This window comes from Dactylosporangium sp. NPDC051087 (genome assembly GCF_055586325.1).
Genome location: NZ_JBVJIJ010000002.1, coordinates 1 through 54,626, shown reverse-complemented (window position 1 = coordinate 54,626; position 54,626 = coordinate 1). Strand labels below are relative to the sequence as shown.

Genomic DNA, 54,626 nt, shown 5'->3' with positions numbered 1-54,626 from the left:
GCGCCGATACATCGTGTCGAGGATCTCGTACGCCGTGTCGAGCCCGATCAGGTCCATCAGCGCGAGCGGCCCCATCGGCAGCCCGCAGCCGAGCTTCATGGCGGCGTCGATGTCCTCGCGGGTCGCGTATTTCGCCTCGACCATGGACACGGCCTGGTTGAGATACCCGAACAGCAGCGCGTTGGCGATGAAGCCGGCCCGGTCCGTGATCGTCACGTCCACCTTGCCGAGGCGCTCGCACAGCGCCTCGATGTCCGCCACCACGTCCTGCGAGGTGACGACCGTCCGGACCACCTCGACCAGCTTCATGATCGGGGCGGGGTTGAAGAAGTGCATGCCGATGACCTGGTTCGGCCGGCCGGTCGCCACCGAGATCTCGGTGACCGACAGGCTGGACGTGTTGGTCGCGAGGATCGCCTCGGGCTTGCAGACCCGGTCGAGCTCGGCGAAGATCCGCTGCTTGAGGTCCAGGTGCTCGGGCACCGCCTCGATCACCAGGTCCACCTCGTGCAGCGCGTCCAGCCCGACGGCGAACGTCACCCGGCCCAGCAGCGCGTCCCGGTCGTCCGCGGAGAGCTTGCCCTTCGCGACGGCCCTGTCCAGCGACCCGCGCATCGTCGTCTCGCCCCGGTGCAGCGCGACGTCGCTGATCTCGACCGCGGTCACCGCCAGCCCGCTGCGCGCGAAGACCTCGACGATGCCGGCGCCCATGGTGCCCAGCCCGACCACACCCACGGAACCAAACTCGCGCGCCATCGCACGACCTCCCTAACGACCGCTCAGGTTACTGGCGAGTCTCCCACGCCGACCCCTCCTCACGCCCTGTGGGATATCTGGCTCTCCTCGCCGCGGCGGCGGGCGGAGGCTCAGGTCCAGCGGATGGTGGCCTGCTCGCGCCAGAGGGACAGGACGGACGCGTCGCCGTGGACGTGGAGGTCGGTGGTGGTGCGTCGATTCCACAGGGCCAGATACAGGTCGCTGGCGGGGCCCCGCAGGGTGCAGTCGGCGGTGGCGGGGGCGCCGCGGGAGATCTCGGAGCCGGTGGGGCCCATGCGGACGGTCCAGGAGTGGGGTGCGTCGGCGGCCTCGACGGCGAGGACGGCGGGCTGGTCGGTGCGCAGCCGGCGGCCGCGGCTGGCATAGAAGGCCATGAGCAGCTCGTCGATGCCGTCGACGCCGAGGTCGCGGTCGACGCCGTCGGGCTGGCCCACGGCGGCGCGGAGGTCGGCGCGGTGGATGATCGTCTCGTGGGCCTGGCGGCGGGCCCAGAAGGCCAGGGGTGAGTCGGCGGGGAGGAAGTGCCAGCAGGTCAGGTCGGTGGGGGCGGCGCGGAGCTGGTCGACGAGGGCGAGGTGGCCGGCCTGGAACCACGCGACGAGGTCGGGGTCGGCGGGCATGGGGCCGACGGCGTGCTCCTCCTCGTCGTCGGTGAGGACGGCGGGACGCGCGTCGCGGACATAGGCCGTCGCCCAGCGGTGGACATAGCCCACGTGCTGGACCAGGTCGCGGACCGTCCAGTCGGGGCAGGTCGGCACGGGGGCGTCGAGGCCCGCCTTCTCCGCCGCGTCGACGAAGTCGAGCCCGGCACGCTCCAGCGCATCGATGTGCTGCCCGATTTCCATGCCGACATGTTAAGGCGTGTTCGGTCAGTGGATGCCGGGCTGCGGCGGGCCCAGGCGCCGCCTGGAACCACGCCGGGACCTCGCCTCGCTCCGACCCCACTGACCAAACACGCCTTAAGCCGACCCACCGACAAAAACTGTCAGGCGGCGAGCAGCCCGCCGACCCAGATCCCGGCGATGATGAAGGCGGTGGCGAGCTCGATCAGCATCGAGACGCCGGCGGCCTTGAGGGCGTGCTTGGTCGACTGCCAGGCGAGGCCGTTGTCCTTCTGGCGGATGCGCTCGACGATGAAGACGCCGAGGACGAAGCCGATCACGAGGCCGACGACCGGGATCAGGAAGAAGCCGATGATGCCCAGGACGCCGCCGAGGAACAGGGTCAGGTTGGGCACGCCGGCGCGCTTGAGGTTGCGGCCGGGGACGAGGTACTTCCCGGCGAAGCCGAGGCCGAGCACGACGGTGGCCGCGGCCGCGACGGTCCAGCCGATGGCGCCGTGACCGCCGAAGACGGCCCACACCATGACCCCGGCCCAGCACAGCAGCAGGCCGGGGAGCATGGGGATCACGACGCCGAGGATGCCGATCAGCACCGCGGCGCCGGAGATGAAGGCCACGAGCCCGGAGCTGTCCGTCACATTCACGATGATCAGGCTAGGCGGCGGCGACCACCGGCGCCAGCGCTACACGGAGGCCACGACCGAGGCGAGCGCCGCGGCGAAGTCGGCCGCCCGTTCCACGTGCGGGGAGTGGCCGCAGCCTTCGTAGACGATTTCGGTGTACGGCCCGTACGCGCTCAGCACGGCCCTGGTCTGCCCGATCATCGGCTGCGGCGGGCAGGCCTCCTCGCCGGGCCAGCCGGGGACGAGGCCGAGCTTGCCGAGCTGCGCGAGGTCGAAGAACGAGGCGTCGGACACGATCGCGTCCTGGTCGCCGCGGATCCAGGTGATCGGGGGCTTGACCGGCAGGTCGACGATGCCTGCGAGGTTGAGCCAGCGCGGTGACAGGGTGTTGAGCACGCCGAGTTCGCCGGGTCCGACGCCGGGCCAGTTGTCGCTGGTGGAGCCGGTGCCCGGGTAGTTCGAGGTGCCGACGGCGGTGCTGAGCATGGTGTCCAGGAGCAGTTCCTCGTCGTCGCCGAGGGACGACGGGTCGGCGACGTAGAAGGCGCGCATCACGTTGCGCGGGGAGGCCTGCTCGTCGGTGCCGCGGTCGGCGGCCGCCAGGAGCCGCACGAAGTCCGGATTGGCCGATCCTCCGCCGGTACCGGCGAAGTCCGGCGTGGTCGCGGTGCCGGCGAGGTCGCGGGTACCGCCGAAGCCATACGGGGAGACGGGCGCCTCCAGTACCAGCGCGGCGATCGACGCGGGGTGGTCCAGCAGCAGCTGCAGCGCGACCCCGCCGCCCAGCGAGTGGCCGACGACGACCGGCGGCCGGTCGAACCCGAGCAGCAGCGGCACGAGGTCGTCGGCGAAGTCGCGGACGCCGCGGGTGGCGTCGACGGGGAGGGTGGGGCTGGCGCCGTACCCCCGCAGGTCCGGCGCGACGATCCGCCAGTCCTGCGGCAGGTGACGCAGCAGGGGCTCCCAGAACCCGGACGACGAGCAGTTGCCGTGGATGAGCAGGACCGGGGGGCCGTCGAGCGGGCCACGGGTGGTGACGTGCATCACCGCATCGTGGCACCCCCGATTTGCCCGTCACATGGTGTCGGCCCACATGTTCCGGTCGTATTTCGTGAGGGCCCAGATGACTGCGATGTCGGCCGCGATGATGAGCATCGACCACAGCGGGTAGTACGGCAGGAACAGGAAGTTGGCGACCGCGCTGATCGCGGCGAGGACGATGCCGAGGACCCGGGCCCATACCTGGCCCGCGAGCACTCCGACGCCGCCGGCGGCGACCACCACGCCGAGCGCCAGGTGGATCCAGCCCCAGGTCTGGACGCCGAAGCCGAAGAGGTAGTTGTCGGTGAGCACGTAGAAGGTGCGTTCGAAGATCGCCGTCAGGCCGACGACGATCTGGAAGATGCCGATGACGACCATCATGCTGCCGCCGAAGACGGCGAAGCCGGTGACCCAGCTGGATTGGCGTCCCGTTGGCGTTGTCGCACTCATGCGGCCCACCGTGGGCCGCCCGGAGGTGAACCCCACTCACCCGCCGGGGATGCAAGAACTCAGTGCTTGACGCTTCAAGTACCAGCGCCGCATCATCTACTTGAAGATTCAAACACCTAGGGAGACGACGACCATGAACATCGTGCTGTGGGTCCTGCAGGGCCTGCTCGGCGCCGCCTTCATCGCCGCCGGGCTGATGAAGGCGACCCAGCCGAAGGAGAAGCTGCCCGCGAACATGACGTGGACCCAGCGGTACGGCGCCGGGACCATCAAGTTCATCGGCGTCATGGAGCTGCTCGGCGGCCTCGGCCTGATCCTGCCGTGGGCGACCGGCATCGCGCCCGTGCTGACCCCGGTCGCCGCCGTCGGCCTGCTCGTCATCATGCTGCTCGCGGTCGTCGACCACGTGCGCGCCAAGGAGTACGGCGTGATCCCGGTCAACCTGGTGCTCGGCGCGATCGCGCTGGTCATCGCGATCGGCCGGTTCTGACAAAAGGGCACCGCGGAAGGCACCATGGACTGCATGAACGACGAGACACGATGGCTGGACGACACCGAGCGGCGCGCTTGGATGTCGCTGCTGGCCGTCGTGCTCGTCGGGTTCCCGGAGCTGGAGCGCACGTTCCGCCCGCACGGCCTGGTGCACGTGGAGTACGGGCTGCTCGCGGCGCTGAGCGGCGAGAACGAGGGGCTGCGCCTGTCGGAGCTCGCGGCGCAGATGAACATGTCGCAGAGCCGGCTCAGCCACCGCATGCGCAAGCTCGTCGACCTCGGCTACGTCGAGGTCACCGGCGACGCGTGCGACGGGCGGGTCAGCATCGCCAGGGTCACCGTGGCGGGCCGCCGCTTCGCCGAGGAGGTCGCCCCCGCCCATCTCGCCGACGTGCGGCGGCTCATCTTCGACCACCTCGACGAGGCCCAGACGCGGGCGCTCGCCGACGCGCTCGGCGCGGTCGCCGACAACCTCGGCTCCAGTTGCCCCGGTGCTCCCAAGGGCCCGCCGGCACCGAAGGCACGCGACTGAGGGGCTTCGCGCCGGTCGTACACCTGCCGCCGAAATCACACCGGGTGACCGTGCGGTGCAAGCGGAAAGCCGTCACAGCATCGGGACCGGAGAGCCTGTCGGCGCGCGGCCGGACAGGAATAGAGTGACCGCATGCGTGCCGTCGTGATCACTGGAGTGTCCCGCGGCCTGGGCGCCGCCCTCTTCGATGTGTGCAACGCGCGCGGTGACCGGATCCTGGCGGTCGGCCGGCATTTCAGTCCCGAGCAGCACCAGGGTCGCGACGACCGGCCCGGTGACATCACGCTCTTCTCGACCGACGTCGCCGACGCGCACTGGCTGCCCGACCACGACACGCTGCGCGGCTTCCTGCGCGACGCGGACGAGGCGGTGCTGCTGCACAACGCCGCCGTCGTCGAGCCGATCGGCGCCGTCGGCAAGCTCAGCACCGAGGCGATCACGCACGCGATCGCCGTCAACCTGACCGCGCCGGTGGTGCTGACCAACAGCTTCCTGCGCGCGGCACCCCGCGACGCGCGGCTGCGGCTGCTCTTCATCTCCTCCGGCGCCGCGCACCGGATCATCGACGGCTGGTCGCTGTACTGCACCACGAAGGCCGGCGGCGAGACGTTCTTCGAGGCGGTCGCCTCGCAGGTCGCCGACGACGAGCGGATCACCGTCGCCAGCGTCGACCCCGGGCAGATGGACACCGGCATGCAGGGCAACATCCGCCGCGCCGCCGCCTCGGGCAGCTACTTCCCGGGCCAGCAGCGGTGGATCGACGCGCACGCCGAGGGACGGCTCGCCGACCCGATGACCGTCGCCGAGCGGATCCTCAAGGAGCACGCCCCCTAGCCGAGGACCTCGCGCAGGCGGGGGGCGAAGGCGGCGGGGTCGCCGTGGCCGCCGTGCCCGCCGGGGAACCGCACGACCTCGACCCCGAGCCGGTCCGCGAGCTCCACGCCGACGCGATGCGGCGGCTCACCGGCGCTGGCCGCGCCGACCGCCGGCACGACCCGGGTCGGTCCGGCGCGCAGCGAGTCGAGGTCGGGCACCCAGACGCCGAAGGCCGGGACCTCGTAGCCGATGAAGAACGGCAGGTTGCCCTGCATCCGCGCCATGAACTCCTCCGCCTGCGGCGCGGCCTCCTCCTGCGCCATCCCCAGGCCCGCGCCGAAGACACCCATCGCCGCGCCCCAGCCGTCGCGGTGGAACGTCGCCTCCACCTCGCGCATCAGGTCGCGCCAGCGGGTGGCGTCGGCGAGCAGCTCGAACGCGGGAGGCTCGTGCGCCACCGCCGTGCGGACCAGCTCGGGGTGCCGGGCGGCGAGCTCCAGGGCGATCTCGGCGCCCGAGCTGTTGCCGAACACGTCGGCCGGCTCGTCCTCGGTGACGCCGGCGGCGGCGAGCAGCCGGTACGCGTCGTCGGCGTGCTCCTCGACCGACTGCACCGCGGGCGGCCCGTCCAGCGGGCTGCGGGAGTTGCCCCGCCGGTCGTAGGTGACGACGGTACGGTCCTCCGCGAGCGCCTCGGCGAGGCCGGCGAAGCCCTCCGCGTCGTACACGCCGCCGCAGATCAGCAGCAGGACCGGGCCGTTGCCGCGGACCTCGTAGCGCAGGGTGGCCCCGGGCACCTTGAGCGTTTCGACCTTCATGACTCCTCCTTGTGGCAGCTGCCCGATGGTCGTCGCGGCGCCGGCGCTCTCGACATGGATTCGGGGCTACTCGTGAGTAATTTCCAGGTTTACACTCGCGCCATGACCGCCACGCGAACTCCCGGCGTCCCCGCCATCGACGAGGGCTCGCTGATCTCGACCAGCCCCGCCAGCGGCGAGGAGGTCGGCCGCTTCCCCGTGGCCTCCCCCGATCATGTCACCGACACGGTCCGCCGGGCCCGGGACGCGGCCGGTTGGTGGGCAGGACTCGGTTTCGCCGGCCGCCGCAAGCGGCTGCTCGCCTTCCGCAGCGTGCTGACCAACCGCCTGGAGGAGCTCGCCGAGCTGATGCACCGCGAGGGCGGCAAGCCCACCGCGGACGCGCTCGTCGAGGCGATCGGCGCGATCGACCACGTCGCCTGGGCCGCGCACCACGCCCGGAAGGTCCTCGGCCGGCGCCGGGTCGGCTCGTCGATCCTGCTCACCGAGCACAGCTCCTACCTGGAATACCTCCCGTTCGGCGTGATCGGCGTCATCGGACCCTGGAACTACCCGGTGCTCACACCGATGGGTTCCATCGCGTACGCCCTCGCGGCCGGCAACGCCGTGGTGTTCAAGCCGAGCGAGTACACCCCCGCGGTCGGCCAGTGGCTGGTCGACCGTTTCGCCGAGGTGGTGCCCGAGCACCCGGTCCTGCAGATCGTGCACGGCATGGGCGACGTCGGCGGGGCGCTGTGCCGCTCCGGGGTCGACAAGATCGCCTTCACCGGCTCGACCGCGACCGGCAAGAAGGTCATGGCCGCCGCCGCCGAGTCCCTCACCCCGGTCCTGCTCGAGTGCGGCGGCAAGGACGCCATGATCGTCGCCGCCGACGCGGACCTCGACGCCGCCGCCGACGCCTGCGTCTGGGGCGGCCTGACCAACGCCGGTCAGACCTGCGTCGGCATCGAGCGGGTGTACGTGGCGGACCGCGTCTACGACGAGTTCCTCGGCCGCGTGGTGGCCCGCGCGGCGAAGCTCACCGTCGGCGAGGAGGGCACCGCCGACATCGGCCCCATCACCATGCCCTCGCAGATCGACATCATCCGCCGGCACATCGAGGACGCGCTGACCCGCGGCGGCCGCGCGGTGCTGGGCGGCGCCGAGGCGGTCCGGCCGCCCTTCGTCAGCCCCACGATCCTCGTCGACGTGCCGGAGGACGCCGCCGCCGTGCAGGAGGAGACGTTCGGGCCGACGCTCACCGTCGCCCGGGTCAAGGACGCCGACGAGGCCGTCACCCTGGCCAACGGCACCGGCTACGGCCTGGGCGGCGCCATCTTCTCCAAGTCCCGCGGCCTGGAACTGGCCCGCCGCGTCCGCTCAGGCATGACCTCGGTCAACTCGGCCCTGACCTTCGCCGGCATGCCGTCGCTGCCGTTCGGCGGTGTGGGCGGGTCGGGCTTCGGGCGCATCCACGGCGAGGACGGCCTGCGCGAGTTCACCAAGGCCAAGGCCATCGTGAAGCGCCGCGCCCCGACCCTGCTGCCCACCATGACCTTCGACCGCACCCCGAAGTCCATGGCCCAGGTCCTGAAGATCATCAAACTCGTCCACGGCCGCTCCAAGTAACCCGCCCCACAACCCCAGCCACGCGGTCCACCCCAGGCGGCCCGCGCGGCTGGGGCTCATGCCCGACAAATCCGAAATGTCACCCACAGCCGAGACCACCACGGCCATCCGACGGCGGGTCGGCCTAACCCATGATCCGGAAGAGTTGCTGTCGCCAGAGCAGCAAAATGCCTTCCGGATCATGAGAAGCAACCAGCCATTCGGCGACCGAACGGGATTGCCCGTGATCCGGTAGAGATTTCGTCGCTCTGGCGACCATAAGTCTTCCGGATCATGGAAAGCGCGGCGGCGAGCCACCGGGGATGGCACGCGGATGCGTAGGAAGCTGCCGCGCGCCTTGCGCGCTGGCAGTGCGTCGCGGAGCGGCGCATTGGAGGGTCCGGGGGTGAGAATCCCCCCGGCGGGACCCGCGCGGAGCGTGGGGCAGCGAGCCAATCGCCGAAGGCGACACAGCGGGTAACTGTTAGAACAACGTGAGTTCGTCCTTGGTCATGCCGCGGAGGGTGTCGTAGTCGAGGACCACGCAGCGGATGCCCCTGTCCTCGGCGAGGACTCTTGCCTGGGGCTTGATCTCCTGGGCGGCGAAGATGCCGCGGACCGGGGCGAGCAGCGGGTCGCGGCCGAGGAGCTCCAGGTAGCGGGTGAGCTGCTCGACGCCGTCGATCTCGCCGCGGCGCTTGATCTCGACGGCGACGGAGGCGCCCTGGGCGTCCTTGCAGAGCAGGTCGACCGGGCCGATGGCGGTCATGTACTCGCGGCGCACGAGCGTGAAGCCCTCGCCCAGGGTGTGCGGGTGGGTCGCGAGCAGGACCTGCAGGTGGGCCTCGACACCGTCCTTGACCAGGCCTGGGTCGATGCCGAGCTGGTGGGCGCCGTCGTGCAGGATCTCCTCGACGGTGATCTGCAGCTCCTCACCGCCCTTGTTGACCACGCGCCAGAGACCCGGGGACTCCTCGAGGCGGCAGGGCGGGGTCATCCACATCAGCGGCTTGTATCCGCCGGTGTCGGAGTGCACGAGCACCGACCCGTCGGACTTGACCATGATGAGGCGGATGGCGGGCGGCAGGTGGGCCGTGAGCCGGCCGATGTAGTCGACCGAGCACTTGGCGATGACGAGACGCACGCGCGACAGCCTAGCCCGGCGGTGACCACAGCGCCGAAGTGGCGTGTCGATGTCATGCTTGGGGCGTGTTGGAGTCATTGACGGGCCTCGGCCTGGCCACGTCGGCCGGGCTCAACGCCTACATCCCGTTGCTCGCCATCGGCGTGCTGGCGAGGTACACCGATCTCATCACGCTGCCGGGCAACTGGTCGTGGATGGAGAACGGGTGGACGCTCGCGATCGTCGCGGTGCTGCTGGCGATCGAGTTCGTCGCCGACAAGGTGCCGGTGGTCGACCATGTCAACGACGTGATCCAGACGTTCGTGCGGCCGACGGCGGGCGGGCTCGCGTTCGGTGCGGCGTCGAGCTCCGAGACGGTGACGGTGACCGATCCGGGCTCGTTCTTCAGCAGCAACCAATGGGTGCCGATCGTGGTGGGCGGGGCGATATCGCTCGGCGTGCACGGGATGAAGGCCGCGTCCAGACCGGTGATCAACGCCAGCACGGCGGGCTTCGGCGCGCCGGTGGCGAGCGTCATCGAGGACGTCGCGAGCGTCGCGATGTCGCTGGTCGCGATCATCCTGCCGGTGCTGGTGCTGGGCTTCGTCGTGCTGCTGTTCGTGGCGTTCTGGTGGATGATGCGGCGCCGGAAGCGGCGCAAGGAGGAGAAGGCCGCGGCCAGGTGGGCGCAGTCGCAGGGCTACCGGCCCACCTGACCGCGGCGGTTCACCACTGCACGCCGGACAGCAGGGCGGTGACGATCGGGAGCACGGACTCCGGCGGTGTCGGCAGCTCCGGTTGCGGCAGCGGGTCGGCGGGTCCTCCGGTCTGGTTCGTGACCAGGATCGACACGGCCCGGCCGCCCCGCTGCGCGCACCGCAGGTCCCAACCGGGACGGTCAGGCCCAGCGCCGGGCGGACCGCGTCGTCGACCCGGCCGCAGGACGGCATGACCTCGACCAGCCGCTCGCACGCGAGCCTCATGGTGGGTTCGGCCTGCGTGCAGCTCTTCTGCGGGCCGGCCGACAGGTCCGTGCAGCGTTCGAGGCCCTGACACCCCGACGTGGCGTCCATGCCGCGCGGCCAGACCGTGACCACCAGGGTGCCCGCGCGCCCGCCGACGACGATGCCGGCCCGGGTCTGGGTGACGGTGCCCCCGTCGGCGGGCAGTTCGATGTGCGGCGGTGGTCCCGCCCAGCGCGCCCCTTCCGGTCGCAGCCAGTTGCGCATCGCGTCGTCGATGAAGTGGTCCGGGTCCGGCCGCACGTACTCCCCGCCGGACGGCCCGACGCTGACTTCCGGAGCCCTGAAAGAGGAGGCGGGCGGCACGCCCACCCGGTTGGCGCGGTCCTCGCGTGGCAGCAGGAGCAGCGGCGAGAAGGCGGCGAACTCCGCCAGCGCGGCGAGGCCGTTCACGCCGGCGCGCAGCAGCCGCCGCTGGCCCGTCTTGCGGCGGACGATCGCGTCCACGTCGGCGCGGGACGGCGGCGGCGTGCCGATCAAGTCGTCGAACAGTTGCTGCGTCATCGGGGCCCCTCGATGCGGAGAGATCGTTCGGCCGCCGGGTCATCGCTGGTCCCCCGACGCGGCGAGCTGGCGCAGCGCCTCCAGGGCGCGCGCGGACCGGCTCTTGACGGTGCCGGTGGAGATGCCGAGCAGCTCGGCGGTCTCCTCGACGGAATGGTTGAGATAGAAGCGCAGCACGAGCACCGCGCGCCTTGGCCCAGTGCCAGTACAGCTTGCCGACCATGATCGAGACCAGGTCGTCGGCGGCGTGCCAGTCGCGGCAGAGCAGAAACGCGGTGCGGCGCCAGCGGTCCATCCGCGCGGCCACGAAGTCGCGGAACCCGTCGTCATGAGCCATCGGCCTCCCCCACTCTCCGCGCTACGACGGAGCGGACCGGGGAACGGTTGCACGCCGCTCAGACGGGCAGCTTGTGAGCCTCCCGTACGACGGTGACCAGCTCGTCGACGACGTCGGTGATCGCGAAGTCCTTCGGGGTGAAGACGCGGGCCACCCCGGACGCCCGCAGCACGGCGGCGTCCTCGGGCGGGATGATCCCGCCGACCACCACCGGCAGGTCGTCGAGCCCTTCGGCGCGCAGGCCCGCCAGTACCGACGCGACCGCCGCCAGGTGCGAACCCGACAGGACCGACAGGCCCACGAGGTCGACGTCCTCCTCGACGGCCGCCGCGACGATCTGCGCCGCGGTGAGGCGGATGCCCTGGTACACGACCTCGAAGCCGGCGTCGCGCGCGCGGACGGCGATCTGCTCGGCACCGTTGGAGTGCCCGTCGAGGCCGGGCTTGCCGACCAGCATCCGCAGCCGGCCGGCGCCGATCTCCTCGGCGGTGCGCCGGACCCGTTCGCGGACCGCGACCAGCGCGGTGCCGGGCGCGGCGGCGCTGACGGCGGCGGTCAGGCCGGTGGGTGCCCGGTACTCGCCGAAGACCTCGCGCAGCACGGCCGCCCACTCGCCGGTGGTCACGCCGGCGCGGACGCAGCCGAGGGTGGCCTCCATGAGGTTCCCGGTGCCGGCCGCGACCTGGCGCAGCTCGGCCAGCGACGTTTCGACGTCCGCGTCGGTACGACCGGCGCGCCACTCGGCCAGCGACGCGACAGCGGCGGCCTCGACGGCGGGGTCGATCTGCTCGATCGCGGCGGCGCCGGCGGCGACCAGCGGCGACGGCTCGGTCTCGGGGAAGCGGTTGACGCCGACCACGACGTCCTCGCCGCGCTCCATCCGGCCGCGCCGCTCGGCGAGCGAGGCGACCAGGGCGCTCTTGAGGTAGCCGGACTCGACGGCGGCGACGACACCGCCCATGTCCAGGACCCGGTCGAGCTCGGCGGTCGCGCCGGCCACGAGGTCGCCGACGAGGGCGGTCATGACGTGCGAGCCCTCGAACAGGTCGGGGTATTCGAGCAGGTCGGACTCGAAGGCGAGGACCTGCTGCATGCGCAGCGACCACTGCTGGTCCCACGGCCGGGGCAGGCCGAGCGCCTCGTTCCACGCCGGCAGCTGCACGGCGCGGGCCCGGGCGTCCCGGGACAGCGTGACGCCGAGCATCTCCAGCACGATGCGCTGGACGTTGTTCTCCGGCTGCGACTCGGTGAGGCCGAGACTGTTGACCTGCACGCCGTAGCGGAAGCGTTTCGCCGACCGGTCGGTGATGCCGTACCGGTCGGTCAGCAGCCTGTCCCAGAGCAGGCCGAACGCCCGCATCTTCGCGGTCTCCTCCACGAAGCGGACGGAGGCGTTGACGAAGAACGAGATCCTGGCCGCGACGGCGGCGAAGTCGTCCACCTGCCCCGAGTCGCGCACCGAGTCCAGGACGGCGATCGCGGTGGACAGCGCGAACGCCAGCTCCTGCACGGGCGTCGCGCCGGCCTCCTGCAGGTGGTACGAGCAGATGTTGACCGGGTTCCACTTCGGGCAGTTCGCCACGGTCCACGCGATCGTGTCGGTGGTCAGGCGCAGCGACGGCCCGGGCGGGAAGATGTGGGTGCCCCGCGACAGGTATTCCTTCACGATGTCGTTCTGCGTGGTGCCGGACAGCGCGGCCAGCGGCGCACCCTGCTCGCGCGCCACCGTCACGTACAGGCCGAGCAGCCACATCGCGGTGGCGTTGATGGTCATCGAGGTGTTCGCGAGACCGAGGTCGATGCCGTCGAACAGCGTGCGCATGTCGCCGAGGTGCGAGACCGGCACGCCGACCCGGCCGACCTCACCGCGGGCGAGCTCGGCGTCGGGGTCGTAGCCGGTCTGCGTGGGCAGGTCGAACGCGACCGAGAGGCCGGTCTGGCCCTTGCCGAGGTTGCGCCGGAACAACGCGTTGGAGGCGGCCGCCGATGAGTGGCCGGCATAGGTGCGCATGACCCATGGGCGGTCGCGTTCGGGGAGCTTCGCCATAGCTGCACCTTACTGAACGGTAATTTGGAGAGGGCGGTGAAAATCCTCACCGGAGGACCCGTGCCTATAGTGAACGCCGTGACGGATGCGATCACCGTGCGCGGACTCCACAAGCGGTACCGGGGACATGTCGCCGTCGATGGCGTCGACCTCGATGTGCGCAGCGGTGAGGTGTTCGCCCTCCTCGGCCCGAACGGTGCGGGCAAGACGACCACGGTGGAGATCCTCGAAGGGTTCCGCAAGCGCACGTCCGGCGAGGCGGCCGTCCTCGGCGTCGACTCGCAGCACGGCGACGCGGCGTGGCGGCAGCGGGTCGGCATCGTCCTGCAGAGCACCGGCGAGTTCGACGACCTGACGGTGCGCGAGGTCGTGCATCATTTCGCGCTGTACTACCGCAACGCCGACGACCCGGACGCCGTCATCGAGCGGGTCGGGCTCGCGGACAAGCGCGGCGCCCGGACCCGGATCCTGTCCGGCGGGCAGAAGCGCCGCCTCGACGTGGCGCTCGGCATCATCGGCCGGCCCGAGCTGCTGTTCCTCGACGAGCCGACGACCGGCTTCGACCCGGAGGCGCGCCGCGAGTTCTGGGGCCTGATCCGGGCGCTCGCCGCGGCCGGCACCACGATCCTGCTCACCACCCACTACCTGGACGAGGCCGAGACCCTCGCCGACCGGGTGGGCGTGCTCGTCGGCGGCAAGCTCATCGCCGTGGACACCCCCGCGCGGCTCGGCAACCGCGGCACCTCGGCGGCGACCGTCGCCTGGGACGAGCCCGACGGGCCGCGCCAGGAGCAGACCGACACCCCGACCGAGGTCGTGGCCCGGCTCGCCGCGCGGTTCGGCGGCGAGGTGCCCGGCCTGACCGTCACCAGACCCAGCCTCGAGGACGTGTACCTGCGGATGATCGGCGCCGGCGAATGACCACGTTGCGGCTCGGCCTCGCCCGCGGCGGGCTGGAGATCAGGCAGTTCCTGCGCAGCCGGGAGTCGGTGATCTTCACGCTGTTCTTCCCGCTGCTGCTGCTCGTCATCTTCGGGTCGGTCTTCGACGCCGAGATCGCGCCCGGCGTGTCGTTCACCCAGTACTTCGCGGCGGGCATGATCGCCGCCGGGCTGCTGACCACGGGCTTCCAGTCCCTGGCGATCCAGATCCCGATGGAGCGCGAGAAGGGCATCCTGAAGCGGCTGCGGGGCACGCCGATGCCGCGGACCGCGTACTTCATCGGCAAGGTCGTCATGGTCCTGGCGATCGGCGCGGCGGAGACCCTGGTGCTGCTGGTGACCGCGGCGGCCTTCTACGACCTGCCGCTGCCCTCGACCGCGCAGAAATGGGCGACGTTCGCCTGGGTGGCGGGGCTCGGGATCAGCGCCTGCACGCTGTGCGGGATCGCGTTCTCCTCGCTCGCCCGCACCGGGCGCGGCGCGCCGGCGGTCGTGACCCCCGTGGCGCTGGTGCTGCAGTTCATCTCCGGCGTCTTCTTCCAGTACACGAGCATCCCCGACTGGATGCGCAGCATCGCGTCGCTGTTCCCGCTGAAATGGATGACGCAGGGCATGCGCTCGGTGTTCCTGCCGGACTCGTTCGCGGCGCGGGAGGTCGGCGGGTCCTGGGCGCTCGGGCACGTCGCGATCGCCCTCGGCGCCTGGGTCGTCATCGGGCTGGTGCTGTGCATCTTCACCTTCCGCTGGACCGACCGGGGGTAGTTCCTCTCAGGGTCGCCCGGCGGCCGCCGATCAGGTCATGGTGATGGGTCGGCTGGCCAGAACGGTCGGGCATGCCGGCACGGCCGGCATCCTGGCGATCCTGGCCGTCCTCGCCCTCGGGCTGGCCGCGTCCTGGCACGCCGCCGACTCGCTGCGCCGCAACCAGCTGGCCCGCGCCAACGCCGTCATGGACCGCGACACGTCGCTCGCCGAGGCGGCCGTGCGCACCGAGATCCACCGGTACCTCGACACGCTGCGCACCATCGCCGCGGCCATCGGGGCGCACGAGTCGCTGACCTTCGACGACTTCGCCACGACCACCGCACCGTTGCGCGACGCCCGCCTGCCCGGTGCCACCTCGATGGTGTTCGTCGTGCCGGCGCAGGACGCGCAGCTCGGCGACGTCGAACGGTACTGGCGCGACCGCGGCGTCACCGGCCTCGACCTGACCGCGAAGGGCAGCGGGCGGGAGCACCTCTTCGTGATCTTCTCCCGGCCGCTGGACGGCGCGCCCGGCACGACGGCCGGCACCGACCTGTCCCAGTCCGCCGAGCCGACCGCCGCGCTCAACGAGGCCCGCCGCTCCGGCACCACGGCCGTCTCCGACACCTACGTGCTGCTGCGGGACCGGTCCCAGCCCGTCGCGCAGCAGCAGCTCTCGTTCGCGCTCGCGGCTCCCGTGTACGGCAACCCGACGCCCGCCGGCACGAAGACGTTCAAGGGCTGGGTCGTCTTCGGCCTGCGCGGCCAGAGCTTCGTCGGCGGGGTCCTGGAGCACGCCACCCAGGGCAAGGTCGACGCCGACCTGTGGGCCGGCAACGGCGGCGGGCAGGACACCCGCGTCGCGTCGCTGCACCGGATCGCCGACCCGGACCTGCGCCGGGAGGTGACGATCCCGATCGCGAACCGGCAGTGGCGGCTCACCACCGCCGCCGACGCCGACCGGCTCGCCGGGCTGACCGGACCCGCCAGCACCGCCCCGCTCGCGATCGGCGCCGGCGGCACGACGCTGACCCTGCTGGTCGTGTTCATGCTGTGGGCCCTCGCCGGCGGGCGGGCCCGCGCCGAGGCCCGGGTCGTCGCCGCCACCGCCGAGCTGCGCGACGCCGAGCGCACCGCCCGGCGGCAGGTGGCGCTGCTCAACGGCATCCTCGACCGGATCAGCGACGGCGTCGGCGTGATCGACGAGCAGGGCACGTTCCTGGTGCACAACCCGGCGGCCAAGGCGATGCTCGGTGTCGATCACGACGCCGGCGGCGTGGACCGCTGGCAGGCGCACTACGGCATCTTCCGGCCCGACGGCGTGACCGAGTTCCCCGCCGGGGAGCTGCCTCTGGTGCGCGCGCTGGCCGGCGAGTCGACCGACCGCGTCGAGATGGTCATCCGCAACCCCGCCCGGCCCGAGGACACGCTGCTGTCGGTCAGCGGGCGGCCGCTCGACGTCGACGGACGCCGCGGCGCCATCGCCGTGTTCCACGACATCACCCAGGAACGGGAACGCGAAGGTGACCTGCGGGCCTTCGCCGGGATCGTCGCGCACGACCTGAAGAACCCGCTGACCGTCATCGCCGCGCACGCCGAGATGGCGCGGGACATCCTGGAGCCGATCCTCGCGGACTCGGGTCCTGCCCGGGAGGCCGGCGCCAGCGTCGAACGGGTCAGCGCCGGGGTCGTGCGGATGCGGCGGCTCATCGACGACCTGCTGGCCTACACCACCGCCCGCGACGCCGCCCTCAGGACCGCCCCGCTGGACCTGGCCGCGCTGGTCGCGGAGGTCGTCGGCGACCGGGTGAACCACCTCGCCGCCCAGCCGGACATCTACGTCGGCCCGCTGCCGTGGGTCGAGGCGGACCCGGCGCTGCTGCGGCACGTGCTGGACAACCTGGTCGGCAACGCGCTCAAGTACGTGCAACCGGGCCGGATGCCGAAGGTCGACGTCAGCGCGTCACCGGCCGGCGCGGGCTGGGTCCGGGTCGAGGTCGCCGACCGGGGCATCGGCGTGCCCGACGCCGACAAGCCCTACGTCTTCGAGTCGTTCCACCGCGCGCACGCCGGCCAGGCGTACGGCGGCACCGGCCTCGGCCTGGCCATCTGCCGCCGGGTCATCGACCGGCACGGCGGCTCGATCGCCGTCGAGGACAACCCCGGCGGCGGGAGCCGCTTCAGCTTCACGCTGCCGGGGACGTCCGTCGCGGCGGGCGTTCACGAGTACTCGTAGAAGCCCTTCCCCGTCTTGCGGCCCAGGTCGCCGGCGACGACCATCCTGGCCAGCAGCTCCGGCGGGAAGAACTTCGCGTCGGCGGTGTCCGTGTGGATGTTCTTCGCGGCGTGGTACAGCACGTCGACGCCGGTCAGGTCCGTGGTGGCGAGCGGCCCCATCGCGTGGCCGAAACCGAGCTTGCAGGCCAGGTCCAGGTCCTCGGCGCTGACCACGCCGCTCTCCACCAGCTGCACGGCCTCGACGACCAGCGCGGCGATGAGCCGGGTGGTGACGAACCCGGCGACGTCGCGGTTGACCACGATGCAGGTCTTGCCGATCTCCTCGGCGAAGCTCCGGGCGGTGGCCAGCGTCGCGTCGCTGGTCTTGTACCCGCGGACCAGCTCGCACAGCTTCATGACCGGCACCGGGCTGAAGAAGTGCGTGCCGACGACCTGCTCGGGGCGCTGCGTCGCGGTCGCGATCTGCGTCACCGGGATCGCGGACGTGTTCGTCGCCAGCACGGCGTCGGCCCGGCAGATCTTGTCCAGCGTGCCGAACAGCTCCTGCTTGACGTCCAGCCGCTCGAACACCGCCTCCACCACGATGTCCGCGTCCGCCGCCGCGTCCAGGTCCGTGGTCGTGGTGATCCTCGCGAGGGCCTGCTGCACGTCGTCCTCGGCGATCACGCCCTTGCTCGCGAACTTGGTCAGCGACTTCTCGATGCCGTCGACACCGCGCCGGGTCGCCTCGCCGGTCAGGTCCCGCAGCGTCACCTCCCACCCGGCCTGCGCGGCGACCTGGGCAATGCCAGACCCCATCAGCCCCGCTCCGATGACCGCCAGTCGACCCGCCATGTGACTCCCTTTCGCATCGTCTCGACCCGCTGACCTTATCCGGCTCCGAAGGGTGATCATCTAGTGGCAGACTGTCAGCGTGGCCCTCATGTACCTCGCAGGATGGGCGGCGTCCGCCGGAGCACTCGCCACCCTGATCCTGATCATCCGGCTGCTCCGCATCGGCGAACGACGGGTCGGCCCCCCGGGCGTCCACTTCGCCTCCCCCGGGACCGCCCCGGACTACGGCCTGCTGCGCTCGGTGTCCCTGATCGGTGACCTGGCGTTCGCCCGTGACGTCCGGGACCGCCTCCGCCGCAACGGTGTCCGGGCCACCCTCGCCACCGGCCACGACGGCATGGTCCGCGTCCTCGTCTTCGCCGACGAGTACGACCGCGCCCGGCTGTTGCTGGCACAGTAACTAGCTGCCCCACGCTCCGCGCGGGTCCCGCCGGGGGGATTCTCACCCCCGGAGCCCCCAATGCGCCGCTCCGCGACGCACTGCCAGCGCGCAGAGCGCGCGGCAGCTTCCGACGCATCCGCGTGCCATCCGGTGGCTCGCCGCCGTGCTTTCCATGATCCGGAAGACTTATGGTCGCCAGGGCGACGAAATCTTTACCGGATCATGAGTCACACCGACCGACCGCCGGCTGGACTGACTGGTCTCAATGATCCGGGGTCGCGGGTGGGTGGTCGGTTAGAAGTCGAACTGGTCGGGGGGTGCGACCGCGCGTTCGACCTCGACGCCGAGGCCGCGGAGATCAGACTCGAAGCTCGGGTAGCCGCGGTCGATGTGGTGCACGTGGCGGATCTCGGTGACGCCGTCGGCGCAGAGGCCGGCGATCGCGAGGCCGGCGCCCGCACGGATGTCGGTGGCGGTGACCGGGGCGCCCGAGAGGCGTTCGACGCCGCGGACCACGGCGTGGTGGCCGTCGGTGCGGATGTCGGCGCCGAGGCGGGACATCTCGTTGATGAACATGAAACGGCCGTCGAAGATGTTCTCCGTGACGAGGGACGAGCCCTCACTGACGGAGGCGAGGCCGACCGCCATCGGCAGCAGGTCGGTGGCGAAGCCCGGGAACGGCAGGGTGACCACGTCGACCGCGCGCGGGCGGTCTGCCATGCGGACGCGGAACGAGTCGGCGGACGTGTCGACCTGGCCGCCGGCGGTGGCGACCTTGTCCAGCGCGATCTCCAGGAAGCTCGGGTCGATGCCGTGCACGGTGACGTCGCCGCGGGTCATGGCGGCGGCGAAGGCCCAGGTGCCGGCGACGATGCGGTCGCCGACGGTGCGGTGCTCGACGGGATTCAGCGAAGCGACGCCCTCGACGACGAGGCGGGAGGAGCCGGCGCCGGAGATGTCGGCGCCCATGTCGATGAGCATGCGGCAGATGTCGACGATCTCCGGCTCGCGGGCCGCGTTGTCGATCTCGGTGCGGCCGTTGGCCAGGACCGCCGCCATGAGCAGGTTCTCGGTGGCGCCGACGCTCGGGAAGTCGAGCCAGATGGTGGCGCCGTGCAGCTTCGGGGCGGTGGCGATGACGAAGCCGTGCTCGCCGGAGATGTCGGCGCCCATGCGGCGCAGGCCCTCAACGTGCATGTCGAGGCCGCGGGAGCCGATGGCGTCACCGCCGGGGTGCGCGACGCGCACGTGCCCGCAGCGGGCCAGCAGCGGACCCAGGACGCAGATCGAGGCGCGCAGGCGGCGCACGAGGTCGTAGTCGGCCTCGGTGCCGAGCTGCTCGGGCACGTCGATGGTGACGCGGTCCTCGTCCTGCTCGACGTCGCAGCCCAGCCGGCGCAGCACCTCCGCCATGATGGCGATGTCGGTGATGCGGGGCACGTTGGTGAGCGTCGAGCGCCCGGTCGCCAGCAGGGCGGCGGCCATGAGCTTCAAGGCCGAGTTCTTCGCGCCGACGACCGACACGTCTCCGGCGAGCCTGGCGCCGCCCATCACACGGATCACGTCCACGTCGGTCATCGTAGGGGCATTCCGTACGGTGAAGGCCATGGCCATTCATCTCACCCGCATCTACACGAAGACCGGCGACACCGGCACGACCGGATTGGGCGACTTCTCCCGGGTGCCGAAGACCCATCCGCGCATCGGCGCGTACGCAGACGTCGACGAGGCCAACTCGGCGATCGGGGTGGCCGTGGCGATGGGCGGGCTGGCCGATGAGCTGCGCACGGTGCTGACCGTCGTGCAGAACGACCTGTTCGACGTGGGCGCCGACCTGTGCAACCCGGTCACGGACGACCCGGAGTACCCACCGCTGCGGGTCACCGAGGAGTACCTGACGCGCCTCGAGGGCTGGTGCGACGACTTCAACGAGCGGCTGCCGAAGCTCGACTCGTTCATCCTTCCGGGTGGCACCCCGGGCGCGGCGCTGCTCAACGTGGCCAGGACGGTGACCCGCCGGGCGGAGCGCAGCGCGTGGGCGCTCATGGAGGTCGACGCCGAGCACACGAACGAGCTGGCTGTGAAATACCTCAACCGGCTGTCGGATCTGCTGTTCATCCTCGGCAGGATCGCCAACCCCGACGGCGACGTGAAGTGGGTGCCGGGCGCGAACCGCGTCTAGTTGGTGCGGTAGCGATACGGCCGCGTCTCCGGGGTCGACTCACCCGGGGGCGCCGCCTCGACCCAGGACAGGAACCCGGTCAGCGCCCGCTCCGCCATCGCGATCTCGACGGGCGACTGGCGGCTGACGCACCGCACGATCACCCAGTCGGGCGGGAGCACGAGCAGCTCGGCCGGATCGGGGCTGCGGCGGCGGTCGACGGAGAGCCCACGCCGGGAAAGCACCCGGCGTGGGCCCGGCCAGAAACTGAAGATGCGATACCACCGCAGATCGTCGCCGGCGAACCGGGCGAGGCCCGCGGACCAGCCCCTGCCGGGCACCATGGTGCTCAGCCGGACCCCGAGCTCGATCGTGCCGCCCTGACGGGCGATGACCACGCGGCGCAGGAAGAGCAGTGCCAGCGCGGCGAGCAGGATGAGGACCCCGATGCCGATTCCCTCGACGATCCTCACCGACGCCGCCCGCCGGTCAGTGCGCGGCTTGCGCGGACGCGGGGGTGCAGGTCTCCGCGAGCACCGTCACCCCGGTCGCCGTGACGGAGAGGAACCCGCCCGAGACGTCGAAGGCGATCTCCTGCCCACCGGAGTGCTTGATGCGCACCTGACCGGGCTCGGCGAGCTGGCCGAGGAGCGGCGCGTGGCCGGGAAGCACACCGAGCTCGCCCTCCGTCGTGCGCGCCATGACCATGTCGGCGTCACCGGACCAGACTTTTTCCTCGACGGCTACGAGCTCGACGTGCAGCTGCCTCGCCACGCTAGTTACTCCTCGTGTGCGCGATTGGTTTTGCCGAGTGTAGTCAATGATCCGACGCGGCGAGCAGTGGGCCTCACCACGTTGGCACGACTCCTGAAATGCCGATGAAGTGCGGTCGGCGAATCGGCAGAAGGACGGTGTACAACACTTCAGAGCGTGACGCACGTCACGCCATCGTGATGCGGAGTTTGCTGAAAAACAGCGGAAAGGGCGCCCCGCGACAGCGGGGCGCCCTTTCCGATCAGATCACTTCGTCACTTCATGAGCTCGTGCGCGTTGCGCTCGAGGTCCTCGAGCCCACCGCACATGAAGAAGGCCTGCTCGGGGAAGTGGTCGTACTCACCCTCGGAGATCTTCTTGAACGACTCGATCGTCTCCTTGAGCGGGACGGTCGAACCGGGGACGTTGGTGAACTGCTCCGCCGCGTAGGTGTTCTGCGACAGGAACCGCTCGATGCGCCGGGCGCGGCCGACCGTGACCTTGTCCTCTTCGGACAGCTCGTCCATACCGAGGATGGCGATGATGTCCTGCAGGTCCTTGTACTTCTGCAGGATCCGCTGCACCTCACGGGCGACCGTGTAGTGCTCGAGGCCGACGTACTCCGGCGCGAGAATGCGCGAGGAGGACGCCAGCGGGTCGACGGCCGGGTAGATGCCCTTGTCCGAGATCGACCGCTCGAGGTTGGTCGTCGCGTCCAGGTGGGCGAACGTGGTGGCCGGCGCCGGGTCGGTGTAGTCGTCGGCGGGCACGTAGATCGCCTGGAGCGAGGTGATGGCCTTGCCCCGGACGGAGGTGATGCGCTCCTGCAGCTGACCCATCTCGTCGGCCAGGGTCGGCTGGTAGCCGACGGCGCTCGGCATACGGCCGAGCAGCGTCGAGACCTCCGAGCCGGCCTGCGTGAACCGGAAGATGTTGTCGATGAAGAGCAGCACCTCCTGGTTCTGCACGTCACGGAAGTACTCCGCCATGGTCAGCGCGGCCAGGGCGACCCGCAGACGGGTGCCGGGCGGCTCGTCCATCTGGCCGAAGACCAGGGCGGTCTTGTCCAGGACGTTGCCCTCGGCCATCTCCAGGATGAGGTCGTTGCCCTCACGGGTGCGCTCGCCGACGCCGGCGAACACCGAGGTGCCACCGAAGTTCCGGGCGACCCGGATGATCATCTCCTGGATCAGAACGGTCTTGCCGACGCCGGCACCACCGAACAGGCCGATCTTGCCACCGCGCACGTACGGCGCGAGCAGGTCGAGCACCTTGATGCCGGTCTCCAGCATCTCGGTCTTCGGCTCGAGCTCGGCGTACGCGGGAGCCTTGCGGTGGATCTCCCAGCGCTCGTTGATCTCGAGCTTCGACTCGTCGGCGTTGAGCACCTCGCCGAGGGCGTTGAACACGTGGCCCTTGGTGATGTCACCGACGGGCACCGAGATGCCGGAGCCGGTGTCGCTCACCTCGGCGCCGCGGACGAGACCGTCCGTCGGCTGCATGGAGATGGCGCGCACCAGGTTGTCACCGAGGTGCTGCGCGACCTCCAGCGTCAGCTTCTTGGTGCCCTCGGAGAGGGTCACCTCGACGTTGAGCGCGTTGTAGATGTCGGGCATGGCGTCGCGCGGGAACTCGGCGTCGACGACCGGGCCGATGACCCGGACGACGCGGCCGACCGCGGTCTTCGCTGGTGCAGTCATCACACATCACTTCCCGCCGCCGCCAGCGCGTTGGCGCCGCCGACGATCTCACTGATCTCCTGGGTGATCGCCGCCTGCCGCGCGGAGTTCATCTCGCGCGTGTACCGCTTCAGCAGGTCGTCGGCGTTGTCTGAGGCGCTCTTCATGGCGCGCCGGCGGGCCGCCGACTCACTCGCCGCCGAGTCCAGCAACGCCGCGAAGATCCGCGTGTTGATGTACTTCGGCAGGAGCGCCTCGAGCAGCTCCTCGGCCTCCGGCTCGAACTCGTACGCCGGCAGCGGCCCTGCGACCTGCTGCTCCTCGACCTCCATCGGAGCGACGATGCGCGCGATGGGGGTCTGCGTCATGAGCGAGCGGAACTCGGTGTGGACCATGTACAGCTCGTCGACACCGTAGATGCCGTCGGGGCCGGGGCCGTCCGCCGTGTCGTCCGCGCCGTTGACGAACGCCTGGATCAGGGTCTCGCCGATCTCCCGCGCGTTCTCGAAGCGCGGCTGCTCGGAGAAGCCCGTCCAGCTGCCCGCGATCTCGCGACCGCGGAACCGGTAGTACGCCACGCCCTTGCGCCCGGAGACGTAGAGCGCGACCTGCTTGCCGTCGGCGCGCAGACGCGCGATGAGCTGCTCGGTCTGGCGGATCGCGTTGGCGTTGTAGCCGCCGCAGAGTCCGCGGTCGCTGGTGACCAGCAGGACCCCGGCCCGGCGGACCGGGTTGCGGGGCACCAGCAGCGGGTGGTCGACGTTGGTGTTGGTCGCCAGTGCCGTCAGCACGCCCGTGATCGCCTCGGCGTAGGGGCGCGATGCGGCGACCCGCTCCTGCGCCTTACCGATGCGGCTCGTGGCGACGAGCTCCTGCGCCTTGGTGATCTTCTTGGTCGACTTGACCGTGCGGATCCTCCGGCGCAGTGCCTGTACCTGACCGGCCATGGCTCAGCCCGACTTCCGGACCTGGCGGGTGACGGTCTCGCGAGCCTGCTCACCCTGCAGCGCCTTGGCCGGGGCCTCGTTGACCGGCGCGTCCGCGCCCTTGGCCGTGAAGCTCTGCTTGAAGTGCTTGATCGCCTCGGTCAGACCGTCGATCGCGTCCTGCGGCAGCTTCTTCGACTCGGCGATGCCGGCGATGAGCTCCTTGCGGTTGCTGCGCAGGTACTGCAGGAACTCGCTCTCGAAGCGGCGGATCTCGCTGACCGGCACGTCGTCGAGCTGGCCGGTGGTGCCGGCCCACACCGAGACGATCTGGTCCTCGACCGCGAACGGGGAGAACTGCGGCTGCTTGAGCAGCTCGACCAGGCGGGCGCCCTTGTCCAGCTGGGCCCGCGACGCCTTGTCCAGGTCGGACGCGAACGCCGAGAAGGCCTCCAGCTCGCGATACTGCGCGAGGTCCAGCCGCAGGCGGCCGGCGACGTCCTTCATGCCCTTGACCTGGGCGGAGCCGCCGACGCGGGACACCGAGGTGCCGACGTTGATGGCGGGACGCACACCCTGGTTGAACAGGTCGGACTCGAGGAAGACCTGACCGTCGGTGATCGAGATGACGTTGGTCGGGATGTAGGCCGAGATGTCGTTGGCCTTGGTCTCGATGATCGGCAGACCGGTCATCGAGCCGCCGCCGAGCTCCTCGGACAGCTTCGCGCAGCGCTCCAGCAGCCGGGAGTGCAAGTAGAAGACGTCACCCGGGTAGGCCTCGCGGCCCGGCGGGCGGCGCAGCAGCAGCGACACGGCGCGGTAGGCCTCGGCCTGCTTCGTCAGGTCGTCGAAGACGATCAGGACGTGCTTGCCGCCATACATCCAGTGCTGGCCGATGGCCGAGCCGGCGTAGGGGGCCAGGTACTTGAAGCCGGCCGGGTCGGACGCCGGGGAGGCGACGATGGTGGTGTACTCCATCGCGCCCTGCTCCTCGAGGATGCCCTGGGTCGCGGCGATCGTCGAGGCCTTCTGGCCGATGGCGACGTAGATGCAGCGGACCTGCTTCTTCGGGTCGCCGGACTTCCAGTTGTCGCGCTGGTTGATGATCGTGTCGAGCGCGACCGTGGTCTTGCCCGTCTTACGGTCACCGATGATCAGCTGGCGCTGGCCCCGGCCGATGGCGGTCATGGCGTCGATCGCCTTGATGCCGGTCTGCAGGGGCTCCTTGACGGGCTGGCGGGCCATGACGTTGGGCGCCTGGAGCTCAAGCTCACGGAAGCCCTCGTTGGCGATCTCGCCACGGTCGTCGATCGGCTCGCCGAGCGGGTTGACCACGCGGCCCAGGAAGGCGTCGCCGACCGGGACCGAGAGCACGCGGCCGGTCCGCTTGACCTGCTGACCTTCCTCGATGCCCTCGAAGTCGCCCAGGACGACGACACCGATCTCGCGGACGTCAAGGTTGAGCGAGACGCCGAGCGTGCCGTCCTCGAACTCGAGCAGCTCGTTGGCCATCGTCGAGGGGAGACCCTCGACCTGGGCGATACCGTCGCCGGCGTACGAGACGACGCCGACCTCCTCGCGGGAGATCCGTGAATCAACGGACGACACGTAGCGCTCGAGTGCGCCCCGAATGTCGTCCGAGGAGATGGTCAGCTCGGCCATTCCTCAACCTTCTATCTGGAAGTGAATCAAGCTTCGGGGATTTAGTTGGCGAGTGCCGTCTTCGCCTCGGCGAGCCGACGCGACACCGTGCCGTCATACAGGTCCGAACCGACCTTGACCCGCACGCCACCGAGGATGCGCGGATCGACGTCGATCTTCAGGGCGACCTGCCGGCCATACACCTGGGCGAGCCGGTCGGCCAGGCGCTGCTCGTCGGCCTCGGTCAGCGGGACCGCGGTCGTCACATAGGCCACCGAGTGGTCGCGCTGCTTCGCGGCCAGCTCGATCAGCCGGGTGAGCGAGCTCTCGAAGCCCCGGCCGCCGAACCCGGCGGCCGCCAGCTCCGCCAGCCGCGCCGTCGCCGGCTTGGCCTTGGTGCCGAGCAGGTCCTGGATGAGCTGGACCCGTGCCGCCAGCGGCGACGTGGAGTCGGCGAGCGCCGCGGCGAGGCGGGAGTCGCCGGAGACGACCTGGCCGAACCGGAAGAGCTCGTCCTCGACGTCGGCGAGGTCGCCGGCGCGGTCGGCGCCGGAGAGCAGCGCGGTGACCCCGAGCAGCTCGACGCCGTCCAGGAGCGCACCGGGCCCGGACCAGCGGCCCGTGACCAGAGCCGCGAGGATGTCGAGGGCCTCGTCGCTCACCTTGCCCGTCAGGACGGAGCGAAGGAGTGCGGCGTGGTCCTCGCCGGAGCGACCCGGGTCCGCCAGGGCCCGGCGCAGCCGCCGCTCACGCCCGAGCAGACCGGCGACCGCGAGGATCTCCTCGGCGGTCGCGCTGATCCGCTGAACGTCAGCGCTCGCCGCGAATGCGGCGAGCTTGTCGGCAGCGGCCCCGTAGGACTCCCGGTTGATGGTGTCCATCAACGCCGCCCTGCGGTGCCGGCAGGACTGTCACCGATCTCGTCGAGGAACCGCTCGACCGTGCCACGGCGGCGGGCCTCCTCTTCGAGGGACTCCCCGACGATCCGGCCGGCGAGGTCGACCGCGAGCGAGCCGATCTCGGCGCGCAGCTGGCGGACGATGGTCTGCCGCTCGGTCTGCAGGGCCTCGCGGCCCGCCGCGATGATGCGGTCGCTCTCCTCACGGGCCTTCGCGAGGATGTCCTCACGGATGCCCGTGGCGTCGGCGCGCGCCTCGTCACGGATGCTGGCCGCCTCGGTGCGGGCCTCGGCGAGCTGCTGCTTGTACTGCTCCAGCAGCCGGTTTGCCTCGGCCTGCGCCTCCTCGGCGCGCTTGATGCCACCCTCGATCGCGTCGACCCGTGCGCGGAAGGTCTCCTCCATGCGGGGGAAGACGAACTTCATCAGCACGAAGCAGAGGATGCCGAAGGCGATCAGGCCGACGACGATCTCCTGCCAGATCGGGATGATCGGGTTGTGCTCTGCCCCTTCTGCGAGGAACAGCATGGGAAACCTCCCGCTCTAAATGTTGGTGGAGGCGGGGGGCTTACTTGAAGACGAAGCCGAAGGCGATACCCAGCAGGGCGAGCGCCTCGACCACGGCGAAGCCGAGGAACATGTACGTACGGGTCAGGCCGGCCGACTCGGGCTGACGGGCCGTCGCCTGGATGTAGGACGCGAAGACGATACCCACGCCGATGCCGGGGCCGATCGCGGCGAGGCCGTAGCCGATGGCGCTGAGGCTGCCGTTGACTGCTGCCAGGTGGTCCATGTGGAATTCCTCCTGAGATCTCGCGTGACGTTCACGCGGGACAACTGAAAAAGGTGGTGCCGTTCGCTATCGAAAGCGGGGGGATATGCGGCTCAGTGCTCGTCGGCGAGGACGCCGGCGAGGTAGTTGGCCGTCAGCAACGTGAAGACGTATGCCTGCAGCGCCGCGATCAGCAGCTCGAAGAACGTGAGGCCGATCGTCATCGCCCATGAGACCAGCGAGATCGGCTTGAGGAAGAAGCTCTCCGCGTTGAGCAGCGCGAAGCCGCCGAGCGTGAAGACCAGCAGCAGCATGTGCCCGGCGAACATGTTGGCGAACAGACGCAGGGCGAGCGTGACCGGCTGGAGGACGAAGGCCTGCAGGAACTCGATCGGGATCAGCAGGAACTGCATGTACCACGGGGCGGGCAGGAAGACGGCGTGCTTGATGTAACCGGCGAAGCCGTGCTTCTTGAAGCCCTGGTACAGATACAGCACGTAGGTGCACAGCGCCAGGGCCGTCGGGAACGCGATGTGCGCCATCGGCGAGACCTGGATGAACGGGATGATCGAGAAGACGTTGCCGACCAGGATGAAGACGAACAGCGACGCGAGATACGGCGCGAAACGCAGCCCCTCGTGTCCGATGACGTCCTTGGCGACACCCTCCCGCACGAAGCCGTAGATCGATTCCGCGAGCCACTGCTTCTTGGTCGGGACGATCTTGGGGTCGCGGTAGGACACCAGGAAGTAGATGAGCACCAGCGCGACGGCCAGCCACAGGAAGAGGCTGAACTTCGTCAGCCACTCCACACCGAACAGGTGGGGCGGGAAGATGTCTTCCACGCTGGGCGGGAAAGGCGTCTCCGCCAGAACCAGACCGCTCACCACGTCCCTCTCGTTTATCAATTCAACCGATGCGTCAGGCGCCGAGGCGCTTGACCACCAGGTAGATGCCACCAGCGGCGCCGAGCACACACCCGATCGCGGTGATGATGCCTCCGGCGTTGAGCCACTCGTCGATCAGCCAGCCGACGAAGCCCCACACGGCGATGCCCGAGATGAGGTATCCGACGGCGGCCCAACCTTCGTTGGCGCCACTCGATCCGGACTGCTTGGGTGTCTGGTTACCGGCCATGACGCGGTGACCATATCAGCCTGCCGGGGGCACCCGTGCATCGACCCCCGCGTGCTCGTCGCGCGGGGGTTGCTCTAAGGGCCGGGTGCCATCAACCGACGGCCGTCAACGTTACTACGCCTAACGCTTGGCGAACGTCAACTACACGACTGATGCGTGAGTGAATGTTGCGCACGGTCACCCCCAGAGGGTTAGCTGAACGCTCAGGATAACAATGCGTGTGGGAGTGATGACCTTGCGCAACACCGTCATCGCGTTTTTCTTGATTCTCACAGCCGTGGTGATCACGAAGACCGGCGGCGAAAGCCGGCCGAGCGCGGCCTCCGGCGGCGGGAGCGGCCGCGTGGTGTGTTCGGTTTCACCGCAGCGCCCGGCGGAGAAGGACGGCAGGATCGTCGCCGCGGCGCAGTTCCGCTGCGACTCCCCCGGCCCCGACGGGCTCACCGTCACCGTGCACCTGCAGCGCGCCGACGGCGGCGGCTGGACCACCGTGGCCAAGGACACCTTCGTCAGCAACTCGGTCTACACGACCCGCGAGGAGTCCGCGGAGTCCAGGACCCGGCGGGTGAGCGCCGCCTGCGCGGCCGGCACGTTCCGCACCCTGGTCCAGGCGTCCGTGTTCGACGCCAAGCGCAGCACCCCGCTGTCGGAGGAGAGCGGGGTGCGGAAGAACCCCTGTTAAGGCGTGTTTGGTCAGTGGATGCCGGGCTGCGGCGGGCCCAGACGCCGCCTGGAACCACGCCGGTCACACCTGGATACAACACCGGTATCCAGGCGCGCCCGACGCGGCCCCAGCCGACGCCTGGACCTCGCCTCGCTCCGACCCCACTGACCAAACACGCCTTAAGACGGCTCGATCTCGACGTAGGGGATCTTCGCCCGCCAGACCCAGACGGCCTGCGCGGCGACCCACACCAGCGTGCCGGCGATCACCGTCGCGCCCAGCCACGGCAGCCCGCCCCAGCCGGTCTCCGCGACGATCCACATGACCACACCGATGATCGCGAACTTCAGGATGTACGTGCCGAGCGCCACCGGCATGAGCATGTGCCTGGCCTTCAGGTCGGTCACCGCGATGATCAGGCTGGACGCCGTGTAGCTCAGCGCGACCAGCCCCAGACCGGCGAGGGCGCCGAGCGCGCCGTCGGCGCCGTCGCGCCAGCCGCCCAGGGGCGCGGCGACCACGAGCAGGATGCCCATCGCGACCAACGCAGTGGGCAGGTGCTGCAGCCGCTTCCTCATGATGGAGCAGGATACGCGGGGAACCGCCCGACGAGGTCGGTCACCCGGTCGCCGACCTGCTCGCCGCGGATCGCGGCGCCGATCAGCGACGCGATCTCGGCCATCTCCGCCTCGCCCATCCCCTGCGTGGTGACCGAGGGCGTGCCGACCCGCACCCCGGAGGCGGTCATCGGCTTCTCCGGGTCGTACGGGATGGCGTTCTTGTTGAGCGTGATCCCCGCCGCGTCGCAGCGCTCCTCCGCGTCGCGGCCGGTGATCCCCAGCCCGCGCAGGTCGATGAGGGCGAGGTGGGTGTCGGTGCCGCCGGACACCGGGCGCATCCCCTGCGCCGAAAGGCCCGCGGCGAGCGCCCGCGCGTTGCGCACGACCTGCGCCGCATAGTCCGCGAAGGCCGGCTGGGCGGCCTCGTGCAGCGCGACCGCCTTCGCCGCGACCGCGTGCATCAGCGGCCCGCCCTGCGTGAACGGGAAGACCGCCTTGTCGATGCGCTGCGCGAGCGCCTCCCGGCACAGCAGCATGCCGCCGCGGGGGCCGCGCAGCACCTTGTGCGTGGTGCAGCTGACCACGTCGGCGTGCTCGACCGGCGACGGGATCGCCTTGCCGGCGACCAGGCCGATGAAGTGCGCCGCGTCGACCATGAGGTAGGCGCCGACCTCGTCGGCGATCGCGCGGAAGCGGGCGAAGTCGATGAGGCGCGGGTAGGCGGTGGCGCCGCAGATGATCATCGCGGGCCGGTGGGCGAGGGCGAGGTCGCGCACCTCGTCGTAGTCGATCAGCTCGTCCTCGCGGCGCACCGGATACCCCACGGTGTTGAACCACTTGCCAGAGAAGTTGACCTTGCTGCCGTGGGTGAGGTGCCCGCCGTGCGGCAGCTCCATCGCCAGGACGGTGTCGCCGGGCATGAGCAGTGCCGCGTATGCGGCGAGGTTGGCGCTCGCGCCGCTGTGCGGCTGCACGTTGGCGTGCTCGGCGCCGAACAGCGCCTTGGCCCGCTCGATCGCGAGCTCCTCGGCCCGGTCGACGGCCGCGCAGCCGCCGTAGTAGCGGCGGCCCGGATAGCCCTCCGCGTACTTGTTGGTCAGCGTCGAGCCGAGCGCGGCGAGGACCGCCGGCGACGTGAAGTTCTCGCTCGCGATGAGCTGCAGGCCGCCGCGCAGGCGTCGCAGCTCGTCGAGGACGACGTCCGCGATCTGCGGGTCGGTCTCGCGGAGCGCGTCGAAGTCCGGCCCCCAGTAGGTGTCGCCCATGAAAACGAGTCTAGGGGGCATCGCCGCAGGGTAAGCATGAAGTCATGCGATGTCTCGTGACCGGCGCGACCGGCTACGTCGGCGGCCGGCTGGTCCCCCGCCTGCTCGCCGCGGGGCACGAGGTGCGCTGCCTGACCCGCGACCCGCGGCGGCTGCGGGACGTGCCGTGGGCCGGGCGCGTCGAGGTCGCCACCGGTGACGTCGCGCAGGACAAGGGGCTCGCCGAGGCGATGCGCGACGTCGACGTCGTCTACTACCTGGTCCACGCGCTCGGCCAGGCGGCGTTCGAGGACGTCGACCGGCTCAGCGCGCTCAACCTCGCCGTCGCCGCGCTGGATGCCGGGGTGCGGCGGATCGTGTACCTCGGCGGACCCAGCCCGGACGAGCGCGCCTCCGCGCACCTGCGTTCGCGGGGCGAGGTCGCCGACATCTTCCTGCGTAGCGGCGTGCCGACCGTCGTGCTGCGGGCCGCCGTCATCATCGGGTCGGGCTCCGCGTCGTTCGAGATGCTGCGGTACCTCACGGAACGGCTGCCCGTGATGGTCACCCCGCGCTGGGTGCACAACCGGATCCAGCCGATCGCGATCCGCGACGTCCTGCGCTACCTGGTCGCCGCGGCGACCGTCTTCCCGGTGCCGCTCAACCGGGCGTTCGACATCGGCGGGCCCGACGTGCTCACGTACGGCGACATGATGCGCCGCTACGCGCGGGTCGCCGGTCTCCCGCCGCGCGTGCTGCTGCCGGTGCGGGCGTTGACGCCGTGGCTGTCGTCGCACTGGGTCGGCCTGGTGACACCGGTGCCCAACCGGATCGCCCGGCCGCTCGTCGGCAGCCTCATCCACGAGGCGGTCTGCCACGAGCACGACATCGCCGCCTACGTGCCCGACCCGCACGACGGGCTGGCCGGCTTCGACCTCGCGGTGCGCCTCGCCCTGCGCAAGGTCCGCGACGCCGACGTCGAGACCCGCTGGTCCAACGCGGCGCTGCCCGGCGCGCCCAGCGACCCGCTGCCCTCGGACCCTGCCTGGTCCGGCGGCACGGTGTACCGCGACGACCGCACCCGGCCGGTCGGCGCCGCACCCGAGCGGGTCTGGCGCGTCATCGAGGCGATCGGCGGGCAGCACGGCTGGCACTCCTTCCCGCTCGCCTGGTCGGTCCGCGGCTGGATGGACCGGCTCGTCGGCGGGGTCGGGCTGCGCCGCGGCCGCCGCGACCCGCACCGTCTCTTCGTCGGCGAGGCGCTGGACTTCTGGCGGGTGGAGGAGATCGTGCAGGGCGAGCTGCTGCGGCTGCGCGCCGAGATGAGGATGCCCGGAAGGGCCTGGCTGGAGATGCGGGTCGCGCTCGATCCGCATGGCCGCACGGTGTACGAGCAGCGCGCCGTCTTCCTGCCGCGCGGCCTGGCGGGGCACCTGTACTGGCTGGCCGTGGCGCCCTTCCACGCGGTCGTCTTCGGCGGGATGGCGCGCAACATCGCCCGGTCCGCGGAGAAGGAGCCGGCCGCGCCGCCGATGGCGAAGGTCAGCGGTTGACCAGGGCCTTCGCCAACGGCCCGGTGAGGGCCTGGACCTGATCGGCGACCAGGCCGAAGAAGTCGTCCGGGCGGCCCCACGGGTCGGCGAGGTCGTCCTCGGCGCGCACCTCGTCCCGCGCCTCGTCGACCAGGCCGACGAGGGCCACTCCCCGCTCGTACACGTCGCCGGTGGCCGGCAGCCGCGGGGTCACCGCCGGCAGCAGGCGGGCGAACTGGCCCCACACGAACGTCCGCGGCTCGGCGTCCGGCCGCAGGGACACCACGAAGTCGACCTGTTCGGCGGTCGCCGTCAGCACCAGATCCGAGGCGTCGACGTGCTCGGCCAGCAGCTTGCGGGCGCGGAACCCGGCGGTGTCCCCGCCCCGGGCGAGGACCTGCCGGGCGGCCTGCGGGTCCATCGGCTGCCCCGCGTGCCAGCCGCCGGTGCCCGCGCCGTGGACATAGACCAGGTCCGGGTCGACGCCGAGGGCCGCGAGGTCGGCGACGAGCAGCCGCTCGGCCATCGGCGACCGGCAGATGTTGCCCATGCAGACGCACAGGACGCTGAACGGCGCCACCGTCAGTCCAGGCCGATCAGGCTCGGCACGACCTCACGCAGCTTCTCGACGGGGATCGCGCCGGCCCGCAGCACCCGGTGCTCGCTGTTGGTCACCGAGATGATCGTGCTGGCGACCGGCTCGGGGCACGGGCCGCCCTCCAGGTAGACGCTCACCGCATAACCCAGCTGGTCGCGGGCCTCGGCCGCGGTCTCCGCCGCCGGCTGGCCCAGCTTGTTGGCCGACGACACCGCCATCGGGCCGGTCTCGCGCAGGACCTCGAGCGCGATCGGGTGCAGCGGCATGCGCACCGCGACCGTGCCGTCGCCGCCGCCGAGGTCCCACTGCAGGCTCGGCGCGTGCTCGACCACGATCGTCAGCGCGCCCGGCCAGAACGCGTCGACGAGGTCCCGCGCCGCCTGCGGCAGCCCGAAGACCAGCCCGTCCAGCGTGTGCCGGGACCCGACGAGCACCGGCACCGGGGCGGTGCTGCCCTTGGCGTTGTTGAGCGCGGTGACCGACCAGGTCTTGAAGGCGTCGGCGCCGATGCCGTAGACCGTGTCGGTCGGCAGGACGACGAGGTCGCCCCGGCCCACCGCCTCGATCGCGGCGGCGATCCCGCGCTCGCGCTCGGCGAGCTGGCTGCAGTCGTAGAGCATCACGCGGCTAGTCTGCCACCCGCGTCGCGGTCGGTCCTCCTGGCGGTGACGAATCGCGGGCGCCCGGCCAGATCCCGGTGGTCGGTCACGTCGTCGAAGTGCCCGGTCGCCCGCAGCAGCGCCGGCAGCGACTCGCCGTGGCTGTCGTCGTGCTCGATCCCCAGCCGCCCGCCGGGCCGCAGCAGCCCGGCGGCCCGCGCGACCAGCCCGGGCATGAGCGCGAGGCCGTCCTCACCGGCGAACACGGCGTCGTGCGGATCGTGCACCGCCACCTCGACGTCGACGGGCGCGCCCTCCGGGACGTACGGCGGGTTGCTCACCACCAGGTCGACCGTGCCGTCGAGCTCGCGCAGCGTCGCCGGGTCGGTCACGTCGCCCTCGACCACCCGCACCCCGGGCGCCAGCGCGGCGACGTTGCGCCGCAGCCAGGTCAGGGCCGCCCGGCTCCGCTCCACGCAGTACACCTCGGCGTCCTGCGTCTGGAGGGCGATCGCGATGGCGCCCGATCCGCCGCACAGGTCCACGATCCGGGTGCCCTGCTGCCGCCCCGCCCACTCCACGAGCAGCTCCGTCTCGAAGCGTGGGACGAAGACGCCCGGGCCGACCGCGATCTCGAACCCGTGGAACGGGGCGGTGCCGGTCAGGTGCTGGAGCGGGACGCGCTCGGCCCGCCGCCGGACCAGCTCGCCGATCGCGGCCGCCCGCGCGGCGTCCGGCGGCGGCGCCGTCAGCAGGCGCGACCGGGGGATCCCCAGCACGTGCGCGGCGAGCAGCTCCGCGTCGACCCGCGGCGACGCCACCCCCGCATCACGCAGCACGCCGGTCGCGGATGTGATCACCATGGAAAGCGTGGGCAACAAGGGCCCGGGCGTGTCATCTTCGGTGCTGTGCACCCCATAATCATGGGGCGCGCGAAAGGAGGGGTCCGATGGCGGTGGCAGACCGCACGTCGGAGCTGTCCCGCGCCCGGCGGATGATTTTCGACGACCGCCTCGGCGAGGCGATGACGGTCATCGACCGTGTCCTCGCCGGTGACCAGTCACCCCACGACCGCGTCGAGGCGCTCACCCTGCGGCTCATCGCGCTGATCAACATGGGCCGCGCCGAGGACTACCCGGCCGCCCTCGACACCGGTCTCGCCGCCGCCCGCCAGGTCCAGGACCCCGCGCAGTACGGGGAGCTGCAGGCCCTCGCCGCGATCGTCGCCCTGCGGGCCGGCTCCCTGGACCGCTGCGTCCGCGCGCTCGTGCACGGCTCCCGCGCGCTCGGCGCGGTCGAGCTCTTCGACGAGGCGACCGCCTGGGCCTGGCACAACCTGGCGATGGCGTATTCGTACACCGGCTTCCACGAGCACGCGAACGCGGCGATGGAGAAGGCCCGCGAGGTCGCCGCCGAGGTCGGGGTCGGCACGGCCAACACCGACTTCGCCACCCCGCAGATCCGCCTCCTGCACGCCGTCGAGCTCGACCACCGCGGCGACAGCGAGGGCTGCCAGCGCATCCTCCGCGACGTCGTCATGGACCTCGAACGCAAACACAAGGACAACGACCTCGACCGGCTGCGCCCCATCGCCCGCGGCGCGCTCGGCTACGCGGTCCTGCGCCTGGGCACCCTCGGCATCCAGGGCCTCGTCACCGACGTCGACCCGTGGCCGCTGCTGGAGTCCGCCGGCATGTCCACCCGGGCCCGCGACCTGCGCACCCTCGGCGCCGTGTGCAAGGCCATCGCCGAGCGCCGCCCGATCGAGGCCGTCGCCCGCCTGGAGACCGCCCACGTCAGCGACGACTCCCTGGGCGCCGCCGAGCAGCACCGCCTGCGCGCGCTGGCGCACCTCGGCACCGGCGACTACCGCTCGGCGTACCACGCCGACCGGGCCGCCTTCCACGTCGCCAACATCCAGCCCGACCGTCTGCGCGACCTCTTCGTCGAGGGGGTCGCCGCGCTCCTGGACCACGAGGACCTGGTCCGCCGCGTCGACTTCCACCGCGGCGAGGCGCAGACCGACCCGCTCACCGGGCTGCCCAACCGCCGGTATCTCGAGGAGCACGTCAAGAAGCTCGTCGCCGCCGGCGGCCACGCCGTCCTGGGCGTCTGCGACCTGGACGGCTTCAAGCAGGTCAACACCCGCCACGGCCACCTCTCCGGCGACCTGGTCCTGCAGCGGGTCGCCGGCGTGCTCAACCGCGTCATGCGCAAGGGCGACTTCGTGGCCCGCTACGGCGGCGACGAGTTCGTGGTCGTCCTGCCCACCACGTCGGCGGCCGAGGCCCGCGAGATCCAGCGCCGCATCGTCGCCGCCGTCGCCGCCGAGGACTGGCACGCCCTGGTCCCGGGCACGCCGGTGGGGGTGACGATCGGCTGGGCGGGCCTGTCGGGTGAGGACTTCGAGTCGGTCGCCGAAGCCTTCGAGGCCGCCGACCACGCCATGCTCCGCGCGAAGACCCCCCGCCCCCGCGCCGCTTCCTGATCCCCGACCAGCGGCGAACCCGGCGCTCTTTCCGCGATGCCCGACATTTCGGATTTGCGCGGTCAGGAGGGGGCCCTCGCCGCGGCCATCCCGCGCCTCAACGACGCGCGCCCGCCACCCGGCAACGCCTCGAACCGCTGCCGCACGTGCCCTCGCCCAGCCAAGGCAGCAGGCCAGCGTGATCTCGGCCACGGCGCGGCAGGGAAAGAGCGCGGCAGGGCGGGCGGGGCAGTGCGGGCGGGGCGGGCGGGGCAGGGCGGGGCGGGGCAGAGCGGGCGGGGCGCGGCAGGACGGAGCACAGGGCCACGGCGCGGCGGGCGGCAGGGCCGGGGTGCCGGGCAAAGAGAAAGCCCGCGGGCCGGGTCGGGCGCGCGGGCTGGTGCGGGCGGCGACGAGGCCGCAGCGGGATCTAACGGACGGCGTGGAGGATGCGGGCGTTCTCCTCGCGGATACGGGCACGCTCCTGGTCGGCGCACACCGCGGCCCAGGCGTTGGCCTTCGCGGTGGGGACGCGGTCTGCGCCCAGCATCGACAGTCCGACCTTGTAGATGAGGTCGGCTGCGGTGCCGACCACCACGCGCGGGGCTGCGGACAGGTCGACTGGCGTCGATGGCATGGCGTCCCTCCGGAGGCTCGGGTGGCAGCGGTGATCACGATCGGTAAGGTCGTTCGGGTCGAAACGCTACCTGACCCTAGCGTGCCGCTGCACCGTTTCCGCTGTGTGACGTCCGCGTTAGACCCGCGTCACCCTCTGCTGAGCTGGTCCTCACCCGCGAGGCGGGCCTTGCGGTCGGCGTCGGCGAGGGCGTCCAGGACGCTGTCGAGGTCGCCCGCCATGGCCAGGTCCAGGTTGTACGCCGTGTAACCGATCCGGTGGTCCGAGATGCGGTTCTGCGGGTAGTTGTACGTCCGGATCCGCTCGGAACGGTCGACGGTGCGCACCTGGGAGCGGCGGGCGTCGCCGGCGGCCGCGGCGGCCTGCTCCTCGGCGAGGGCGGCCAGCTTGACCTTGAGCATGCGCATCGCGCGGTCCTTGTTCTGCAGCTGGGAGCGCTCGTTCTGGCAGGACACGACGATGCCCGTCGGCAGGTGGGTGATGCGGACCGCCGAGTCGGTGGTGTTGACGCTCTGGCCGCCCGGGCCGGAGGAGCGGAACACGTCGATGCGCAGGTCACCGGCGTCGACCTCGATCTCACCGGCCTCCTCGATCTCGGGCGTCACGAGGACACCGGCGGCGCTGGTGTGGATGCGGCCCTGGGACTCGGTGGCCGGCACGCGCTGGACGCGGTGGACGCCGCCCTCCCACTTGAGCCGGGACCAGACGCCGTTGCCGGCCTCGGGGATGCCCCGGGTCTTGATCGACACGGCGACGTCCTTGAAGCCGCCGAGGTCGGACTCCTGGGTGTCGAGCACCTCGGTCTGCCAGCCGTGGCGTTCGGCGTACCGCATGTACATCCGCAGCAGGTCGCTGGCGAACAGCGCGGACTCCTCGCCGCCCTCCCCCGCCTTGACCTCAAGGATGACGTCCTTGGCGTCGTTGGGGTCGCGCGGGGCGAGCAGCTCGGCGAGGCGCTCCTCGATGTGCGGGATGCGCGCCTCGAGCTCGTCGGCCTCACCGCCGAACGCCGGGTCCTCCGCGGCCAGCTCGCGGGCGGCCGCGAGGTCCTCGCGGGCGGCCTCGAGCTCGCCGGAGGTCTTCGCGATCGGCGACAGCTCGGCGAAGCGCCGGCCGGTCTTGCGGGCCAGGGCCTGGTCGGCGTGGATGCTCGGGTCGGCGAGCTTCTGCTCGAGCTCCTGATACTCGGCGAGGAGCGCCTGCAGTCGCTGTCCGGAGGAAGTGTCGGTGCTCATGTCGCCCCAAAAGAAGAAGACCGGCCGGAAACGAGGACGGCGCCCGCACCGAACCCTGGACACAGGGCGGTGCGGGCGCCGGACGTGCAGCTACTTGCCGCTCTCGGCCTTCTTCGCGGCGGCCTTCGCGTACTTCTGCTGGAACTTCGCGACCCGGCCGGCCGTGTCGAGCACGCGCTGCTTGCCCGTGTAGAACGGGTGGCAGACGGAGCACGTCTCCACGTGGATCGTGCCGCCCTTGGCGGTGCTACGGGTCGTGAAAGCGTTGCCGCAGGAACAGGTGACCTCGGTGGTCGCATACTGCGGGTGGATGTCCGGCTTCATGGCCGCGGTCCTTTCGTCGGTGGTCGCCGGGTCGCCATATGGCGTGAACCGGAACCTGGTCTGGCCGTCGGTCAAGTCTGCCATGAGCGGGTCACAGCTCCTCAACCGGAGTCTGTAACGCCACCCACCCCGCCCGCATTCCCGCTCCGTTAACCCGTCGCGGCCGTTGGCGGCCCAACCTACGCTGGCCCGTGCTATGGACCTCCACGACGCACTTCACATCGACGCATTGTGCGACCCGGCGCTGCTGGCCGAGATGACCAGCGGCGGCTTCGTGCGCACCCAGCGACACCCCTCGCTGCCCCTGCTGATCCACAACTACACCGAGAAGGCGCAGTACGACAACGTCTGGAACGCGGCGACGCTCGCGTGCCGGGGCCTCGTCGTGCACGCCGGGACAGGCCAGGTCCTCGCGCGGCCGTTCACGAAGTTCTTCAACCACGGCCAGCCGGGCGTGCCGGAGATGGACTTCGACGGGCCGGTCCGCGTCACCGACAAGGCCGACGGTTCGCTCGGCATCATGTACCCGGCCGGGGACGGCTGGGCGTTCGCGACCCGCGGCTCGTTCGACTCGGAGCAGGCACGGCACGCGACGGCGCTGTTCCGCGCGCGGTACGCCGGCAGCTTCACGCCGCCCGCGGGCCGCACGGTGCTGGTGGAGATCATCTACCCGTCGAACCGGATCGTGCTCGACTACGGCGACCTCGACGACCTCGTGCTCCTCGGCGCGGTCGACATCGTCACCGGGCGCAGCCACGGCCCGGACGCGGTGCCGGGGTGGCCGGGCCCGGTCGTGGACACGTTCGCCCACGCGACGCTCGCCGACGCGCTCGCCGCGCCGCCCCGCGACAACCGGGAGGGCCTGGTGGTGCACTTCACCGGCCCCGACACGCGGCTGAAGATCAAGTATGCGGAGTACGTGCGGCTGCACCGGATCGTGACAGGGCTCAACGCCCGGGTCGTGTGGGAGGCGGTCGGCGACGGCACCCTCGACGTGCTGCTGGAGCCGCTGCCGGACGAGTTCCACGCGTGGGCGACGAAGATCGCCGACGGGCTGCGCGAGGAGGCGGCCGCGCTCGCCGCCGACGTCGAGGCCGCGTACGAGGCGACGGTCGCCGGCCTGCCGGAGGGCTGGGGGCGCAAGGAGTTCGCGATCGCGGTGTCGAAGCACCCGGCGCGCAGCTGTCTGTTCCTGCGGCTGGACGACAAGGACTACCGGGGTCTGCTGTGGCAGCGGGTCCGGCCCAAGGTGACGGAGGAGAGCTGATGGCGTCGCTGACGATCACCCGGGGCCTGCCCGCCTCGGGCAAGAGCACCTGGGCGCGGGGCCAGGCGGGCCGGGTCCGCGTGAACCGCGACGACCTGCGCGCCATGATGCACGGCGGGCGGATCGAGGACGACGCGCGGCGCGGCCGGGCCGAGAAGGAGGTCACGCAGGCGCATCACGCGGCGATCGACGCGCTGCTGCTCGGCGGCGCGCACGTCATCTGCGACGACACCAACCTGCGCGGCCGGGTCGTGCGCGAGCTGGCGGAGCTGGCCGCGAAGCACGGCGCGGCGTTCACGGTGCGCGACTTCACCGACGTCCCGGTCGATGAGTGCGTCCGGCGCGACGCGCTGCGCGAGGGGCCGAGCCACGTCGGCGAGGACGTCATCCGCTCGATGCACCAGCGGTACCTGGCGGGCCGTTCGCTGCCGTTGCCGCTGCCCGTGCTCGACACCGCGGGTGTCACGTACGAGCCGCCGCCGGACGCGCCGCGGGTCGTCCTCGTCGACATCGACGGCACGGTCGCGCTGATCCACGACCGCAGCCCGTACGACGTCGGCCGGGTCCGCTTCGACCTGCCCAACGCGCCGGTCATCGCCGCGGTCCGGGCGATGCACGCGGCGGGGCACGAGATCGTGTTCTGCTCCGGCCGTACCGACGACTGCCGCGACGACACGGCGGCCTGGCTGCAGGAGCACGTGGGCGTCCCCTACGCGGGCCTGTTCATGCGGGTCACCGGCGACCAGCGGCGCGACAGCATCGTGAAGCAGGAGATCTTCGACAAGGAGATCCGCAGCCGCTACCACGTGGTGGGCGTCTTCGACGACCGTCAGCAGGTGGTGCGGATGTGGCGGGCCCTGGGCCTGACCGTCTTCCAGGTCGCGGAGGGCAATTTCTAGCTGCCCCACCGCGAGCGGCGGGTCCCGCGCGGGGGGTTCCCACCCCGCGGGCCCCCCATGCGCCGCGAGCGGCGCACACGCGCCCTCGTTCTAGCGCAGCGCTTCCGGCTTGTGCACGGCCTCGCGCCCGGTCTTGTCGCTCTTGACGACGAACTGCGGCTCGTCGCCGGAGGCTGCCACGGTACGGCCGGCCGCCTCGGTCCGACCGGTGATCCTGCGTACGACGGTGCCGTTGACGGTCTTGCCGTGCGAACGCCAGCGGACCTTGTCCCCACGTTTCATACAGCGCTGGATACCCGAAAGCCCCCGCCGGACACGTCCGGCGGGGGCTTTCGCGTCGCTTACTCGCCCGGCGTGGTCTGGGCGATCTGCATGAGGAACTCGACGTTGGTCCGGGTCTTCTTCAGCCGGTCCAGCAGCAGGTTGAGCGCCTCCTGCGAGTCGAGCGCGTGCAGCACCTTGCGCAGCTTGATGACGATCGCGAGCTCGTCGGGCGCCAGCAGGATCTCTTCCTTGCGGGTGCCGGACGGGTCGATGTCGATCGCCGGGAAGATGCGCCGGTCGGCGATCTTCCGGTCGAGCTTGAGCTCGGCGTTGCCGGTGCCCTTGAACTCCTCGAAGATGACCGTGTCACCGGTGGAGCCGGTCTCGACCAGCGCCGTGGCGATGATCGTCAGGGAGCCGCCGTTCTCGATGTTGCGGGCCGCGCCGAGGAACCGCTTCGGCGGGTAGAGCGCCGTCGAGTCGATACCACCGGACAGGATGCGGCCGGACGCCGGCGACGCGTTGTTGTACGCGCGGCCGAGCCGGGTGATCGAGTCGAGCAGCACGACGACGTCGTGGCCCAGCTCGACGAGCCGCTTGGCCCGCTCGATCGACAGCTCGGCGACCGTGGCGTGGTCCGTCGGCGGGCGGTCGAAGGTGGAGGCGATGACCTCACCCTTCACCGACCGCTGCATGTCGGTGACCTCTTCGGGCCGCTCGTCGACCAGGACCACCATCAGGTGGCACTCCGGGTTGTTGCGGGTGATCGCGTTCGCGATCGACTGCAGCACCATCGTCTTGCCGGCCTTCGGCGGCGACACGATGAGCGCCCGCTGACCCTTGCCGATCGGCATGACGAGGTCGATGACGCGGGTGGTGAGGATGTGCGGCTCGGTCTCCAGCCGCAGGCGGTCCTGCGGGTAGAGCGGGGTCAGCTTGTAGAACTCGGGACGGCGCTTGGCCTCCTCCGGGTCCATGCCGTTGACCGTGTCGAGGCGCACGAGCGGGTTGTACTTGTCGCGCCGCTGCTCACCGTCGCGCGGCTGGCGCACGGCACCGGTCACGGCGTCGCCGCGGCGCAGACCGTAGCGCTTGACCTGCGACATCGCGACATACACGTCGTTGGAGCCGGACAGGTAGCCGGTGGTCCGCACGAACGCGTAGTTGTCGAGCACGTCGAGGATGCCGGCCACCGGGACGAGGACGTCGTCGTCGCTGACCTGCGGCTCGTTGCCACCCCGGGCGCCCGCGGCACCAGTCGGCTGCACCTGCTCGCCGTCGCGGTCGCGACCCCGGCGGCGGTCCCGGAAGCGGCTGCGCCGCCCGCGGCGGCCCGTGCCGTCGTCGTCGCCCTCGTCGTCGGCGAAGGTGCCGCGCTGGTTGCGGTCGCCGCCCGCGCGGTCGCCACCGCTGCGGTCGGCGCCGCTGTTGCGGTCGCCGCGCTCGGAGGTCCGCTCGCCGGTGCGCTCGGCCCGGTCGTTGCGGTCCCCACGGTCGGCCCGCTCGGTCCGGTCCCCACGGTCGGCCCGCTCGGTGCGCTCGGCCCGGTCGCCGCGGTCGGTGCGCTCAGCGCGGTCGGTGCGCTCGGCGCGCTCAGCGCGCTCCGGACGCTCGGCCCGCTCCGGACGCTCGGCCCGCTCGGTGGTGCGCTCGGTGGTGCGCTCGGCGCGCTCCGCGGTGGCCCGCTCCGTCCGGGTGCCGCGGGTGCGGGCCGGACGCTCGGTGACCTCGGCTGCCGGCTCGGCGGCCACCGCGGCGGGCGCCTGCTCGGCGGCGGGCGCGGTGGCGGCGGGAGCCTCGGCCGCGGCGGCCGCACGCGGCTCCGGCGGCCCGGCGGCCCGGGTGGCCCGGCGGGGGGCCCGGGTGACGACGGCGGGTGCCTCGGCCGCGCCCTGCGTGGCGGACGGCCAGTCCTGCTCCGACGGCTCGGCGGCGCGCGTCTCGGCGCGGGCGGCGCGCGTGGCGGTGGTCTTGGCGGCGGGAGCGGCTTCGGCGGCCGGGCGGGAGTCGCCGGCCTGACGCTCCTGGATCGCCGTCACCAGCTCGCCCTTGCGCATCCGCGCGGTGCCGGAGATGCCCAACGAGGCGGCCAGGCTCTGCAGCTCAGGCAGCAGCATGCCGGACAGCCCGGTGCCTGAGCGGCGCCGACGCGTCGCCCCGGTCTCGGCGCCGTCGGTGTCGACCGCGGCGCGGTCGCTCGAGACATCCGACGTGACGTCGGTGGTGTCGCTCAATGGATTCCTTCCCTCGTTAGGCCGGGATGCCCGGAGACGAGACACGGTGGCCGGGCGGCCCGGGGGCTCCCGCCTCGCTGCCTTGCAGCGGCGGTGCGGGAGGTGTTGCAGCGCTGTGCGGTGAGCCGGGCGCCACCATCTGCGGCCTGGCCCAGCCGTGCGCGCGCGATCACTGGAGACGCGGGTTGGCGGCCGGGCGTGCGCAAGGGGTGCCACGGAAATCGGAGCACGCCGCCCCGCATGAGATCGCCGCACGGAGCGGCTGCTGTAGGACTAGAGAGTAATCAACTCGCCTAGCCAGCGGCAACAGGGTCCCGATCGGCGTGTTCAAGCGTACCCCACACCAGGTCAACCCCGACGAGCGCACCCACCAGATCGACATCGAGGGGCAGTACCCGCCAGCCGGGCAGCGGTGACGGCGCCCAGCCGCCCGTGGTCAGCGCCAGGACGCTCGGTCCCGCGCCGGAGACGACGGCGGCGACACCCTCGCTGCGCAGTGCCGCCACGAGGTCCGCGCTGCCGGGCATGGACGCCGCCCGATATCCCTGGTGCAGCCGGTCCTCGGTGGCCGCGAACAGGTGCGACGGATCGACGGTGATCGCATGGACGAGCAGCGCGGCGCGGCCCGCGTTGAGGGCGGCGTCGGCGTGCGGCACGGTCGCCGGGAGGGCGGCCCGGGCCTCGTGGGTCAGTCCGCGCTCCTCCGGCACGAAGACGAAGGGGCGGACCGCCGCGGCGGGCTCCAGCCGTACCGCGGCGGCACCGGCGTCCTCGGTCCACGCGATCGTCATCCCGCCCAGCAGGCACGGCGCCACGTTGTCCGGGTGCCCTTCGAGCTCGGCGGCGAGGCGCAGCAGCCCGCCCTCGTCGAGCCGGTCCGCGCCGTCGCTGACGAGCGCCCTGGCCAGGGTCACCCCGGCCACGATCGCCGCCGACGACGAGCCCATGCCGCGCGCCTGCGGGATGCGGTTGCGGCAGCGCAGGGCGAGCCCGGCGGGCCGCTCCCCCAGCTCGTCGAACACGCGCCGCATGGCCCGCACGACCAGGTGCGTCTCGTCGCCCGGCAGGTCGCCGGCGCCCTCGCCGATCACCTCGACGGTCACCCCGCCGCCGGTCACCCGCGCCTCGACCTCGTCGTACAGCGACAGCGCCAGCCCGAGCGCGTCGAAGCCTGGTCCGAGGTTCGCGCTGGTCGCGGGGACGCGGACGGTGACGGGAGTGGGCAGCAGGGCCATGCGGATAATGAGATCACGGCTTGCGGGACTCGCCCTAAGGTGGGCCGGGTGCCTCCCACATTGTCGATCCTGGTCCGCAACCGCGACTTCCGCCGGCTGTTCTCCGCGGACCTGATCGGGCTCGGCGCCGACTGGTTCGTGCAGATCCCGCTGCTCACCCTGTTGCTGCAGCTGACCGGGTCCGGGCTGTGGGGCGCGCTGATCCTCGCCGCGGACGTCGGCGTGATCGCGCTGCTGCAGCCGTACGCCGGGGTGATCGCCGACCGGCTCGACCGGCGCAGGATCCTCGTCGCCGCCGAGGTGGCCATGGCCGTCGCCACGCTCGCGCTGCTGCTGGTCCGCACGGCGCAGACGGCCTGGCTGGCGGTCGCCGCCATCGCGGTCATCGCGGTGGCGAAGGCCTTCTTCGTGCCGGCCGCGGCGGCGGCGCTGCCCAACGTGGTCGACGCCGAGGACCTGCCCGCGGCGAACGCCCTGTCCGGGTCGGCGTGGGGCACGATGCTCGTCGTCGGGGCGTCCCTGGGCGGTATCGCGTCGGCGCTGGTCGGCGCGTACTGGTGCTTCGCCGTGTCCAGCGCGCTGTGCCTGCTCGCCGCGTTCCAGGTCGCGCGGGTACGCCGCCCGTTGCAGGTCCAGCTGGCGGCGCAGCGGCCGGAGATCGGCGAGGCGGTGCGGTACATCCGCGGCCACCCGAGGGTCGCCTCGCTGGTCACGGTCAAGGCCGCCGTCGGCCTCGGCAACGGCGTCCTGACCACCTTCCCGCTGCTCGCCGCCGCCTACGGGGTCGGCCCGCTGGGCGTGGGGCTGCTGTTCGCGGCCCGGGGGCTCGGCGCGCTGATCGGCCCGTTCGTGCTGCGGCGGGTGCTGTCCCACCGGTCGTGGCTGCTGCCCGGGCTCGCCGTGTCGATGTCGGTGTACGGGCTGACCTACCTGGCCGCGAGCGCGTCCCCATGGTTTCCGCTGGTCCTGGCCTGCGTCACGCTCGCGCACCTGGCCGCCGGCGGCAACTGGATGATGTCCAACTACGCGCTGCAGGCCGAGGTGCCGGACGCGTTGCGCGGCCGGGTCTTCGCCACCGACGTGATGCTCGCGCTGCTGTCGGTCGCGGTGTCGCAGCTGATCGTCGGCGCGTTCGTGGACCGCGTCGACCCGCGGGTCCTGGTGGCGGTCTGCGGCGCTGTGACGCTCGTCTACGCGGCCGGCTGGGCGGCGGTCACCAGAAGGCAGCATCGTGCGGTATCGTTGTGATATCACTTCGATAGCTAGGGGATCGTTATGGAGAGACGAGCGTTCCGCGCACCTGGGTTCCTGATCCTGCTCGCCCTGCTCGTGCTGATCGGCGGCGTGGCAGCGCTCGTCGCCGACCGGCCCGAGGACACCGCCGGCGCGCTCGTCGCCGTCACGGTCACCTTCGCCGTGCTGCTCATGACGGGCTTCACCGTGGTCAACCCCAACGAGTCGCGCGTCGTGCAGTTCTTCGGCCGGTATGTCGGCACGATCCAGACCGCCGGCTTCCACTGGACGGTCCCGTTCAGCTCGAAGCGCCGCGTGTCGCTGCGGGTGCGCAACTTCGAGACGGCCCGGCTGAAGGTCTCCGACGCCGACGGCAACCCCGTGGAGATCGCGGCGGTCGTCGTCTGGCGCGTGGTCGACACGTTCAAGGCGTCGTTCGGCGTCGACGACCACATCTCGTACGTCGCGGTCCAGGCCGAGGCCGCCGTCCGGCACCTGGCGACCAGCTACCCCTACGAGACCCACGACGACGGCCGCACCAGCCTCCGCGAGGGCACCGCCGTCAGCGAGGAGCTCACCGTCGAGCTGAGCGAGCGCGCCGCCCTCGCCGGCGTCGAGGTGCTCGAGTCGCGCATCACCCACCTCGCCTACGCGCCGGAGATCGCCCAGGCCATGCTCGCCCGCCAGCAGGCCAGCGCCATCGTCGGCGCCCGCTTCAAAATCGTCGAGGGCGCGGTCGGCATGGTGCAGAGCGCCCTGGACCGGCTGCGGGAGCTGGAGGTCGTCGAGCTGGACGAGGAGCGCAAGGCGCAGATGGTCGCCAACCTGCTCGTCGTGCTCTGCGGCGACCGCAACGTCCAGCCGGTCGTCAACACCGGCTCGCTCTACAGCTGAGGTCGCCGCTCGTGGCCGAACGCAAGAAGCTGCTCCTGCGCCTCGACCCGCAGGTCTACGACGCCGTGGCCCGCTGGGCGTCGGACGATCTGCGCAGCGTCAACGCGCAGATCGAGTTCGCCCTGCGCCTGGCCCTGCGCCAGGCCGGCCGCACCCCCCGCCCCTCCCCCGAGCCCGAGTCCGAGTCCGAGTCCGAGTCCGACGACGCCGTTTCTCATGATCCGGAAGAGTTCGGGTAGCCAGGGGTGCCCGTGATCCGGAAGAGATTTTGTCGCCAGGGCGACCATAAGTCTTCCGGATCATGGGGTGTGGGTGTTCACGGCCGGGACGGCCGTGGCTGGGGAAGTGGACGCGGACGGAGAGGGCCAGGGCCCGGCGTGAGCTGGGCCCCGGCCCGGAGACCGCGGGAGCGACGGTCCGCACCACCGCGGACCTTGGCCATGAAGTTTGGCCATTGGAAAAGATCAGGCGAGGTCGAGGGCCTTCGCGGCGGCGAGGGCGTCGGCGGGGATCGTCGTGGGGGCCGGGGCGGTCGAGATGGCCCACTCGGGGTCCTTCAGGCCGTGGCCGGTGACGGTGCAGACGATCGTCTGGCCCTGCTCGATCAGGCCCTGGGCGCTGGCCTGCAGCAGGCCGGCGACGGAGGCGGCGCTGCCGAGCTCGACGAAGACGCCGACCGAGCGGGCGAGCAGGCGGTAGGCCTGCAGGATGTCGCGGTCGGTGACGGCCTGGATGACGCCGCCGGACTCGTCGCGGGCGTCGGTGGCCTTCGTCCAGGAGGCGGGGTTGCCGATGCGGATCGCGGTGGCGATCGTCGAGGGCTCGCGGACGACGGCGCCGTTGACGATCGGGGCGGCGCCCGAGGCCTGGAAGCCGAACATGCGCGGGCGGCGGCTGGCGTTGCCCGCCGCGTGGTCCTCCTGGTAGCCCATCCAGTAGGCGCTGATGTTGCCGGCGTTGCCGACGGGCAGGCAGTGGATGTGCGGGGCGTCGCCGAGGCCGGCGACGATCTCGAACGCCGCGGTCTTCTGGCCCTGGAGGCGGTCGGGGTTGACCGAGTTGACCAGGGAGACCGGGAAGTCGAGGGAGAGCTTCGAGGCGAGCGCCAGGCAGTCGTCGAAGTTGCCGGAGACCTGCAGGAGGCGGGCGCCGTGCACGAGGGCCTGGGCGAGCTTGCCGAGGGCGATCTTGCCGGTGGGGACGAGGACGGCGCAGGTGATGCCGGCGCGGGCGGCGTACGCGGCCGCGGACGCCGACGTGTTGCCGGTGGAGGCGCAGATGATCGCCTTCGCACCTTCCTCGACGGCCTTGGAGACCGCCACCGTCATGCCGCGGTCCTTGAAGGAGCCGGTCGGGTTGGCGCCCTCGACCTTGAGGTACACGTCGCAGCCGGTCCGCGACGACAGCTCCGGCGCGGGCAGCAGGGGCGTGTTGCCCTCGTGCAGCGTCACCACCGGGGTCTGCGGTCCGACCGGTAACCGGTCACGGAACTCTTCGATCAATCCACGCCACATGGCGCTACTCCCCTTCGACACGCAGGACGCTCGCCACGGCGCGAACGATGTCCAGGGCCCGCAGCTCGGCGACGGTGGCCGCGAGGGCGCGGTCCGCGGCGGCGTGCGTGACGATGACCAGCACGGCCTGGTTGCCGCGACCCGACTGGTTGACGGTCGCGATGCTGACCCCGTGCTTGGCGAAGACGCCCGCGACGGCGGCGAGAACGCCTGCCTTGTCCGCGACGTCCAGCGAGATGTGATACCTGGTGAGCGCGTCGCCGATCGGCCGGATCGGCAGGTCGGCATACGCGCTTTCCGAGGCGGCGTGGGTACCGGCGAGCCGGTTGCGCGACACGGCCACGAGGTCGCCGAGCACGGCGCTCGCGGTCGGTGCGCCACCCGCGCCACGGCCGTAGAACATGAGCTGCCCGGCGGCCTCGGCCTCGACGAACACGGCGTTGAAGGCGTCGCCGACCCCGGCCAGGGGATGGGTCCTCGGGATCATCGCCGGGTGCACCCGCACGGACACCGCGTCGTCCAGCTTCGTGGCGATGCACAGCAGCTTGATCGTGCAGCCCATGGCCTTCGCGCTGGCCATGTCGGCGGCGGTGACCTCGGTGATGCCCTCACGGTGCACGTCGGCGGCGGTGACCCGGGTGTGGAACGCCATCGACGCGAGGATCGCGGCCTTGGCGGCGGCGTCGAAGCCCTCGACGTCGGCGGTCGGGTCGGCCTCGGCGTAGCCGAGCGCGGTGGCCTCTTCGAGTGCCTCGGCGAAGCCGGCGCCGGTGCTGTCCATCGAGGACAGGATGAAGTTGGTGGTGCCGTTGACGATGCCGGTGACCCGGGTGATGCGGTCGCCGTGCAGCGAGTCGCGCAGCGGGCGCAGCAGCGGGATCGCGCCGGCGACGGACGCCTCGTAGTACAGGTCGGCGCCGGCCTCGGCGGCGGCCCGGTGCAGGGTCGCGCCGTCCTCGCCGAGCAGCGCCTTGTTGGCCGTCACCACGCTCTTGCCGGCGTGCAGCGCCTCGAGCAGCCAGGTGCGGGCCGGCTCGATGCCGCCGACGACCTCCACGACCACGTCGACGTCGTCGCGCTTCACCAGGCCGAGCGCGTCGGTGGTGAACAGCGACGGGTCGATCGGCAGGTCACGGACGCGACCGGCGCGGCGCACGGCGATCCCGACGAGCTCCAGCGGCGCGCCGATCCGGGCCGTCAGGTCCCGCTCGTGCTCGTGGAGGAGTCTGACCACCTCCGCGCCGACGGTCCCGCAGCCCAGCAGCGCCACCTTCACACTCATGGTCACCCCACGTCCAAGTTGAGCAGGTCGTCCTCGGTCTCCCGGCGGACGATGACCCGCGATGCCCCGTCAACCACCGCCACGACCGGCGGACGGGGGACGTGGTTGTAGTTGCTCGCCATGCTGCGGCAGTAGGCCCCTGTGCCCGGCACCGCAAGAAGATCTCCGGCCTGAACGTCTGCCGGCAGGAACTCATCCTTCACGATGATGTCCCCGGCCTCGCAATGTTTTCCCACCACGCGGGCGAGAATCGGTGGTTCGGCGGACGCCCGGCCGGCGACGGTCGCGGAGTAGGCGGCGTCGTAGAGCGCGGTGCGGATGTTGTCGCTCATGCCGCCGTCGACGCTGACGTACGTGCGGATCCCGTCGACGTCCTTGACGGTGCCGACCTCGTAGAGGGTGAACATCGCCGGCCCGACGATCGCCCGGCCCGGCTCGATCGACAGGTGCGGCACGCTGAGCTGCAACGCCGCGCACTCCTGCTTGACGATGCGCATCAGGTTGGTGGCCAGGTCGCCGGGCTCGGCCGGGGTGTCCTGGGTGGTGTACGCGATGCCGAAGCCGCCGCCGAGGTCCAGCTCGGGCAGCTCGACGCCGTGCTTCTCGTTGATCTGCGCCTGCAGCTGCAGCAGCCGCCGGGCGGAGACCTCGAACCCGGACGTGTCGAAGATCTGCGAGCCGATGTGCGAGTGCAGGCCGCGCAGCTCCAGGACGCCCGCTTCGAGGATCTTGTCGACGGCGGTCGCGGCGGCGCCGCCGGACAGCGAGAACCCGAACTTCTGGTCCTCGTGCGCCGTGGCGATGTATTCGTGGGTGTGCGCCTCGACGCCGACGGTGACCCGGACCATGACCTTCGGCCTGGTGCCGGTCTCCTTCGCGATGGCGCTCAGGCGGTCGATCTCGTCGAACGAGTCGACGATGATCCTGCCGACGCCCGCCTCGACGGCCCTGGTGAGCTCGGCGACGGACTTGTTGTTGCCGTGCAGGCCGATGCGCTCGGGGGGCATGCCGCCCCGGAGCGCGATCGCCAGCTCGCCGCCGGTGCAGACGTCGAGGGAGAGGCCTTCCTCGACGAGGATCCTCACGACGGCGGTGGCGAGGAAGGCCTTGCCGGCGTAGAAGACCTCGGCGCCGCCGAAGGCCTCTTTGAAGCCTCTGCACCGCGCTCTGAAGTCCGCTTCGTCGAGGACGTAGGCGGGGGTGCCGTGCTGTTCGGCGATGTTCCGGACATTCACCCCGCCGACGGTGATTTCGCCCTGCGTGTTCCTTTGGACCGTTTTGGACCACAGCTGCGGGACGAGGGCGTTGACGTCGTCGGGGGTCCGCAGCCAGGACGGGCCGCTGGTGCCGAGATCGCCGTGCAGGGCGCCGGCCTCATGTGCGCGCATGTCGTTTACATCCGTTCCGGTGCTGAGACGCCGAGCAGGTCGAGCCCGTTGACGATGACCTGACGCGTCGCGTCGTTGAGCCACAGCCGCGCCCGGTTGGTCTCCGTGATCGGCTCGTCGCCCTGCGGCAGCACCCGGCAGTTGTCGTAGAAGCGGTGGTAGGCGCCCGCGAGCTCCTCCAGATAGCGTGCCACGCGGTGCGGCTCCCGCAGCTCGGCCGCGGTCGCGACCACGGCCGGGAAGTCGCCCAGCGCCTTGAGCAGGTCGAGCTCCTTCTCGTGCGAGAGCAGGCCCGGCTCGTACGTGCCGGTGCGGTGCAGCCCGAGCTCGGCCGCGTTGCGGGCGACGGAGGCGGTGCGGGCGCCGACGTACTGCACGTAGAAGACCGGGTTGTCGTTCTTCTGCCGCGTGATCACCTCGATGTCGAGGGTCAGCGGCGAGTCGGTGGAGGAGCGCGCGAGGGAATACCGCGCGGCGTCCACCCCGACGACGTCGATCAGCTCGTCGAGCGTGATCAGCGTGCCCGCGCGCTTGCTCAGCCGCACGGGCTCGCCGCCGCGCAGGAGACTGACCAGCTGGCCGATCAGCACCTCGATGTTCTTCTCGGGGTCGTCGCCGGCACAGGCCGCGATCGCCTTCAGCCGGCCGATGTACCCGTGGTGGTCGGCGCCGAGCATGTAGATGCAGCGGTCGAAGCCGCGCTCGCGCTTGTTGATGTAATACGCGGCGTCGGCGGCGAAGTAGGTCTTCTCGCCGTTGGAGCGGATAAGCACCCGGTCCTTGTCGTCGCCGAAGTCCGTCGTGCGCAGCCAGATCGCGCCGTCGGCCTCGAAGATGTGGCCCTGCTTGCGCAGCTCGTCGAGGGCGTGCTCGACCGCACCGCCGTCGTGCAGGGTCTTCTCGGAGAACCAGACGTCGAAGTGGACGCCGAAGCGCTCGAGACTGTCCTGCATCTCCCGCAGCATCGCCCGGTAACCCTCGCGCTCGAACTCTGCGCGCTGCTCGTCGTCCGTTTTGCTGGTGATGTCGGGATTCTCGCTGACGATCTTGCGCGCGATATCCTGAATGTACTCGCCTGGGTAGCCGTCCGGCGGCGTCGGCCGGTTGTTGGCCGCGGCCTGCACCGACTCGCCGAACCTGGCCATCTGGACGCCCGCGTCGTTGATGTAGTGCTCGCGGGTCACGTCCGCGCCGGCCGCCGACAGGATCCGGCCCAGGGCGTCGCCCACCGCGGCCCACCGGGTGTGGCCCAGGTGGATGGGTCCCGTCGGGTTCGCCGAGACGAACTCGAGGTTGACCTTCTCCTTCGCGAGGCTCTCGCCGCGCCCGTAGGACCGGCCCGCCTCCACGACGATCCGCGCCAGTCCCCCGGCCGCCGCCGCCGACAACCTGATATTGAGGAAGCCTGGTCCGGCGATCTCCACCGCATCGATCCCGGGAGTTTCCTGCAAGTTTTTCGCGACCGCCGCGGCCAGATCGCGCGGGCTCAGTCCGACCTTCTTGCCCAACTGCAGGGCGATATTCGACGCATAGTCACCATGCTCCGGGTTTCGCGGTCGCTCCACGCTGGTCGTCGCAGGAAGAACGGACGCGTCAAGGTCACGCTCGGTAAGCGCCGCCCGAGCGGCTTCGAGGACTGCTACGGCGAGTTCAGCGGGAGTCACCGACAAATGCTATCGGGGGTAGACTCCGGTACTTGGCGGAGGCCCGTTCTGCTGGTCACAATGCGGGACGGCCGCTCCGGCGGTTTTAGCGCCACCGCGTCCCGCCCGACCCCCCGACCGTTGACCAGACGAGGCCCGATGAGCGAGCACCACGCTGAGCGTTGCGAGGCGACGACATGAGCATGAGCACCCAGCACGGCGGCGGCAACCGCAAGCCGTCGACCAAGCCCGTTGCCGGCGCCAAGCCGAAGCAGGGCGGCGACGAGGAAGCCGATCTCGAGGAGGCCTCGTCCGTCTCGCTCGACAAGGAGTCCGACTCGGAGCCGGCTTCGACCTCGGCGTCTGGAAAGCAGAAGGCCAGCCCCCGCAAGTCCGCGCCGGCGCGGAAGACCGCACCGGCCGGCAAGCGCCCCGCCGGTCGCCCGGCCGCCCGCAAGGTCGCCCCGGTCAAGGTGAAGCAGGGCGCCGCGTGGGGCCCGATCATCCTGTTCTCCGTGGTCGGCCTGCTGGCCCTCGGCATCGTGGGCTTCGCCGTCTACCAGGTCAACGAGAACGGTCTCACCGTCCGCGAGCGCGCCGACCGGATCGACGGCATCAAGGACTACTTCAAGATCAACGAGGCGTACACCGAAGAGCGCAGCCACGTGTGGGGCCCGCAGAAGTACGACCTGAGCATCGCCAACCCGCCGGTCGCGGGTAACCACAACCAGAACTGGCAGCGCTGCCTCGGCGACGTCTACACCGCCCCGATCGCCACCGAGCACGCCCTGCACGCCTTGGAGCACGGCTCGGTCTGGATCACCTACCAGCCCAACCTGCCGGCCGACCAGGTCGAAGCCCTCGCCGCCAAGGTCCGGGGCAAGGACTACATGATGATGAGCCCCTACGAGGGCCAGGCCAAGCCGATCTCCTTGCAGGCGTGGGGCTTCCAGCTCCAGGTCGACAAGGCCAGCGACGCCCGCATCGACGAGTTCATCAAGGCCCTCCGGCAGAACGCCAGCCTCGAGCCCGGCACCCCCTGCTCCCAGGGCGACATCATCACCGAGACCGGCACCGTCCCGCGCGACCTTGGCAAGGACGGCACGGGCACCGGCATGAACCAGGGCGGCTGACCTGTTCGCACAACTCTCGGCCCGAGCACGCCTGACCCTGGGCGTGCTCGGCGCCGTCCTGATCCTCGCCGTGGGCGTCTCCGCCGGGTATCTCATCCCGACGCTGCGCGCCCCCGGCGAGGACTCCGTGGACGCCGGCTTCGCCCGCGACATGAGCGTCCACCATACCCAGGCGGTCGAGATGGCCATGTTCGCCTACCGCCTCGGCTCCACCGACGACATCCGCACCCTGGGCTATGACATGGCGCTGAGCCAGCAGTGGCAGATCGGCCAGATGCAGACCTGGCTGACCCACTGGCACCTGTCCCCCAACACGGACAACACCCCCATGGCCTGGATGCCCGACGGCAAGAACGCCCTTCAGCCGGACGGCCGCATGCCCGGCATGGCGTCCCAGGACGAGCTGAAGAAGCTCAAGTCCTCCACCGGCAAGGACTTCGACACCATGTGGTGCCAGCTCATGCTCCGCCACCACCTGGGCGGCATCCACATGTCCGAAACCGCCGCCGCCAAGGCCTCCACCGCCGAGGTCCGCGACGCCGCGGAGAAGATCCGGGTGTCACAGCAGTACGACATCACGGCGCTGACAGAGAAGCTCCAGGACCTGGGAGCACAACCCCTCCCCTCCTGACTCAGCCGCCACACGATGTCTGTTATCCTTTGCGAGGCCGTAAGGCCCCCGTAGCTCAGGGGATAGAGCACCGCCCTCCGGAGGCGGGGGCGCAGGTTCGAATCCTGCCGGGGGCACCAAAAAGAACTGCGCCATCCCACGGGGGCCGTTGATCCTCGAAGCGGACTACCCGTTGCCGCCGCTTCGGCAGTCCTGACCAGGGTCGCTCGTTCTGCTCGGTTCGGGTTGTCTGGGCCCTGCTGGACCACCCGAGCTGGACCTCATACCTGTCCAGCCGCTCGCGCCGCTCATCAGGTTTGTCCGCTTTAGGTACATATCAGGTCGAATCAGTCAGGCCGCCCAGCTACTTTGGTTGCATGCCTCGGTCCCTACGGCGGCTTGCTGAGCCACACTGCTTGTGGGCGACACCTGCGCGCTCATGAACGACGTCGTTCAAGGCACGCGGAGTGGCCAACTGACCAGCCTGATTGTCGCGTCGACGGCGACATCTATCGCCTGTTCATCTCCAGCCATGTGCTCATCGAAGTCGAACGCAATCTACCCGGCACGCTGCGGGTAAAGGGGTGGACGTGGCCGGGGCCGTACGTCGGTGGCGGCAGTATTACTTGCCGTACGCCTGGGTTGTGGACGTCCCTGCCGACTGAGGCGCTAGTCACTCGCAGGTCGCTGAGGTCGATCAGCGCCATTCGACTGATGCGCCAACGGCGCGGCTGGCCGCTGCCTTGGCCCAACGCCGCGTTCTGACCGAGGATGACGATCTGACTGACTACGGATTTGGCTCCCGCAACTGGCTACCGCTTGTTCACGCTGGGGCAAACCTCGTCGAGTTCGAGATGGCCGTGTCCGGCGTTGGTCCGCCGATCGCCCTAGGTGACTGGTGTTAAACGATGGTCTGGCCCGGAGGGCCAGACCATCGTTTTATGTCTATTTCAGGTAGTATGCGTGGGTGGCGTTGGGTAGGGCTTCGCAGCAGTTGGACCTTCTCGATCCGGTCGCCCGGTTCTGCGAGGAGACCCTTGCCGGCAATTCGAT

The 54,626-nt window shown here is 71.1% G+C and carries 57 protein-coding genes and 1 tRNA gene (1 of these 58 running past the window's edge); 21 read left to right on the top strand and 37 right to left on the bottom strand.

Annotated features, from left to right (window positions below):
- The 5 genes from ACZ6TV_RS03755 to ACZ6TV_RS03735 form a co-directional block, all read right to left on the bottom strand.
- Positions 1-756, bottom strand: partial view of a 3-hydroxyacyl-CoA dehydrogenase family protein gene (locus tag ACZ6TV_RS03755; RefSeq protein ID WP_465295036.1) — the 5' end (the start) only. It extends 1,032 nt beyond the left edge of the window; only the first 756 of its 1,788 coding nucleotides appear in the window; its start codon is at positions 754-756; its stop codon lies off the left edge, out of view.
- 110 nt (positions 757-866) lie between these two features.
- Entirely contained in the window at positions 867-1,622 is a 756-nt protein-coding gene (locus ACZ6TV_RS03750; protein WP_465295034.1) for a maleylpyruvate isomerase family mycothiol-dependent enzyme, read from the bottom strand.
- A 140-nt stretch (positions 1,623-1,762) separates the two neighbouring features.
- Positions 1,763-2,263, bottom strand: coding sequence for a DUF456 domain-containing protein (locus ACZ6TV_RS03745; RefSeq protein ID WP_465295032.1), 501 nt, complete (start codon positions 2,261-2,263; stop codon positions 1,763-1,765).
- Between the two features lie 39 nt (positions 2,264-2,302).
- Positions 2,303-3,286: an alpha/beta fold hydrolase gene (locus ACZ6TV_RS03740; RefSeq protein ID WP_465295030.1), complete on the bottom strand. Its 984-nt coding sequence runs from the start codon at positions 3,284-3,286 to the stop codon at positions 2,303-2,305.
- Positions 3,287-3,316: 30 nt separating this feature from the next.
- A complete protein-coding gene (locus ACZ6TV_RS03735) occupies positions 3,317-3,733 on the bottom strand; it encodes a DUF7144 family membrane protein (RefSeq protein WP_465295028.1) in 417 nt (138 codons plus the stop codon).
- A 133-nt stretch (positions 3,734-3,866) separates the two neighbouring features.
- On the opposite strand from ACZ6TV_RS03735, the gene ACZ6TV_RS03730 reads away from it, so the two are divergent.
- From ACZ6TV_RS03730 to ACZ6TV_RS03720, 3 genes are all read left to right on the top strand, one after another.
- Positions 3,867-4,223: a DoxX family protein gene (locus tag ACZ6TV_RS03730; protein ID WP_465295026.1), complete on the top strand. Its 357-nt coding sequence runs from the start codon at positions 3,867-3,869 to the stop codon at positions 4,221-4,223.
- A 33-nt stretch (positions 4,224-4,256) separates the two neighbouring features.
- Positions 4,257-4,757, top strand: a complete 501-nt coding sequence (locus tag ACZ6TV_RS03725) for a MarR family winged helix-turn-helix transcriptional regulator (protein ID WP_465295024.1) — start codon at positions 4,257-4,259, stop codon at positions 4,755-4,757.
- Between the two features lie 132 nt (positions 4,758-4,889).
- Positions 4,890-5,591 carry an SDR family NAD(P)-dependent oxidoreductase gene (locus ACZ6TV_RS03720; RefSeq protein ID WP_465295022.1) on the top strand — a complete coding sequence of 234 codons (702 nt, stop codon included), beginning with the start codon at positions 4,890-4,892 and terminating at the stop codon, positions 5,589-5,591.
- Here ACZ6TV_RS03720 and ACZ6TV_RS03715 read toward each other — a convergent pair.
- Positions 5,588-6,391 carry an alpha/beta fold hydrolase gene (locus ACZ6TV_RS03715; RefSeq protein ID WP_465295020.1) on the bottom strand — a complete coding sequence of 268 codons (804 nt, stop codon included), beginning with the start codon at positions 6,389-6,391 and terminating at the stop codon, positions 5,588-5,590. The genes ACZ6TV_RS03720 and ACZ6TV_RS03715 overlap by 4 nt on opposite strands.
- 102 nt (positions 6,392-6,493) lie before the next feature.
- Here ACZ6TV_RS03715 and ACZ6TV_RS03710 point away from each other — a divergent pair, with 102 nt between their 5' ends.
- The gene (locus ACZ6TV_RS03710; RefSeq protein WP_465295018.1) at positions 6,494-7,999 is read left to right on the top strand and encodes an aldehyde dehydrogenase family protein; all 1,506 of its coding nucleotides are present in this window, start codon (positions 6,494-6,496) and stop codon (positions 7,997-7,999) included.
- A 463-nt stretch (positions 8,000-8,462) separates the two neighbouring features.
- Here the strand turns inward: ACZ6TV_RS03710 and nucS are convergent, their stop codons facing one another.
- The gene (gene nucS / locus ACZ6TV_RS03705; RefSeq protein WP_465295016.1) at positions 8,463-9,122 is read right to left on the bottom strand and encodes an endonuclease NucS; all 660 of its coding nucleotides are present in this window, start codon (positions 9,120-9,122) and stop codon (positions 8,463-8,465) included.
- A 65-nt stretch (positions 9,123-9,187) separates the two neighbouring features.
- On the opposite strand from nucS, the gene ACZ6TV_RS03700 reads away from it, so the two are divergent.
- Positions 9,188-9,817 carry a DUF4126 domain-containing protein gene (locus ACZ6TV_RS03700; RefSeq protein WP_465295014.1) on the top strand — a complete coding sequence of 210 codons (630 nt, stop codon included), beginning with the start codon at positions 9,188-9,190 and terminating at the stop codon, positions 9,815-9,817.
- Positions 9,818-9,827: 10 nt separating this feature from the next.
- Here ACZ6TV_RS03700 and ACZ6TV_RS03695 read toward each other — a convergent pair whose 3' ends face one another.
- The 3 genes from ACZ6TV_RS03695 to ACZ6TV_RS03685 form a co-directional block, all read right to left on the bottom strand.
- On the bottom strand, positions 9,828-9,953 hold the full coding sequence (locus tag ACZ6TV_RS03695) for a hypothetical protein (RefSeq protein WP_465295012.1): 126 nt from the start codon (positions 9,951-9,953) through the stop codon (positions 9,828-9,830).
- 713 nt (positions 9,954-10,666) lie between these two features.
- The gene (locus ACZ6TV_RS03690; RefSeq protein WP_465295010.1) at positions 10,667-10,810 is read right to left on the bottom strand and encodes a sigma factor-like helix-turn-helix DNA-binding protein; all 144 of its coding nucleotides are present in this window, start codon (positions 10,808-10,810) and stop codon (positions 10,667-10,669) included.
- Positions 10,811-11,022: 212 nt separating this feature from the next.
- On the bottom strand, positions 11,023-13,011 hold the full coding sequence (locus ACZ6TV_RS03685; RefSeq protein ID WP_465295008.1) for a protein meaA: 1,989 nt from the start codon (positions 13,009-13,011) through the stop codon (positions 11,023-11,025).
- 78 nt (positions 13,012-13,089) lie between these two features.
- On the opposite strand from ACZ6TV_RS03685, the gene ACZ6TV_RS03680 reads away from it, so the two are divergent.
- From ACZ6TV_RS03680 to ACZ6TV_RS03670, 3 genes are read left to right on the top strand one after another with little or no spacing between them, the layout of a single operon-like run.
- The gene (locus ACZ6TV_RS03680) at positions 13,090-13,932 is read left to right on the top strand and encodes an ABC transporter ATP-binding protein (protein WP_465295006.1); all 843 of its coding nucleotides are present in this window, start codon (positions 13,090-13,092) and stop codon (positions 13,930-13,932) included.
- The gene (locus tag ACZ6TV_RS03675; RefSeq protein ID WP_465295004.1) at positions 13,929-14,714 is read left to right on the top strand and encodes an ABC transporter permease; all 786 of its coding nucleotides are present in this window, start codon (positions 13,929-13,931) and stop codon (positions 14,712-14,714) included. Before ACZ6TV_RS03680 ends, ACZ6TV_RS03675 begins: the two co-directional genes overlap by 4 nt.
- A gap of 37 nt (positions 14,715-14,751) precedes the next feature.
- The gene (locus tag ACZ6TV_RS03670; RefSeq protein WP_465295002.1) at positions 14,752-16,932 is read left to right on the top strand and encodes an ATP-binding protein; all 2,181 of its coding nucleotides are present in this window, start codon (positions 14,752-14,754) and stop codon (positions 16,930-16,932) included.
- On the opposite strand, the gene ACZ6TV_RS03665 is transcribed toward ACZ6TV_RS03670, so the two are convergent.
- Positions 16,917-17,768 (bottom strand): 3-hydroxyacyl-CoA dehydrogenase family protein, encoded by an 852-nt coding sequence (locus ACZ6TV_RS03665; RefSeq protein WP_465295000.1) that lies wholly within the window; start codon positions 17,766-17,768, stop codon positions 16,917-16,919. The genes ACZ6TV_RS03670 and ACZ6TV_RS03665 overlap by 16 nt on opposite strands.
- Before the next feature lie 88 nt (positions 17,769-17,856).
- Here ACZ6TV_RS03665 and ACZ6TV_RS03660 point away from each other — a divergent pair, with 88 nt between their 5' ends.
- A complete protein-coding gene (locus ACZ6TV_RS03660; protein ID WP_465294998.1) occupies positions 17,857-18,168 on the top strand; it encodes a hypothetical protein in 312 nt (103 codons plus the stop codon).
- Positions 18,169-18,444: 276 nt separating this feature from the next.
- Here ACZ6TV_RS03660 and murA read toward each other — a convergent pair whose 3' ends face one another.
- Entirely contained in the window at positions 18,445-19,728 is a 1,284-nt protein-coding gene (murA, locus tag ACZ6TV_RS03655; RefSeq protein WP_465294996.1) for a UDP-N-acetylglucosamine 1-carboxyvinyltransferase, read from the bottom strand.
- A 28-nt stretch (positions 19,729-19,756) separates the two neighbouring features.
- Here murA and ACZ6TV_RS03650 point away from each other — a divergent pair, with 28 nt between their 5' ends.
- Positions 19,757-20,332: a cob(I)yrinic acid a,c-diamide adenosyltransferase gene (locus ACZ6TV_RS03650; RefSeq protein WP_465294994.1), complete on the top strand. Its 576-nt coding sequence runs from the start codon at positions 19,757-19,759 to the stop codon at positions 20,330-20,332.
- On the opposite strand, the gene ACZ6TV_RS03645 is transcribed toward ACZ6TV_RS03650, so the two are convergent.
- The 10 genes from ACZ6TV_RS03645 to ACZ6TV_RS03600 all read right to left on the bottom strand — a co-directional run bounded on the left by ACZ6TV_RS03645 (position 20,329) and on the right by ACZ6TV_RS03600 (position 28,117).
- Positions 20,329-20,784, bottom strand: a complete 456-nt coding sequence (locus ACZ6TV_RS03645) for a DUF2550 domain-containing protein (protein WP_354787388.1) — start codon at positions 20,782-20,784, stop codon at positions 20,329-20,331. The genes ACZ6TV_RS03650 and ACZ6TV_RS03645 overlap by 4 nt on opposite strands.
- A 16-nt stretch (positions 20,785-20,800) precedes the next feature.
- Positions 20,801-21,085, bottom strand: coding sequence for a F0F1 ATP synthase subunit epsilon (locus ACZ6TV_RS03640; RefSeq protein WP_354787387.1), 285 nt, complete (start codon positions 21,083-21,085; stop codon positions 20,801-20,803).
- Between the two features lie 254 nt (positions 21,086-21,339).
- Complete coding sequence (gene atpD / locus ACZ6TV_RS03635) at positions 21,340-22,764, bottom strand: F0F1 ATP synthase subunit beta (RefSeq protein ID WP_465294991.1); 1,425 nt, start codon at positions 22,762-22,764, stop codon at positions 21,340-21,342.
- On the bottom strand, positions 22,764-23,690 hold the full coding sequence (locus ACZ6TV_RS03630) for a F0F1 ATP synthase subunit gamma (RefSeq protein ID WP_465294989.1): 927 nt from the start codon (positions 23,688-23,690) through the stop codon (positions 22,764-22,766). Before ACZ6TV_RS03630 ends, atpD begins: the two co-directional genes overlap by 1 nt.
- Before the next feature lie 3 nt (positions 23,691-23,693).
- Positions 23,694-25,331, bottom strand: coding sequence for a F0F1 ATP synthase subunit alpha (gene atpA, locus ACZ6TV_RS03625; protein WP_465294987.1), 1,638 nt, complete (start codon positions 25,329-25,331; stop codon positions 23,694-23,696).
- A 41-nt stretch (positions 25,332-25,372) separates the two neighbouring features.
- Entirely contained in the window at positions 25,373-26,191 is an 819-nt protein-coding gene (locus ACZ6TV_RS03620; protein ID WP_465294985.1) for a F0F1 ATP synthase subunit delta, read from the bottom strand.
- Positions 26,191-26,736, bottom strand: coding sequence for a F0F1 ATP synthase subunit B (locus ACZ6TV_RS03615; protein WP_465294983.1), 546 nt, complete (start codon positions 26,734-26,736; stop codon positions 26,191-26,193). Before ACZ6TV_RS03615 ends, ACZ6TV_RS03620 begins: the two co-directional genes overlap by 1 nt.
- A gap of 40 nt (positions 26,737-26,776) precedes the next feature.
- Entirely contained in the window at positions 26,777-27,001 is a 225-nt protein-coding gene (atpE, locus tag ACZ6TV_RS03610; protein WP_033362324.1) for an ATP synthase F0 subunit C, read from the bottom strand.
- A 92-nt stretch (positions 27,002-27,093) separates the two neighbouring features.
- Positions 27,094-27,867 carry a F0F1 ATP synthase subunit A gene (gene atpB, locus ACZ6TV_RS03605; RefSeq protein WP_465294980.1) on the bottom strand — a complete coding sequence of 258 codons (774 nt, stop codon included), beginning with the start codon at positions 27,865-27,867 and terminating at the stop codon, positions 27,094-27,096.
- A 34-nt stretch (positions 27,868-27,901) separates the two neighbouring features.
- Entirely contained in the window at positions 27,902-28,117 is a 216-nt protein-coding gene (locus tag ACZ6TV_RS03600) for an AtpZ/AtpI family protein (protein ID WP_344510316.1), read from the bottom strand.
- 343 nt (positions 28,118-28,460) lie between these two features.
- On the opposite strand from ACZ6TV_RS03600, the gene ACZ6TV_RS03595 reads away from it, so the two are divergent.
- Positions 28,461-28,799: a hypothetical protein gene (locus tag ACZ6TV_RS03595; RefSeq protein ID WP_465294977.1), complete on the top strand. Its 339-nt coding sequence runs from the start codon at positions 28,461-28,463 to the stop codon at positions 28,797-28,799.
- A 161-nt stretch (positions 28,800-28,960) separates the two neighbouring features.
- On the opposite strand, the gene ACZ6TV_RS03590 is transcribed toward ACZ6TV_RS03595, so the two are convergent.
- Positions 28,961-29,359: a hypothetical protein gene (locus ACZ6TV_RS03590; protein ID WP_465294975.1), complete on the bottom strand. Its 399-nt coding sequence runs from the start codon at positions 29,357-29,359 to the stop codon at positions 28,961-28,963.
- Complete coding sequence (locus ACZ6TV_RS03585) at positions 29,356-30,606, bottom strand: serine hydroxymethyltransferase (RefSeq protein ID WP_465294973.1); 1,251 nt, start codon at positions 30,604-30,606, stop codon at positions 29,356-29,358. Before ACZ6TV_RS03585 ends, ACZ6TV_RS03590 begins: the two co-directional genes overlap by 4 nt.
- Before the next feature lie 44 nt (positions 30,607-30,650).
- Here ACZ6TV_RS03585 and ACZ6TV_RS03580 point away from each other — a divergent pair, with 44 nt between their 5' ends.
- The gene (locus ACZ6TV_RS03580; protein WP_465294971.1) at positions 30,651-32,138 is read left to right on the top strand and encodes an SDR family oxidoreductase; all 1,488 of its coding nucleotides are present in this window, start codon (positions 30,651-30,653) and stop codon (positions 32,136-32,138) included.
- On the opposite strand, the gene ACZ6TV_RS03575 is transcribed toward ACZ6TV_RS03580, so the two are convergent.
- The 3 genes from ACZ6TV_RS03575 to prmC are packed head-to-tail and all read right to left on the bottom strand — an operon-like array spanning position 32,128 to position 34,177.
- Positions 32,128-32,697: an arsenate reductase/protein-tyrosine-phosphatase family protein gene (locus tag ACZ6TV_RS03575; protein ID WP_465294969.1), complete on the bottom strand. Its 570-nt coding sequence runs from the start codon at positions 32,695-32,697 to the stop codon at positions 32,128-32,130. The genes ACZ6TV_RS03580 and ACZ6TV_RS03575 overlap by 11 nt on opposite strands.
- 2 nt (positions 32,698-32,699) lie before the next feature.
- A complete protein-coding gene (locus ACZ6TV_RS03570; RefSeq protein ID WP_465296093.1) occupies positions 32,700-33,335 on the bottom strand; it encodes an L-threonylcarbamoyladenylate synthase in 636 nt (211 codons plus the stop codon).
- Positions 33,335-34,177, bottom strand: coding sequence for a peptide chain release factor N(5)-glutamine methyltransferase (prmC, locus tag ACZ6TV_RS03565; RefSeq protein ID WP_465294967.1), 843 nt, complete (start codon positions 34,175-34,177; stop codon positions 33,335-33,337). The genes ACZ6TV_RS03570 and prmC overlap by 1 nt, the downstream gene beginning before the upstream one ends.
- Before the next feature lie 86 nt (positions 34,178-34,263).
- On the opposite strand from prmC, the gene ACZ6TV_RS03560 reads away from it, so the two are divergent.
- Entirely contained in the window at positions 34,264-35,802 is a 1,539-nt protein-coding gene (locus ACZ6TV_RS03560) for a GGDEF domain-containing protein (protein WP_465294965.1), read from the top strand.
- Positions 35,803-36,211: 409 nt separating this feature from the next.
- Here ACZ6TV_RS03560 and ACZ6TV_RS03555 read toward each other — a convergent pair whose 3' ends face one another.
- The 3 genes from ACZ6TV_RS03555 to rpmE all read right to left on the bottom strand — a co-directional run bounded on the left by ACZ6TV_RS03555 (position 36,212) and on the right by rpmE (position 37,977).
- Positions 36,212-36,418 (bottom strand): hypothetical protein, encoded by a 207-nt coding sequence (locus tag ACZ6TV_RS03555; RefSeq protein ID WP_465294963.1) that lies wholly within the window; start codon positions 36,416-36,418, stop codon positions 36,212-36,214.
- Between the two features lie 128 nt (positions 36,419-36,546).
- Complete coding sequence (gene prfA / locus ACZ6TV_RS03550; protein ID WP_465294961.1) at positions 36,547-37,653, bottom strand: peptide chain release factor 1; 1,107 nt, start codon at positions 37,651-37,653, stop codon at positions 36,547-36,549.
- A 90-nt stretch (positions 37,654-37,743) separates the two neighbouring features.
- Positions 37,744-37,977 carry a 50S ribosomal protein L31 gene (gene rpmE, locus ACZ6TV_RS03545; RefSeq protein ID WP_465296091.1) on the bottom strand — a complete coding sequence of 78 codons (234 nt, stop codon included), beginning with the start codon at positions 37,975-37,977 and terminating at the stop codon, positions 37,744-37,746.
- 196 nt (positions 37,978-38,173) lie between these two features.
- Between rpmE and ACZ6TV_RS03540 the strand changes: the two genes are divergently transcribed.
- Both ACZ6TV_RS03540 and ACZ6TV_RS03535 read left to right on the top strand, forming a co-directional pair.
- The gene (locus ACZ6TV_RS03540; RefSeq protein ID WP_465294959.1) at positions 38,174-39,244 is read left to right on the top strand and encodes an RNA ligase; all 1,071 of its coding nucleotides are present in this window, start codon (positions 38,174-38,176) and stop codon (positions 39,242-39,244) included.
- Positions 39,244-40,143, top strand: coding sequence for a phosphatase domain-containing protein (locus ACZ6TV_RS03535; protein WP_465294957.1), 900 nt, complete (start codon positions 39,244-39,246; stop codon positions 40,141-40,143). The genes ACZ6TV_RS03540 and ACZ6TV_RS03535 overlap by 1 nt, the downstream gene beginning before the upstream one ends.
- Positions 40,144-40,233: 90 nt before the next feature.
- Here the strand turns inward: ACZ6TV_RS03535 and ACZ6TV_RS03530 are convergent, their stop codons facing one another.
- From ACZ6TV_RS03530 to thrB, 3 genes are all read right to left on the bottom strand, one after another.
- Positions 40,234-40,425: a hypervirulence associated TUDOR domain-containing protein gene (locus ACZ6TV_RS03530; RefSeq protein WP_465294955.1), complete on the bottom strand. Its 192-nt coding sequence runs from the start codon at positions 40,423-40,425 to the stop codon at positions 40,234-40,236.
- A gap of 59 nt (positions 40,426-40,484) precedes the next feature.
- Complete coding sequence (gene rho, locus ACZ6TV_RS03525; protein ID WP_465294953.1) at positions 40,485-42,641, bottom strand: transcription termination factor Rho; 2,157 nt, start codon at positions 42,639-42,641, stop codon at positions 40,485-40,487.
- A gap of 293 nt (positions 42,642-42,934) precedes the next feature.
- Positions 42,935-43,882 (bottom strand): homoserine kinase, encoded by a 948-nt coding sequence (gene thrB, locus ACZ6TV_RS03520; protein WP_465296089.1) that lies wholly within the window; start codon positions 43,880-43,882, stop codon positions 42,935-42,937.
- Between the two features lie 42 nt (positions 43,883-43,924).
- On the opposite strand from thrB, the gene ACZ6TV_RS03515 reads away from it, so the two are divergent.
- Genes ACZ6TV_RS03515 through ACZ6TV_RS03505 form a run of 3 tightly spaced genes read left to right on the top strand, consistent with a single transcriptional unit; the run spans position 43,925 to position 46,242 of the window.
- The gene (locus ACZ6TV_RS03515; protein ID WP_465294951.1) at positions 43,925-45,124 is read left to right on the top strand and encodes an MFS transporter; all 1,200 of its coding nucleotides are present in this window, start codon (positions 43,925-43,927) and stop codon (positions 45,122-45,124) included.
- A 27-nt stretch (positions 45,125-45,151) separates the two neighbouring features.
- Entirely contained in the window at positions 45,152-46,003 is an 852-nt protein-coding gene (locus ACZ6TV_RS03510; RefSeq protein ID WP_465294949.1) for an SPFH domain-containing protein, read from the top strand.
- A gap of 11 nt (positions 46,004-46,014) precedes the next feature.
- Entirely contained in the window at positions 46,015-46,242 is a 228-nt protein-coding gene (locus ACZ6TV_RS03505) for a type II toxin-antitoxin system antitoxin (protein WP_465294947.1), read from the top strand.
- A 225-nt stretch (positions 46,243-46,467) separates the two neighbouring features.
- Here the strand turns inward: ACZ6TV_RS03505 and thrC are convergent, their stop codons facing one another.
- Genes thrC through argS form a run of 4 tightly spaced genes read right to left on the bottom strand, consistent with a single transcriptional unit; the run spans position 46,468 to position 51,851 of the window.
- Positions 46,468-47,517: a threonine synthase gene (gene thrC, locus ACZ6TV_RS03500; RefSeq protein ID WP_465294945.1), complete on the bottom strand. Its 1,050-nt coding sequence runs from the start codon at positions 47,515-47,517 to the stop codon at positions 46,468-46,470.
- Between the two features lie 4 nt (positions 47,518-47,521).
- Positions 47,522-48,793: a homoserine dehydrogenase gene (locus tag ACZ6TV_RS03495; protein WP_465296087.1), complete on the bottom strand. Its 1,272-nt coding sequence runs from the start codon at positions 48,791-48,793 to the stop codon at positions 47,522-47,524.
- Positions 48,794-48,801: 8 nt separating this feature from the next.
- A complete protein-coding gene (lysA, locus tag ACZ6TV_RS03490) occupies positions 48,802-50,187 on the bottom strand; it encodes a diaminopimelate decarboxylase (protein WP_465294943.1) in 1,386 nt (461 codons plus the stop codon).
- A gap of 5 nt (positions 50,188-50,192) precedes the next feature.
- Positions 50,193-51,851: an arginine--tRNA ligase gene (gene argS / locus ACZ6TV_RS03485; protein WP_465294941.1), complete on the bottom strand. Its 1,659-nt coding sequence runs from the start codon at positions 51,849-51,851 to the stop codon at positions 50,193-50,195.
- 176 nt (positions 51,852-52,027) lie between these two features.
- Here argS and ACZ6TV_RS03480 point away from each other — a divergent pair, with 176 nt between their 5' ends.
- From ACZ6TV_RS03480 to ACZ6TV_RS03470, 3 genes are all read left to right on the top strand, one after another.
- Positions 52,028-52,963: a DUF3105 domain-containing protein gene (locus tag ACZ6TV_RS03480; protein WP_465294939.1), complete on the top strand. Its 936-nt coding sequence runs from the start codon at positions 52,028-52,030 to the stop codon at positions 52,961-52,963.
- A 43-nt stretch (positions 52,964-53,006) separates the two neighbouring features.
- Entirely contained in the window at positions 53,007-53,594 is a 588-nt protein-coding gene (locus ACZ6TV_RS03475; RefSeq protein ID WP_465294937.1) for a DUF305 domain-containing protein, read from the top strand.
- Positions 53,595-53,638: 44 nt separating this feature from the next.
- A tRNA-Arg gene (locus ACZ6TV_RS03470) sits at positions 53,639-53,713 on the top strand.
- Positions 53,714-54,626: the final 913 nt, after the last annotated feature.

Bases quoted from the DNA above. Each gene is read 5' to 3' on its own strand.
- ACZ6TV_RS03750 (WP_465295034.1), bottom strand. From the start codon at position 1,622: ATGGAAATCGGGCAGCACATCGATGCGCTGGAGCGTGCCGGGCTCGAC.
- ACZ6TV_RS03740 (WP_465295030.1), bottom strand. From the start codon at position 3,286: ATGCACGTCACCACCCGTGGCCCGCTCGACGGCCCCCCGGTCCTGCTC.
- ACZ6TV_RS03735 (WP_465295028.1), bottom strand. From the start codon at position 3,733: ATGAGTGCGACAACGCCAACGGGACGCCAATCCAGCTGGGTCACCGGC.
- ACZ6TV_RS03730 (WP_465295026.1), top strand. From the start codon at position 3,867: ATGAACATCGTGCTGTGGGTCCTGCAGGGCCTGCTCGGCGCCGCCTTC.
- ACZ6TV_RS03725 (WP_465295024.1), top strand. From the start codon at position 4,257: ATGAACGACGAGACACGATGGCTGGACGACACCGAGCGGCGCGCTTGG.
- ACZ6TV_RS03720 (WP_465295022.1), top strand. From the start codon at position 4,890: ATGCGTGCCGTCGTGATCACTGGAGTGTCCCGCGGCCTGGGCGCCGCC.
- ACZ6TV_RS03715 (WP_465295020.1), bottom strand. From the start codon at position 6,391: ATGAAGGTCGAAACGCTCAAGGTGCCCGGGGCCACCCTGCGCTACGAG.
- ACZ6TV_RS03710 (WP_465295018.1), top strand. From the start codon at position 6,494: ATGACCGCCACGCGAACTCCCGGCGTCCCCGCCATCGACGAGGGCTCG.
- ACZ6TV_RS03685 (WP_465295008.1), bottom strand. From the start codon at position 13,011: ATGGCGAAGCTCCCCGAACGCGACCGCCCATGGGTCATGCGCACCTAT.
- ACZ6TV_RS03675 (WP_465295004.1), top strand. From the start codon at position 13,929: ATGACCACGTTGCGGCTCGGCCTCGCCCGCGGCGGGCTGGAGATCAGG.
- ACZ6TV_RS03670 (WP_465295002.1), top strand. From the start codon at position 14,752: ATGGTGATGGGTCGGCTGGCCAGAACGGTCGGGCATGCCGGCACGGCC.
- ACZ6TV_RS03665 (WP_465295000.1), bottom strand. From the start codon at position 17,768: ATGGCGGGTCGACTGGCGGTCATCGGAGCGGGGCTGATGGGGTCTGGC.
- ACZ6TV_RS03660 (WP_465294998.1), top strand. From the start codon at position 17,857: ATGTACCTCGCAGGATGGGCGGCGTCCGCCGGAGCACTCGCCACCCTG.
- murA (WP_465294996.1), bottom strand. From the start codon at position 19,728: ATGACCGACGTGGACGTGATCCGTGTGATGGGCGGCGCCAGGCTCGCC.
- ACZ6TV_RS03650 (WP_465294994.1), top strand. From the start codon at position 19,757: ATGGCCATTCATCTCACCCGCATCTACACGAAGACCGGCGACACCGGC.
- atpD (WP_465294991.1), bottom strand. From the start codon at position 22,764: ATGACTGCACCAGCGAAGACCGCGGTCGGCCGCGTCGTCCGGGTCATC.
- ACZ6TV_RS03630 (WP_465294989.1), bottom strand. From the start codon at position 23,690: ATGGCCGGTCAGGTACAGGCACTGCGCCGGAGGATCCGCACGGTCAAG.
- atpA (WP_465294987.1), bottom strand. From the start codon at position 25,331: ATGGCCGAGCTGACCATCTCCTCGGACGACATTCGGGGCGCACTCGAG.
- ACZ6TV_RS03620 (WP_465294985.1), bottom strand. From the start codon at position 26,191: ATGGACACCATCAACCGGGAGTCCTACGGGGCCGCTGCCGACAAGCTC.
- ACZ6TV_RS03615 (WP_465294983.1), bottom strand. From the start codon at position 26,736: ATGCTGTTCCTCGCAGAAGGGGCAGAGCACAACCCGATCATCCCGATC.
- atpE (WP_033362324.1), bottom strand. From the start codon at position 27,001: ATGGACCACCTGGCAGCAGTCAACGGCAGCCTCAGCGCCATCGGCTAC.
- ACZ6TV_RS03600 (WP_344510316.1), bottom strand. From the start codon at position 28,117: ATGGCCGGTAACCAGACACCCAAGCAGTCCGGATCGAGTGGCGCCAAC.
- ACZ6TV_RS03590 (WP_465294975.1), bottom strand. From the start codon at position 29,359: ATGAGGAAGCGGCTGCAGCACCTGCCCACTGCGTTGGTCGCGATGGGC.
- ACZ6TV_RS03585 (WP_465294973.1), bottom strand. From the start codon at position 30,606: ATGGGCGACACCTACTGGGGGCCGGACTTCGACGCGCTCCGCGAGACC.
- ACZ6TV_RS03580 (WP_465294971.1), top strand. From the start codon at position 30,651: ATGCGATGTCTCGTGACCGGCGCGACCGGCTACGTCGGCGGCCGGCTG.
- ACZ6TV_RS03570 (WP_465296093.1), bottom strand. From the start codon at position 33,335: ATGCTCTACGACTGCAGCCAGCTCGCCGAGCGCGAGCGCGGGATCGCC.
- prmC (WP_465294967.1), bottom strand. From the start codon at position 34,177: ATGGTGATCACATCCGCGACCGGCGTGCTGCGTGATGCGGGGGTGGCG.
- ACZ6TV_RS03560 (WP_465294965.1), top strand. From the start codon at position 34,264: ATGGCGGTGGCAGACCGCACGTCGGAGCTGTCCCGCGCCCGGCGGATG.
- ACZ6TV_RS03555 (WP_465294963.1), bottom strand. From the start codon at position 36,418: ATGCCATCGACGCCAGTCGACCTGTCCGCAGCCCCGCGCGTGGTGGTC.
- prfA (WP_465294961.1), bottom strand. From the start codon at position 37,653: ATGAGCACCGACACTTCCTCCGGACAGCGACTGCAGGCGCTCCTCGCC.
- rpmE (WP_465296091.1), bottom strand. From the start codon at position 37,977: ATGAAGCCGGACATCCACCCGCAGTATGCGACCACCGAGGTCACCTGT.
- ACZ6TV_RS03540 (WP_465294959.1), top strand. From the start codon at position 38,174: ATGGACCTCCACGACGCACTTCACATCGACGCATTGTGCGACCCGGCG.
- ACZ6TV_RS03535 (WP_465294957.1), top strand. From the start codon at position 39,244: ATGGCGTCGCTGACGATCACCCGGGGCCTGCCCGCCTCGGGCAAGAGC.
- ACZ6TV_RS03530 (WP_465294955.1), bottom strand. From the start codon at position 40,425: ATGAAACGTGGGGACAAGGTCCGCTGGCGTTCGCACGGCAAGACCGTC.
- ACZ6TV_RS03510 (WP_465294949.1), top strand. From the start codon at position 45,152: ATGGAGAGACGAGCGTTCCGCGCACCTGGGTTCCTGATCCTGCTCGCC.
- thrC (WP_465294945.1), bottom strand. From the start codon at position 47,517: ATGTGGCGTGGATTGATCGAAGAGTTCCGTGACCGGTTACCGGTCGGA.
- lysA (WP_465294943.1), bottom strand. From the start codon at position 50,187: ATGCGCGCACATGAGGCCGGCGCCCTGCACGGCGATCTCGGCACCAGC.
- ACZ6TV_RS03480 (WP_465294939.1), top strand. From the start codon at position 52,028: ATGAGCATGAGCACCCAGCACGGCGGCGGCAACCGCAAGCCGTCGACC.